53 protein-coding genes are annotated in these 57,671 nt (G+C 34.6%); 38 read left to right on the plus strand and 15 right to left on the minus strand.

Going from position 1 to position 57,671, the window contains the following annotated elements:
* Positions 1-186 precede the first annotated feature (186 nt).
* The 5 genes from SPD48_RS11710 (at position 187) to SPD48_RS11730 (ending at position 7,525) form a co-directional block, all read left to right on the plus strand.
* The gene (locus tag SPD48_RS11710) at positions 187-1,587 is read left to right on the plus strand and encodes a cytochrome ubiquinol oxidase subunit I (RefSeq protein WP_336258291.1); all 1,401 of its coding nucleotides are present in this window, start codon (positions 187-189) and stop codon (positions 1,585-1,587) included.
* Positions 1,577-2,590: a cytochrome d ubiquinol oxidase subunit II gene (gene cydB / locus SPD48_RS11715; protein WP_336258292.1), complete on the plus strand. Its 1,014-nt coding sequence runs from the start codon at positions 1,577-1,579 to the stop codon at positions 2,588-2,590. Before SPD48_RS11710 ends, cydB begins: the two co-directional genes overlap by 11 nt.
* Positions 2,590-4,314, plus strand: coding sequence for a thiol reductant ABC exporter subunit CydD (gene cydD / locus SPD48_RS11720; RefSeq protein ID WP_336258293.1), 1,725 nt, complete (start codon positions 2,590-2,592; stop codon positions 4,312-4,314). The genes cydB and cydD overlap by 1 nt, the downstream gene beginning before the upstream one ends.
* On the plus strand, positions 4,307-6,028 hold the full coding sequence (gene cydC, locus SPD48_RS11725) for a thiol reductant ABC exporter subunit CydC (RefSeq protein ID WP_336258294.1): 1,722 nt from the start codon (positions 4,307-4,309) through the stop codon (positions 6,026-6,028). Before cydD ends, cydC begins: the two co-directional genes overlap by 8 nt.
* 402 nt (positions 6,029-6,430) lie before the next feature.
* Positions 6,431-7,525, plus strand: coding sequence for a citrate/2-methylcitrate synthase (locus SPD48_RS11730; protein ID WP_336258295.1), 1,095 nt, complete (start codon positions 6,431-6,433; stop codon positions 7,523-7,525).
* A gap of 126 nt (positions 7,526-7,651) precedes the next feature.
* Here SPD48_RS11730 and SPD48_RS11735 read toward each other — a convergent pair whose 3' ends face one another.
* From SPD48_RS11735 to SPD48_RS11745, 3 genes are all read right to left on the minus strand, one after another.
* Positions 7,652-7,816 carry a hypothetical protein gene (locus SPD48_RS11735; RefSeq protein WP_336258296.1) on the minus strand — a complete coding sequence of 55 codons (165 nt, stop codon included), beginning with the start codon at positions 7,814-7,816 and terminating at the stop codon, positions 7,652-7,654.
* Complete coding sequence (locus SPD48_RS11740) at positions 7,813-9,090, minus strand: helix-turn-helix transcriptional regulator (RefSeq protein ID WP_336258297.1); 1,278 nt, start codon at positions 9,088-9,090, stop codon at positions 7,813-7,815. The genes SPD48_RS11735 and SPD48_RS11740 overlap by 4 nt, the downstream gene beginning before the upstream one ends.
* Positions 9,091-9,299: 209 nt before the next feature.
* Positions 9,300-9,677 (minus strand): VOC family protein, encoded by a 378-nt coding sequence (locus SPD48_RS11745; protein ID WP_336258298.1) that lies wholly within the window; start codon positions 9,675-9,677, stop codon positions 9,300-9,302.
* Positions 9,678-9,913: 236 nt separating this feature from the next.
* On the opposite strand from SPD48_RS11745, the gene SPD48_RS11750 reads away from it, so the two are divergent.
* From SPD48_RS11750 to SPD48_RS11770, 5 genes are all read left to right on the plus strand, one after another.
* A complete protein-coding gene (locus tag SPD48_RS11750; RefSeq protein WP_336258299.1) occupies positions 9,914-11,572 on the plus strand; it encodes a thiamine pyrophosphate-dependent enzyme in 1,659 nt (552 codons plus the stop codon).
* Between the two features lie 28 nt (positions 11,573-11,600).
* The gene (locus SPD48_RS11755; protein WP_336258300.1) at positions 11,601-13,097 is read left to right on the plus strand and encodes an aldehyde dehydrogenase family protein; all 1,497 of its coding nucleotides are present in this window, start codon (positions 11,601-11,603) and stop codon (positions 13,095-13,097) included.
* Positions 13,098-13,173: 76 nt separating this feature from the next.
* A complete protein-coding gene (locus SPD48_RS11760) occupies positions 13,174-14,349 on the plus strand; it encodes a saccharopine dehydrogenase family protein (protein WP_336258301.1) in 1,176 nt (391 codons plus the stop codon).
* A 290-nt stretch (positions 14,350-14,639) separates the two neighbouring features.
* Positions 14,640-15,395, plus strand: a complete 756-nt coding sequence (locus SPD48_RS11765; protein WP_336258302.1) for an IclR family transcriptional regulator — start codon at positions 14,640-14,642, stop codon at positions 15,393-15,395.
* A gap of 13 nt (positions 15,396-15,408) precedes the next feature.
* Positions 15,409-15,711, plus strand: a complete 303-nt coding sequence (locus SPD48_RS11770) for a DUF3870 domain-containing protein (protein WP_336258303.1) — start codon at positions 15,409-15,411, stop codon at positions 15,709-15,711.
* Positions 15,712-16,119: 408 nt separating this feature from the next.
* Here SPD48_RS11770 and SPD48_RS11775 read toward each other — a convergent pair whose 3' ends face one another.
* Together SPD48_RS11775 and SPD48_RS11780 are read right to left on the minus strand one after the other, a co-directional pair.
* On the minus strand, positions 16,120-17,313 hold the full coding sequence (locus SPD48_RS11775; protein ID WP_336258304.1) for an acyl-CoA dehydrogenase family protein: 1,194 nt from the start codon (positions 17,311-17,313) through the stop codon (positions 16,120-16,122).
* A 17-nt stretch (positions 17,314-17,330) separates the two neighbouring features.
* Positions 17,331-18,485 carry a CaiB/BaiF CoA transferase family protein gene (locus SPD48_RS11780; protein WP_336258305.1) on the minus strand — a complete coding sequence of 385 codons (1,155 nt, stop codon included), beginning with the start codon at positions 18,483-18,485 and terminating at the stop codon, positions 17,331-17,333.
* Positions 18,486-18,961: 476 nt separating this feature from the next.
* Here SPD48_RS11780 and SPD48_RS11785 point away from each other — a divergent pair, with 476 nt between their 5' ends.
* The 7 genes from SPD48_RS11785 (at position 18,962) to SPD48_RS11815 (ending at position 23,845) form a co-directional block, all read left to right on the plus strand.
* Positions 18,962-19,735, plus strand: a complete 774-nt coding sequence (locus SPD48_RS11785) for a CAP domain-containing protein (protein ID WP_336258306.1) — start codon at positions 18,962-18,964, stop codon at positions 19,733-19,735.
* A gap of 256 nt (positions 19,736-19,991) precedes the next feature.
* Positions 19,992-20,978, plus strand: a complete 987-nt coding sequence (sppA, locus tag SPD48_RS11790) for a signal peptide peptidase SppA (protein ID WP_336258307.1) — start codon at positions 19,992-19,994, stop codon at positions 20,976-20,978.
* 13 nt (positions 20,979-20,991) lie between these two features.
* Complete coding sequence (locus SPD48_RS11795; protein WP_336258308.1) at positions 20,992-21,486, plus strand: RDD family protein; 495 nt, start codon at positions 20,992-20,994, stop codon at positions 21,484-21,486.
* A 21-nt stretch (positions 21,487-21,507) separates the two neighbouring features.
* On the plus strand, positions 21,508-22,176 hold the full coding sequence (locus tag SPD48_RS11800) for an SOS response-associated peptidase (RefSeq protein ID WP_336258309.1): 669 nt from the start codon (positions 21,508-21,510) through the stop codon (positions 22,174-22,176).
* Between the two features lie 30 nt (positions 22,177-22,206).
* Entirely contained in the window at positions 22,207-22,677 is a 471-nt protein-coding gene (locus tag SPD48_RS11805; RefSeq protein ID WP_336258310.1) for a low molecular weight protein-tyrosine-phosphatase, read from the plus strand.
* Between the two features lie 17 nt (positions 22,678-22,694).
* The gene (locus SPD48_RS11810; protein ID WP_336258311.1) at positions 22,695-22,970 is read left to right on the plus strand and encodes a YtxH domain-containing protein; all 276 of its coding nucleotides are present in this window, start codon (positions 22,695-22,697) and stop codon (positions 22,968-22,970) included.
* 47 nt (positions 22,971-23,017) lie between these two features.
* Positions 23,018-23,845, plus strand: coding sequence for a YihY/virulence factor BrkB family protein (locus SPD48_RS11815; protein ID WP_336258312.1), 828 nt, complete (start codon positions 23,018-23,020; stop codon positions 23,843-23,845).
* Positions 23,846-24,089: 244 nt separating this feature from the next.
* Here the strand turns inward: SPD48_RS11815 and SPD48_RS11820 are convergent, their stop codons facing one another.
* The 3 genes from SPD48_RS11820 to SPD48_RS11830 all read right to left on the minus strand — a co-directional run bounded on the left by SPD48_RS11820 (position 24,090) and on the right by SPD48_RS11830 (position 27,836).
* Positions 24,090-24,791 carry a hypothetical protein gene (locus SPD48_RS11820; protein ID WP_336258313.1) on the minus strand — a complete coding sequence of 234 codons (702 nt, stop codon included), beginning with the start codon at positions 24,789-24,791 and terminating at the stop codon, positions 24,090-24,092.
* Between the two features lie 34 nt (positions 24,792-24,825).
* Positions 24,826-25,683: an ABC transporter ATP-binding protein gene (locus tag SPD48_RS11825; RefSeq protein WP_336258314.1), complete on the minus strand. Its 858-nt coding sequence runs from the start codon at positions 25,681-25,683 to the stop codon at positions 24,826-24,828.
* Positions 25,684-25,901: 218 nt separating this feature from the next.
* The gene (locus SPD48_RS11830; RefSeq protein ID WP_336258315.1) at positions 25,902-27,836 is read right to left on the minus strand and encodes a heavy metal translocating P-type ATPase; all 1,935 of its coding nucleotides are present in this window, start codon (positions 27,834-27,836) and stop codon (positions 25,902-25,904) included.
* 286 nt (positions 27,837-28,122) lie between these two features.
* Between SPD48_RS11830 and SPD48_RS11835 the strand changes: the two genes are divergently transcribed.
* From SPD48_RS11835 to SPD48_RS11900, 14 genes are all read left to right on the plus strand, one after another.
* On the plus strand, positions 28,123-29,367 hold the full coding sequence (locus tag SPD48_RS11835; RefSeq protein ID WP_336258316.1) for a cysteine desulfurase-like protein: 1,245 nt from the start codon (positions 28,123-28,125) through the stop codon (positions 29,365-29,367).
* Positions 29,368-29,525: 158 nt separating this feature from the next.
* Positions 29,526-30,335 (plus strand): YfkD family protein, encoded by an 810-nt coding sequence (locus SPD48_RS11840; RefSeq protein WP_336258317.1) that lies wholly within the window; start codon positions 29,526-29,528, stop codon positions 30,333-30,335.
* Between the two features lie 452 nt (positions 30,336-30,787).
* Positions 30,788-31,732: an alpha/beta hydrolase gene (locus SPD48_RS11845; protein WP_336258318.1), complete on the plus strand. Its 945-nt coding sequence runs from the start codon at positions 30,788-30,790 to the stop codon at positions 31,730-31,732.
* A gap of 576 nt (positions 31,733-32,308) precedes the next feature.
* Positions 32,309-33,163 (plus strand): gluconate 2-dehydrogenase subunit 3 family protein, encoded by an 855-nt coding sequence (locus tag SPD48_RS11850; protein WP_336258319.1) that lies wholly within the window; start codon positions 32,309-32,311, stop codon positions 33,161-33,163.
* A 20-nt stretch (positions 33,164-33,183) separates the two neighbouring features.
* Complete coding sequence (locus tag SPD48_RS11855) at positions 33,184-34,944, plus strand: GMC family oxidoreductase (protein WP_336258320.1); 1,761 nt, start codon at positions 33,184-33,186, stop codon at positions 34,942-34,944.
* Between the two features lie 23 nt (positions 34,945-34,967).
* The gene (locus SPD48_RS11860; RefSeq protein WP_336258321.1) at positions 34,968-35,159 is read left to right on the plus strand and encodes a twin-arginine translocase TatA/TatE family subunit; all 192 of its coding nucleotides are present in this window, start codon (positions 34,968-34,970) and stop codon (positions 35,157-35,159) included.
* Positions 35,160-35,551: 392 nt separating this feature from the next.
* Positions 35,552-36,748: a quaternary amine ABC transporter ATP-binding protein gene (locus SPD48_RS11865; protein ID WP_336258322.1), complete on the plus strand. Its 1,197-nt coding sequence runs from the start codon at positions 35,552-35,554 to the stop codon at positions 36,746-36,748.
* Positions 36,741-37,595 carry an ABC transporter permease gene (locus SPD48_RS11870; RefSeq protein ID WP_336258323.1) on the plus strand — a complete coding sequence of 285 codons (855 nt, stop codon included), beginning with the start codon at positions 36,741-36,743 and terminating at the stop codon, positions 37,593-37,595. Before SPD48_RS11865 ends, SPD48_RS11870 begins: the two co-directional genes overlap by 8 nt.
* A gap of 65 nt (positions 37,596-37,660) precedes the next feature.
* Complete coding sequence (locus SPD48_RS11875; RefSeq protein WP_336258324.1) at positions 37,661-38,584, plus strand: glycine betaine ABC transporter substrate-binding protein; 924 nt, start codon at positions 37,661-37,663, stop codon at positions 38,582-38,584.
* A 108-nt stretch (positions 38,585-38,692) separates the two neighbouring features.
* Complete coding sequence (locus SPD48_RS11880) at positions 38,693-39,610, plus strand: glycine betaine ABC transporter substrate-binding protein (RefSeq protein WP_336258325.1); 918 nt, start codon at positions 38,693-38,695, stop codon at positions 39,608-39,610.
* Positions 39,611-40,055: 445 nt separating this feature from the next.
* Entirely contained in the window at positions 40,056-40,529 is a 474-nt protein-coding gene (locus tag SPD48_RS11885; RefSeq protein ID WP_336258326.1) for a hypothetical protein, read from the plus strand.
* A gap of 149 nt (positions 40,530-40,678) precedes the next feature.
* Positions 40,679-41,563 (plus strand): TIGR01777 family oxidoreductase, encoded by an 885-nt coding sequence (locus SPD48_RS11890; protein WP_336258327.1) that lies wholly within the window; start codon positions 40,679-40,681, stop codon positions 41,561-41,563.
* Between the two features lie 103 nt (positions 41,564-41,666).
* Entirely contained in the window at positions 41,667-42,749 is a 1,083-nt protein-coding gene (locus SPD48_RS11895) for an NAD(P)H-dependent flavin oxidoreductase (RefSeq protein ID WP_336258328.1), read from the plus strand.
* 124 nt (positions 42,750-42,873) lie between these two features.
* The gene (locus tag SPD48_RS11900; protein WP_336258329.1) at positions 42,874-43,137 is read left to right on the plus strand and encodes a hypothetical protein; all 264 of its coding nucleotides are present in this window, start codon (positions 42,874-42,876) and stop codon (positions 43,135-43,137) included.
* Here SPD48_RS11900 and SPD48_RS11905 read toward each other — a convergent pair.
* Positions 43,134-44,351, minus strand: a complete 1,218-nt coding sequence (locus SPD48_RS11905) for a dicarboxylate/amino acid:cation symporter (protein WP_336258330.1) — start codon at positions 44,349-44,351, stop codon at positions 43,134-43,136. The two genes, SPD48_RS11900 and SPD48_RS11905, sit on opposite strands and share 4 nt — an antisense overlap.
* Positions 44,352-44,494: 143 nt before the next feature.
* Between SPD48_RS11905 and pdaA the strand changes: the two genes are divergently transcribed.
* The 7 genes from pdaA (at position 44,495) to SPD48_RS11940 (ending at position 52,575) form a co-directional block, all read left to right on the plus strand.
* On the plus strand, positions 44,495-45,277 hold the full coding sequence (pdaA, locus tag SPD48_RS11910) for a delta-lactam-biosynthetic de-N-acetylase (protein ID WP_336258331.1): 783 nt from the start codon (positions 44,495-44,497) through the stop codon (positions 45,275-45,277).
* Positions 45,278-45,363: 86 nt separating this feature from the next.
* Positions 45,364-46,944 (plus strand): acyl-CoA synthetase MbcS, encoded by a 1,581-nt coding sequence (mbcS, locus tag SPD48_RS11915; protein WP_336258332.1) that lies wholly within the window; start codon positions 45,364-45,366, stop codon positions 46,942-46,944.
* 227 nt (positions 46,945-47,171) lie between these two features.
* Positions 47,172-49,304, plus strand: a complete 2,133-nt coding sequence (locus SPD48_RS11920) for an ATP-dependent Clp protease ATP-binding subunit (RefSeq protein WP_336258333.1) — start codon at positions 47,172-47,174, stop codon at positions 49,302-49,304.
* 306 nt (positions 49,305-49,610) lie between these two features.
* Positions 49,611-50,462, plus strand: coding sequence for an SPFH domain-containing protein (locus SPD48_RS11925; protein ID WP_336258376.1), 852 nt, complete (start codon positions 49,611-49,613; stop codon positions 50,460-50,462).
* A 170-nt stretch (positions 50,463-50,632) separates the two neighbouring features.
* Positions 50,633-50,995: a GntR family transcriptional regulator gene (locus SPD48_RS11930; RefSeq protein WP_336258334.1), complete on the plus strand. Its 363-nt coding sequence runs from the start codon at positions 50,633-50,635 to the stop codon at positions 50,993-50,995.
* Between the two features lie 3 nt (positions 50,996-50,998).
* Positions 50,999-51,856 (plus strand): ABC transporter ATP-binding protein, encoded by an 858-nt coding sequence (locus SPD48_RS11935; protein ID WP_336258335.1) that lies wholly within the window; start codon positions 50,999-51,001, stop codon positions 51,854-51,856.
* Between the two features lie 2 nt (positions 51,857-51,858).
* On the plus strand, positions 51,859-52,575 hold the full coding sequence (locus SPD48_RS11940; RefSeq protein WP_336258336.1) for a hypothetical protein: 717 nt from the start codon (positions 51,859-51,861) through the stop codon (positions 52,573-52,575).
* 284 nt (positions 52,576-52,859) lie between these two features.
* Here SPD48_RS11940 and SPD48_RS11945 read toward each other — a convergent pair whose 3' ends face one another.
* The 6 genes from SPD48_RS11945 to SPD48_RS11970 all read right to left on the minus strand — a co-directional run bounded on the left by SPD48_RS11945 (position 52,860) and on the right by SPD48_RS11970 (position 57,605).
* Positions 52,860-53,636 carry an ABC transporter permease gene (locus tag SPD48_RS11945; RefSeq protein WP_336258337.1) on the minus strand — a complete coding sequence of 259 codons (777 nt, stop codon included), beginning with the start codon at positions 53,634-53,636 and terminating at the stop codon, positions 52,860-52,862.
* 1 nt (position 53,637) lies between these two features.
* Positions 53,638-54,540, minus strand: a complete 903-nt coding sequence (locus SPD48_RS11950) for an ABC transporter ATP-binding protein (RefSeq protein ID WP_336258338.1) — start codon at positions 54,538-54,540, stop codon at positions 53,638-53,640.
* 4 nt (positions 54,541-54,544) lie between these two features.
* Positions 54,545-54,742 carry a PLD nuclease N-terminal domain-containing protein gene (locus tag SPD48_RS11955; RefSeq protein WP_336258339.1) on the minus strand — a complete coding sequence of 66 codons (198 nt, stop codon included), beginning with the start codon at positions 54,740-54,742 and terminating at the stop codon, positions 54,545-54,547.
* Positions 54,743-54,757: 15 nt separating this feature from the next.
* The gene (locus SPD48_RS11960) at positions 54,758-55,852 is read right to left on the minus strand and encodes a DUF1648 domain-containing protein (protein WP_336258340.1); all 1,095 of its coding nucleotides are present in this window, start codon (positions 55,850-55,852) and stop codon (positions 54,758-54,760) included.
* 1 nt (position 55,853) lies between these two features.
* Positions 55,854-56,237: a GntR family transcriptional regulator gene (locus tag SPD48_RS11965; protein ID WP_336258341.1), complete on the minus strand. Its 384-nt coding sequence runs from the start codon at positions 56,235-56,237 to the stop codon at positions 55,854-55,856.
* 810 nt (positions 56,238-57,047) lie between these two features.
* The gene (locus SPD48_RS11970; RefSeq protein WP_336258342.1) at positions 57,048-57,605 is read right to left on the minus strand and encodes a GNAT family N-acetyltransferase; all 558 of its coding nucleotides are present in this window, start codon (positions 57,603-57,605) and stop codon (positions 57,048-57,050) included.
* Positions 57,606-57,671 lie beyond the last annotated feature (66 nt).

The raw sequence follows: 57,671 nt of genomic DNA on the forward strand, positions 1-57,671 counted from the left end.
TCTATTTTATAGAGGTTTTTTCTTTTCATTGAAGGGAAGATAGTAAAGTAAATGTCAATAAATGTACATAGAACCGTGCGAGTATTGTAACTAATACACGGAAATGTTTATTCAATATCCCGTATACTGAAGATACAATATTAGTTAAATATTTTTGTTTATATAAAGGCAAAGGAGATGGAATGAATGGATCCGTTAATCATTGCCCGCCTACAGTTTGCTTCTACGACTATTTTCCATTATTTTTTTGTTCCAGTATCAATTGGATTAGCATTCACTATAGCGGTAATGCAGACGTTGTATGTCATCAAAGGGAAAGAAGTATATAAAAAGATGACGAAGTTTTGGGCGGTATTGTTTTTAATTAATTTTGCCGTTGGTGTAGTAACAGGTATATTGCAAGAGTTCCAGTTTGGTATGAACTGGTCAACGTACTCACGGTTTGTCGGCGATGTTTTTGGTCCATCACTTGCGATTGAAGGTTTATTAGCATTCTTTATGGAATCTACCTTTATTGGGTTATGGGTTTTTGGGTGGAATCGACTATCAAAAAAATTACATCTTGCGTCTATTTGGCTCGTATCTATCGGGACTATATTATCGGCATTTTGGATTTTGTCAGCAAATTCATTTATGCAAAATCCAGTTGGATTCGAATTTGCAGATGGTCGAGCGCAAATGAATAATTTTGGAGCGATTTTAACTAATCCGCATTTATGGGCTCAATTCCCTCATGTGTTGTTAACATCGTTAGCAACAGGCGCATTTGTTATTGCAGGGATAAGTGCTTGGAAAATAGCTCGAAAACACGATCTCGATATGTTTAAACGATCTTTCAGAATTTCTATAACTATTGGCGCTGTTGCGGCATTCGCAATATTATTTACAGGACATTGGCAAGCACAATACCTTGTGGAATCTCAACCAATGAAAATGGCAGCGGCTGAAGCGCTCTGGGAAACGAGTGAAGATCCAGCTCCATTTACCGTGTATGCAACAGTTAATCCGGATGATAAAGTAAATGATTTTGAAATACAGATCCCATATTTGCTCAGCTTTTTGTCTTTTAATCAGTTTAGTGGATCCCTGGAAGGGATGAATCAATTACAGGAAATGTATGAGGAGAAATATGGACCTGGTGATTATATCCCCCCTGTAACGACATTGTTTTGGGTTTTCAGGTTCATGACAGGTGCTGGTGGGGTTATGTTGTTATTAGGGTTTTATGGCATGTATTCGACTAGAAGAGGTATGCTGCCAGAAAACAAATTTTATTTAAAAATGATGCCATTTGCTATTGCTTTACCATTTATAGCAAACACTTGTGGATGGATTTTGACGGAAATGGGAAGACAGCCATGGGTTGTTTTTGGATTAATGAAAACAGAGGATGCTGTATCGCCATCTGTTACTGCAAATGAAATGCTTTTTTCTCTAATTGCTTTTACAACGATGTATAGTATTCTTGCGATTGTTACTATTTATTTGTTCGTTCGTCATATTAAAAAAGAAAACCATGACGAATTTGAACCTAGTGTAGCACAAGATCCTTTCGATGAAGAAAGAGGTGCAGAACATGTCTCTTAATGAATTTTGGTTTATCTTAATAACCATTTTGTTCGTTGGGTTCTTTGTATTAGAGGGATTTGATTTTGGTGTCGGTATCGTTTCTCGTTTTTTAGGGAAAAATGATCAGGAGAAACGTGTGTATATAAATACGATTGGTCCATTTTGGGACGCGAATGAAGTATGGTTAATTACTGCTGGAGGAGCAATGTTTGCTGCATATCCACATTGGTATGCAACCATGTTCAGTGGATTTTATATTCCGCTTGTCTTTATGCTGCTCGCCTTAATCCTCCGAGGTGTATCTTTTGAATTTCGCGGAAAAGTAGAAAACGATAAGTGGAAAAACACCTGGGATTGGGCTATGTTTATTGGGAGTTTTTTACCTCCGATTTTATGGGGAGTTGTTCTAGCTAACTTTATGATCGGAATGCCAATCAATCAAGATAAAGAGATGGTTGGATCATTTCTTCAATTTTTGAATCCTTTTGCTTTACTTGGCGGAATGATGTTTCTAATGTTGACGATCACACATGGGCTACAATTTATTACGATCCGAACAACAGGTGAATTACAAGAAAGAGCCCGGCAACTTGGACGGAAAGTAGCTCCTATAACTATTATTCTTTTCTTAGCATTTATAGTCGTAGGGTATATAATTTCAGATGTATTTACATTTCACGGGCAAACATTTATGGTCCTACCAATCCTTGCTTGGATATCTTTGCTGTTTGCAAATCTGTACAATACACAGAAATTAGACCTAAACGCTTTTGGTTTAACTAGCATAACGATCATCTTATTAACAGGAAGTATTTTTATTGGAATGTTTCCACGGGTGATGATCAGTTCAATTTCGGATGCCTATAGTTTAACTGTATATAATGCGGCTTCCGGCGCTTATACGTTAAAAGTAATGACTTATTTTTCCTTAACCCTATTACCATTTGTTCTAGGCTATACAATATGGAGTTATTATGTATTTAGAAAACGTATTAAGAAAAATGATGAGTTGGAATATTAATGAAACGAAATAAAGGATTTCCTACCTACCCAGGTTCTTTACTTGTTCATGGGTTATTAACGATATTTATTTTAGGTGAGGCTGCAGCTATTATTGCCCAAGCGTATTTTTTAGCTTGGGCGATCACCTTTTTATTTATGAGAACGCCAATTACAGAAGTGATGAGTGATATTGGCTTCTTTTTTGTTGCATTTGTTTTGCGATATATTATTGTTCATATTGAGATGGTGTTGGCCGATCGGTATGCATCAAAATCAGCTCGTATGTTACGTGATCGTTTAATGGATGTATACTTTAACCAAAGTATTTCTTTTGTTCAGCGAATTGGGACTGGGCATCTCGTTACACTAGCGATGGAAGGGGTCGACCATGTTAGAAAATATGTTGAAATAATTGGTATCCGGATGCTAAAAACAGCAATAATTCCTGTAGCGATTGTCATTTATGTCTACTTCTACGACCCGATCTCCTCTGTGATTTTAGTAGTTACCGTGCCAATCGTCGTTATTTTTATGATTTTACTTGGAATGGCAGCAGAGAAAATGGCAGATAAGCAATATAAAACATATACGCGATTGTCCAACCATTTTATTGATTCATTAAAGGGATTGGAAACATTAACTTACTTAGGAAAAGGTCGTACTCATGCCAAAAAAATTCATCGAGTAAGTTCAGAATATCGGCAAGCAACGATGAAGACACTTCGCGTAGCATTTTTATCCTCCTTTGCGCTAGATTTTTTTACGAGTTTGTCGATCGCATTTGTAGCTGTCGGATTAGGTCTACGATTAATTGATGGAGAAATAATGTTATTACCAGCATTAACTATTTTACTGTTAGCACCAGAATATTTTTCACCTATAAAACAAGTCGGAAAAGATTATCATGCAACATTGGACGGACAAATTGCAATGAATAAGATTGATCAATTGATCGAAGGTCATCCGTTAACTAAAAATGAGCCGCAATCTGATTCCCTACGTTTGGAAAGTGTGATTAAGATCGAATTTAACGATGTAACGGTAGAGATGGACGATAAAAAGCTACTTGATGGGATTAATTTTCAAGCCAATAAAGGTTGGATTGGAATAATCGGAGCAAGTGGGGCAGGGAAATCTACGTTAATAAATGTTTTAGCCGGTCGTTTAACCCCAGTTAAAGGATTTATTAAATTAAATGATCATTCTTATTCCAACTTACATTTTGAAGAATGGTTGAACAATATTGCTTATATTCCACAACATCCATATATCTTTCCGATTTCGTTAGCAGATAATATTCGATTTTATCAACCGGATGTATCGGATGAAGCGGTAATTGATATTGCAAAAAGAATAGGCCTAAAATCTTTCATTGATACATTGACAAACGGAATTAATGAAAGACTTGGAGAAGGTGGCAGATCCTTAAGTGGGGGGCAGGAACAGAGAATAGCGATTGCTCGAGCATTAGTTAGTAATAAACCAATTATTTTCTTAGATGAGCCAACTGCACACTTAGATATTGAAACAGAATACGAGATAAAACAATTAATGCTTGACGTATTTCAAGATAAATTAGTGTTTTTAGCAACACATAGATTGCACTGGATGAAACAAATGGATACTATTCTTTTCTTGGAAAATGGAAAACTGATTGGTCAAGGTACACACAAGGAATTAATAAATAATCATGATGAATATAAGCAGTTTATTAAGCGGAAAAGGAGAGAGAGCAATGACTGACTGGGTATTACCTTATATCAAACAGAACAAAGGTCGGATCGCTCTTTCTGTTTTTTTCGGATTTTTAGGGATTGCTTCTGCTGCAATGTTGCTATTTGTTTCAGGTTATTTAATTTCAAAATCTTCGCTTCGACCTGAAAATATTATGATTGTTTACGTTCCAATCGTCTCTGTGCGCGCTTTTAGTATCGGGCAAGCTCTATTTCCTTATTTGGAAAAATTAATGGGTCATGATATTGTCCTACGTATATTAGCTAGTTATCGAAAAAAATTATACGAGATATTAGAACCTCAAGCCCTTGATATTCAAAGACGTTATCAAACGGGAGATATATTAAGTGTTTTATCAGACGATATTGAAAAATTACAGGACTTTTATATTCGAACATTATTTCCTAGTGTAATTGGAATCCTTGTATATGGTGTAATAGCCATCGTATTTGGTTTTTTTGATTGGATATTCATGTTATTAATGGTTGGATTACTTGGAGTAATTGTATTTTTAATACCAATTATGTCCTATGTACTTATGCGAAAAAAACATATTGCCATTAAAGATAAAAAAGGAAAACTATATCAGCATATAACCGATGCTATATTTGGACAATTAGATTGGGTCGTGAGTGGACGGGTGAATGAAGTAGTTCATCGTATTACACATGAGAATTTTTTATTGATGAAAAAAGAAAACAATCTTAAAAGATGGAATCATATAAGGGATGCTCTTTTACGATTAATTGCTGGAATTTCTATCATTGCTGTAATGATTTGGGCAAACAACCAAGTTGATTCAGCAGTAATTTCACCAACTGTTATTGCAGCATTTGTCCTGATGATGTTTTCTATAACGGATGCTTTATTACCAATAAGTGAGGCTGTCGAAGAAATTCCTGCTTATGTAGATTCATTGCAAAGGATAGAAAAGATTCAAAATCAACAAGATATCAATAACGCACCAGTTGGAATAAGTCATTTACAAATTCAAAAACCTGTAGTAAAACTTCAAAATATAAGCTATCGCTACGATGATGAAAATAAAAACATTATTAATAATTTAACTCTAACAATTGATGCAGGAAAAAAAGTTGCAGTATTAGGAAAAAGCGGAACAGGTAAATCTACATTATTAAAATTACTTTCTGGCCTTTTGCAACCTACAAATGGAACGATAATGATTAATGATATAAAAATGACTCGCTCACTGTTAGCGAATGTTGTTTCAATTCTAAATCAAAAACCACACTTATTTAATACAACAATTGCAAACAATATCCGAATTGGTAAATCTAATGCGACAGAAGCAGAAATTATTGAGGTATTGAAACAAGCACAAATCTATGAATTAATTAAGCAACTTCCTAAAGGGATTCATACACAAATGGATGAAATGGGAAAGCGATTTTCTGGCGGAGAAAGACAACGAATTGCGTTTGCACGTGTCTTAATTCAAAATACACCAATTATTTTAATGGATGAACCAACAACAGGTCTTGACCCTGAAACGGAAAGTGAATTATTAAAAACGATCTTATATGCTGCGAAAGATAAAACAATCATCTGGGTAACGCATCATTTAGCTGGAGCAGAATGGATGGATGAGATTATCTTCTTAGAAAGTGGAGAAATAAAAATTCGTGACTCTCATGTAACATTAATTAAAAAGAATGAATATTATCGTAAGCTGTATGAAATGGATGAAGGGTTAAACGAATAGTATGGAATTATTTTTGCTCGTCTTTGTTTTTATATCACTATAATAGTAAATCCGAACTGATGTACAGTTATTGTGGAATGACTTTAAATCATAGTTCGGATTTTTTGGATTAAAAACAATTCGATTCCGGCTTACTTGTACAAAAATCACGAGTAAAATCATTAATTATTCGTCAATTATTGGGCAACTTTTATTCTCTTCAAAAAGTGTTTACATAATCAGATAGTATTGATAGGATATAATTTAAATATAGCATAAACATACATGTAACCGATAATTTTATCAAATAATTCTTTCGTAAGTAGATTGAATATTCAAAATATAGGAATTTAAATGTAGGCGACTGAAAGAGTCATGACGATCAGACACCATTTCATTTATTTAAAAAGGAGGATTATATAAATGAATCAAGTAAGCAATCGGTTCAGTAGCACTCGGTCCGGGAATAATCACATTAGTTTGGTCGATGGCAAAAACGGTCGTTTAATTTATCGTGGTATAAATACAATGGAGTTAGCTGTTCATTATACGTTTGAAGAAGTATGTTATTTAATATGGAATAGTACACTCCCTTCAAAAGAGGAATTAATTACATTTAAAGAAAAGATGTATGCAAAAAGAAGATTGCCTAAGCACATTTTGAATATATTGGAAAATCTTCCATCCGAAATGGAATTTATGAGTATTTTGCGAACATGTATATCTGCTTTAGGCTCCAAAAATTATACATGGAAACCAACATTGGAACAAGCAATAGAAATAACTTCTGTCACCCCAACTATTATTGCGTACATATACCGGAAAAAAAGAGGCATGGATTTTATCCCTCCATCATTAGATAAAGGACATGTAGAAAACTATATTTATATGTTAACAGGTGAAATACCTAGAGAAGCTCAAGTAAAAGCATTGAATGCTTATTTAATTTTAACAATGGAACAGGGAGTAAATGCATCGACCTTTGCAGCTAGAGTAATCACATCCACCGAATCAGAAATGGTTTCTGCTGTAACAGGAGCAATTGGAGCAATGAAAGGATCTTTACATGGTGGTGCTCCGTCAAAAGTAATTGAAATGCTAAATAAAATTGGTGATAAAGAAAATGCAGAATTATGGTTAAGATGCCGATTGGAATGTGGTCAAAAAATCATGGGATTCGGTCACTATATATATAAAGCCCCAGACCCACGCGCTCTAGCTTTAAGAGAAGTTACTAGATCTCTATTAGGGCAAAATAAATTACTTGATTTAGCATATTTTGTAGAACAAACTGTAATTCGTTTACTGAAGGAATATAAGCCAGGTAGAAAAATTTACACAAACGTAGAATTTTATGCTGCAGCAGTATTAAGAGCAGTAGACATTCCAGAAATATTGTTTACACCAACTTATACCGCGAGCAGAATAGTTGGTTGGACAGCAAATATACTTGATCAATCAAAAAGTAGGAAATTATTTAATCCACAAGTTTTATATGAAGAAATATTTCCTAAATAATTCGGATGGATGAGTAAACAGTTCTCATCCATTATTTTTTTTATCTTTTTAATTAAAAATAAAACAGCACTCTCATATATGAGGAAGTGCTGTTTTTGTATATCATAGGGGGTAATTATTTTGCGTTTACTTGATGTCTGCGTTATCGCCGTTATTAATACCAATAATACCATTGTTAGGGTTTACAGATTTAATATCTGCATTGTCTCCATTATGTATGTCGATTAAGCCAGATTGTAGTGCAGAAAATGCAAACCCTAGAAGTAACGCCAAAGTCATTAATTTTTTCAATGTTCTTCACCACCTTTCTTATTTGGAAAATTATTTAGCTCCATCCTATAATAGGTTGCAGCATTTTTATATTTATTAGTTTTGAAATAAAAATCTCCTAATTCTTTTGCTATTCCTTTTGCATTTTTAAACAAATTATTATCTATAAAATAATTTAGAGCTTCTGTTTTTTTCTTAATAAATTCAGCTTCACTATCTTCATATAAATCAATACTTCCTTTTAATGAAGATAATCGGTGATAATCTCTTTCTGTTTTGAGATATTGCGATGAAGTTCTTGCTAATTTTTTTGCTTCGCTATATTGATTAAGTATTATATGACATTCAATAATTTCAATTAGTGTAACTAGAATACTTTCAGATTTGATCTTTACTTTTAGTTCATAAGACTTCATAAAGTGTTTTAAAGCTTCCGAAAGATTATTCATTCCTTTATAAACGAGTCCCTGATTATGAAAGACTCGTGCTTTGTGACTGTTGAATTTTAATATTTTGGAGTAGTTCATCGCTTTTTCTAATTCTTGTAATGCTTCTTTAAACATAAAAGTATCACAGTATATTGTTCCTAATAAATTATGTACGATAGCTAAATTTTCCAGATCACCGTTATTTATATAAAGTTTGATAGATTCATCGGCATGTTTTTTAGCTTTAAAATAATCGGCTAATTGATAACTTGTTAAAGCTAAGTTAAAATTCATATCTGCACATATACTAGTTGAATGACGAACTGTCTCTAGTAACATATTAAAAAAGTAGTAACTCGATTCTAAATTATTTTTTCTATAAGCAGATATACCTTTATAGTAATAGTAACCCTGCTTAAGTAACTGAGGGTATTCATTCAAATTATCATTATCAGAGATAAAATAAGTTAATATGCTGTCTTCTAAGTCTTTTGCTTTATCTAACTCATTTACTTTATAGTAGTAACTGCATTTTAAATAGAAATAAGTCCATTCTTGATGGATACAATTTATTGGCTCCTGAATAGTAGTCAATATTTTTGAAGTGTTTATAACATCTGATAGGATTGTATCGAATAATACCGAAAGTTGTTTTTCTAAGTTTTGATCAGGATTATTACAATCCAATAAATAACTATCATTTACTTTAAGTTTTTTAGCTAGAAATCGGATCGTATCCTCTGACGCTGAATACCTGCCAGATTCTAAATTACTCAGATGACTAACTGATACAATACCTTTTGCTAATTTTTCTTGAGAGAGATTGTTTTTCATTCTTATGTAACGAATTCTTTTTCCTATATGCATTTCTATCTCCACCTAAATAGTATAATTATTATGTACAATGTTCAAGCTCATTAAGGAATTTTTGATGTTTTGGTCGGAGTTTTGGTTATATCCAAAATTGACTGTGTTTTCGTCGATTTATTTGGTTAAAAATCGATAACTTTTGTAAAATGATAGTTTTTCAAGAGATTTTATTAGATAAATAGTTTTCAATCCCAAAAATTTAGATACTATTTTGAAGTGATACGTAAAAAGTAACCATCCGGGTCTGCGATTTTAAAGCCTCTCATGCCCCAAGGATAGGTTTCTGTATCAACTTCTATTAGATACGAAGCATCTAAACAACGCTGATATACATCTTCTAATTTATTTACAACAATTATTAATTCGAACCCATTTCCTTTTATGTTGCTGTTAGCCTTCTTATTAAAATAGTGATCATCTTCTAAAGAAGACTTAGCTGTAAGCAATAAAGAAAAGCAATCATAATTGAAACGGCCACACCGATCATTTCGGCCAGAAAGTTCTAATCCGATAATATTTTCATAAAATTGAATTGATTGTTCTATTTCATCTACATATAGTTCTACTCTGAAAAGTACACTCATCTATTTACTCCTTTTCAATGTTATTTAATACAGGATAATTTACAATAGCCAATTTATCAATTATATTTGGCTATTTGTGTTAATTTTGACAAAATTAGATTGAATTCATTAGATAAATACGATATACTTAAATCGTTATGAAACAACATTTCATTAAATGAAATGTTAAATGGAAGCGATTTCAACTTTTGTCGAAAGAGGGCGGTATCTCATTAAGGTGAAAAGGAGACACGTTCATGACAGTCAATAAAAAAATGATGACTGCGGCACAGGCAATAGTAACTGTTTTAAAGGATGCAGAGATAAAGCATGTGTTTTGCGTTCCTGGTGAAAGTTATTTACCGATTTTAGATGCTTTATATGATGAATCTAGTATTCAGGTAATCTCTGCACGACATGAAGGCGGCGCTGCTTTTATGGCTGAGGGATATGCTAAGTCTACGTTAAAGCCAGGTGTAGTCTTAGCGACGAGAGGTGTAGGTGCAGCGAACTTATCAATTGGAGTGCATACAGCATTACAAGATTCTACACCGATGATTGTATTACTTGGCCAAGTGCATAGTAAATTTAGAGGAAGGGAAGGTTTTCAAGAAGTTGATTTAGACCAATTTTTTGGACCAATTTCCAAATGGGCTGTGGAGGTTAGAGATGCGGAACGAATGCCAGAAATTATGGAAAGAGCAATTCGGGTTTCCCAATCTGGCAGGCCTGGTCCCGTTGTTATTTCCTTACCGGAAGATGTATTACCAGTGCAAGCAGAGATGAGATTCAGAGGAGTCTTTAAAAAGCCAAGACCGGCACCTTCGCATTCAGAGGTCACAGACGTTAAACACCGATTAAAGCAAGCTAAGCGTCCTTTGTTAATAGTAGGTGGTGGAGTAAAAAGTTCCGAGGCAGAATCTGTTCTTCTTTCCTTTGCTGAAAAATTTCATCTACCTGTAATTGTAGCTTTTCGGAGACATGATGCATTCCCTCACGATCATTATTTATTTGTAGGACATTTAGGGTTAAGTACAAGTGAATACGTAAACCAAATGATCGAGGAAGCAGACACAATTATCGCTCTAGGAACACGTTTATCTGAGGTAACGACAATAGATTATACATTACTTAAAGATCACCATTCATTAATACATATCGACATTAATAATGAAACATTAGGTAAGGTATATAATCCGGAGATAGGGATTGTGGCAGATGTAAAGGAAGCTTTATCTGCTTTTAGTCACTTCGAAATAACACCTATTTGGAAAGAGTGGGCAATGGAAAAGAGAGCGGCTTATGCAGAAACAAGTAAATTAAACATAATTGAATCAGATGTCATTAATAAACAAGTTATTGCTACTATACAACGTAAGTTACCAGAAGATTCACTACTTACAAATGATGCAGGAAATTTTGCCAGCTGGATGCACAACTTCTATTTATTTAAAAAACCGCATACATATGTAGGTCCAACTTCTGGCGCAATGGGGTATGGAATGCCAGCAGCGATTGGGGCAAAGCTTGCTTTTCCTGAAAAGAAGGTAGTCGCCCTGGCAGGTGATGGCGGTTTTATGATGACTGCTAATGAACTGGAAACCGCAGTTAGATATCATATTCCGATCATTTGTCTCGTATTTAATAATAATATGTATGGAACGATACGGATGCACCAGGAGATGCATTATCCAGAAAAAGTTATCGGCACTGATTTAGGATATGTTTCTTTTAAGAAATTAGCTGAAAGTATTGGTGCCGTTGGTTATACAGTGAACAAAATCGAGGATTTTGACTCTGCGTTGCTTGAAGCATTAACAAGTGATCAAGTATCCGTTATTGAAATTATTACAGAAAAAGAACAAATCTCAGTTGCTACGACAATTCAGCAAATTAGAGAGCGAGCTAAAAATTAGTTCGATATATTTTAGAGGAGGCATTCATATGACAAAAGCATTATTGAATGTAGAAAAACTTTCAAATTTTATTAATGGGGAATGGGAAGCTGGAAATGAATATACGGCTGTAATTAACCCAGCCACAGGCGAAGAGGTTGTTCAAGTACCTCTATCAGATGAACATTCTGTTGATAAAGCAGTTAAAGTAGCAAAAATTGCCCAAAAAGAATGGGCTCTTACGCCTGCTCCTCAACGTGCGGAAGTATTATATGAAGTTGGTAAAATCATGAAAGAAAGAAAAGAACATTTGGCAAAGTTATTAACTCTTGAAAATGGGAAAGTCCTTGAAGAGGCAAGAGGAGAAGTACAAGAAGGAATCGATATGGCATTTTATATGGCGGGAGAAGGAAGAAGACTTTTTGGCCAGACAACGAATGCAGAATTAAAGGATAAATTTGCGATGAGTGTTCGAGCACCTATAGGTATAGTAGGTATTATTACTCCGTGGAACTTTCCGATTGCTATTGCTACATGGAAGTCCTTTCCTGCAATAATTTCAGGTAACGCTGTTATTTGGAAACCGGCAACTGAAACCCCAATAATGGCGTATGAACTTGCAAAAATATACGAAGAAGCAGGATTACCAAAAGGAATTCTCAATGTAGTTTACGGAAAAGGGAGTACGGTAGGAGATGCAATGGTTCATCATGACGATATACGAGTTATCTCCTTTACAGGATCAAACGAAACTGGAAGCCATATTGCCGGAGAATGTGGAAAACAATTGAAAAAGGTGTCTTTAGAATTAGGTGGTAAAAATGCAGTTATCGTGATGGATGATGCGGATATAAATTTAGCTGTAGAAGGCATCGTTTGGAGTGCGTTTGGAACGAGTGGACAGAGATGTACAGCATGTAGTCGTGTGATCGTTCATGAAGATGTTAAAGAAGAGCTTGAACAACGACTTCAAACAGAAATGGAGAAATTAACGATTGGAAATGGTTTAGATGAGAGTGTTAAAATAGGCCCTATTATCAATAAAGCTGGGATGGAAAAAATAAAAAATTATATTGGTATCGGAAAAGATGAAGGTGCAAAACTGTTAGCAGGAGGCTATGCTTTAACTGAAGGCGAATTGGGTAAAGGAAATTATTTTGCCCCAACTTTATTTACAGATGTTACTAGTGATATGCGTATTGCACAAGAAGAAATTTTCGGTCCGGTCGTTTCATTGATACCAGTAAAATCTTTTGAAGAAGCGATTGAAGTTAATAATAGTGTCACATATGGATTATCAAGTTCTATTTTCACACAAGATGTGAATCGTGTTTTTAAAGCACAACGAGATTTAGATACAGGAATCGTATATGTCAATGCTGGAACTACAGGAGCTGAAATTCATTTGCCATTTGGTGGTACTAAGGGAACAGGTAATGGACATCGTGATTCAGGTGTTCAAGCATTAGATGTATTTACAGAATGGAAAGCTGTTTATGTCGACTATAGTGGTAAGTTACAGCGTGCCCAAATTGACGTTGAATAAAACTTCTCAGAGAAACTAACATATTTATGACGTCCTTTATATATTAGAAGTAATGTAATCAAAAGGAGCTGATCAGATGAAAGTAGGTGTATTAGGTTCAGGATTAATGGGTAAAGAAGCAGCAAGAGACTTAGTTGCGAGTGAGAAAGTTTCATATGTAGGGTTAGCTGATATAGATCTCAGCCGAGCACAGCAAGTTTGCGATATGCTTGGCTCAACTAAACTATCTGCATATGAAGTTAATGCTGCTGATGCAATAAATTTAGCAAATTTCATGCAACAATTTGATGTAATTATTAATGCATTGTTTTATTCTTTTAATGAAATTGTAGCTCAGACTGCAATTAAGGTCGGAGTGAGTTCCGTAGATTTAGGTGGGCATATCGGACATATAACAGATAAAGTATTAGAGCTTGATCAAGAGGCAAAAGAGAATGGGGTAGCCGTTATTCCAGACCTAGGAGTTGCGCCCGGTATGATTAATATTTTATCTGGATATGGTGCAAGTAAGCTGGATGAATTAGAATCATTAAAATTATATGTGGGAGGAATTCCATTAAATCCGGAACGTCCCCTAGAATATAATCACGTATTTTCAATGGAAGGAGTATTTGATCACTATACAGATCCATCACTCATTATCCGGAATGGAATTAAGCAAGAAGTTCCTTCATTATCTGAAGTGGAGCGGATTTATTTTGAAAAGTTCGGTCCATTAGAAGCTTTTCACACTTCGGGTGGAACATCAACTTTATCACATTCTTATCCAAATTTAAAAACGTTAGAGTATAAAACAATCCGATATCCTGGTCACGCAGAGAAATTTCAATTACTGGTTGATTTAAATTTAACGCGCAGAGAATATGAAGTTGATGTAAATGGAGTAAAAGTGAGCCCCCGTGACGTGTTATTAAAGGTGTTAGACCCAATCGTTGAGTTGGGAGATAAAGATGATGCTGTGTTATTACGTGTACTTGTTTCTGGTAAAAAAGCCAATGAGGAAAAAACGTATGCATATGAAATGACAACATATAAAGATCGCATTAACAATGTCACAGCAATGGCTAGAGCTACAGCTAATACAATTTCCATTGTCGCACAAATGATAGGGGACGGAACAATTCATAAAAAAGGGGTTTATCCACCCGAGCAAATCGTACCAGGAGATCTATATATTAATGAATTAAAGAATAGAAATGTTCAAATTTTTGAAAAGGAAACAACCCAATCATCAGAGATTGCAAATGCTTGATTTTCCCGAGGCTAGCACATAACGTAAGTCATTTTCTACAAAGACGAACTATATTAGGTAAGCGTAGGAAATATACGTAGACTCCTACGGGAACAGTACGAGTCCGAAGATCCCTGTAGCGACTTGAAAAAGGAGCTACAGAAGCTGAGACCGTACCCGTGGAAAGCGGAGTATATTTCCGAAGCTGTTATAAACCTAACATAGTTCGTCTTTTCTTTAATAAAAATACTTTTGCACCAGCATCAGTTTTTAATCATTTACCGTATATTTAATTGAAGGAAGGTATAATTATGAATCAAAGTGTGATGAAAGCAGTATCCATACTTGATTTATTTATTAATGAAAAAGAATTATCTCTACAAGAAATTGCACAGAAAGCTAATCTTCCAAAACCGACAGCATATCGCCTTCTTTCTACATTAGAAAATCATGGATTACTCTATAAGGTTAAAGAAAGTGCTCATGACAGCAGATACGGCTTAGGATTAAAACTTTTGGAACTTGGCAATTTAGTTTCGGAAAGACTTGAACTCAGAGAGGTTGCTTTACCTCATATGGAAAAGTTAGCAGAAGAAATTAATGAAGTAATCCATCTAGTAGTCATGTATCAAAAAGAAGCAACGTATATAGAAAAAGTAAATAGTAGAAGAGCATTAAGTTTGCATACAAAAATCGGAAGGAGTACTCCTTTATATGTCGGCTCAGGTCCTAAAATGTTACTTGCTCATTTACCAGAAGACGAACAGGAAGAATTATTAAAAGCTCCGACTTTATTTTCATTAACAAATCGTATCATTGATAAAAGGGCTTTAGTAAAAGAACTACAAGAAATTAGAAAACAGCAATTTTCTTATAGTGTAGATGAACAAGATGCAGATACAACCGGTATTTCATTTCCCATATTTAATTATGAAAACAAAGTTGTTGCAGCATTAGCAATAAGTGGACTATCAAGCCGTTTTCAAGATGAAAAATTAGAATTAATGAAGCGGCATGGAAGTGAAACAGCTCGGAGAATATCCAAACAACTAGGATATAAAGGATGATGGGGGAATGAAGATGAATACGATATTTATTGCTGGTCATGCAAGATTACCATCAGGGATGGCCGCTAAAAGTATATATGAAACGTTAACGATTACAGCTGAAATTGATAAAAAGTATGGTGTAATTGTTTCTACTAGCTGTACACTTGCCACTATCCATGCTCAAAAGTTTGTAGAGCAACTTTTACGTGGATACAGTTTACAAGATGGAATAGATGCCCCTGTAAAAAAAATCCGAGAACACTATCTTGGTAAAGCAGGAAGTGCATTGGAATCAGCTTTAAAAGATTTATATAAACAGTATGAAAAGATGTGATACTCTATTTAGGATCCTCATTTTTTGACCATTTAGATATACAGTCTTGATGCGGACAATAAGCGTGCAAAGCTCTATATGAAAAGTGAACTTACGCTCTGGAAAGTGTCGCTCGATCTATGCAAAGTGAAGTTCCGCTCTGCAAAGTGAAGTCCCGCTCTGCGAAGTGTCGCTTGCTCTGTGCAAAGTAAACTCCCACTATGCAAGGTGAGCGCGCTCTGCGCCAATGCAAAAATGGTGCCAGATTCAAGGAGAGACGATTCCCTCTTGATTAAGTGATCTGAAATGAACACTTAATGGAGAGTGTAGGGTAATCGCCTCTTGCAGATTGATTGCCTTAATTAATAGATTGAGAGACCAAACGTCTTTGTAGACTAAACTAGACGATTGGTTCCTTTATCTTCATAATTATGCCTCAGGCTCCCAAGCAGGTAGCATTTTATTTAAAGGTTTATCTTTTCTGTAGCCTAATACATACTCTGCTTGCATAATTGTATGAATTTCACGTGTACCTTCATATATGACTGGTGCTTTAGAGTTTCTCAGGTAACGTTCAACTGGATATTCGTCTGAAAATCCATATGCACCATGGATTTGGACAGCATCATCAGCTGCTTTATTGGCAAAATCACATGCTTGCCATTTGGCTAGAGAAGTTTCTCGAGTATTGCGTTTTCCTTCATTTTTTAATTCTCCGGCTCGGTATACGAGTAGACGACTCATCTGCAAACCCGCTTCCATATTTGCTAACATTTGCTGAACGAGTTGATGTTTACCAATTGGTTTACCAAATGTCTCTCTTTCATGGCAGTAATCGATTGATGCTTCCATACATGCCATAATTTGCCCAACAGCTCCAGCAGCAACGGTAAAACGACCATTATCAAGCGAGGCCATGGCAATTTTAAATCCCTCACCCTCTTTTCCGAGTAAATTATCTTTAGGCACTTTTAAGTTATCAAAAAATATCTCCCCTGTATTACCTGCACGAATACCTAATTTACCTTTAATTGCTTTTGAGGAAAAACCTTCCCACTCTCTTTCCACTATAAAAGCTGAAATTCCATGATGTTTTTTAGTTTTATCTGTATATGCAAAAACTAAAAAATGATCTGCTACATCACATAAAGAAATCCAAGTTTTTTGTCCATTTAAAATATAATAATCTCCTTCTTTCACTGCTGTCGACTGCATAGCGGCAACATCTGATCCAGCACCTGGTTCAGTTAAACCGAATGCACTGACTTTTTCTCCACGTGCCTGAGGAACGAGATATTTTTGCTTTTGTTCTTCCGTTCCCCATTGTAAAATGGACATGCTGTTTAATCCAGTGTGTACGGAAACTGCGGTTCTAAAAGCAGTGTCTCCACGTTCTAATTCTTCGCAAACGATCGCTAAAGCGTTATAGTCCATTCCACTGCCGCCATATTTTTCGGGTATACATACACCCATTAATCCTAAATCAGCTAATTTTTTGATTATGGCCGGATCAAAATATCCTTCTCGATCCCATTTTGCAATATAAGGCATAATTTCCTGATCTACAAAACTTCTAACCGTATTCCTTAACATATTCTGTTCTTCCGTAAATTGAAAATCCATCAAACTCATCTCCTTATTTATTTCTTTATTTTTTTATTTGTTTTTAAAATTTCTTCATTATGTTCTCCTAAATCAGGAGGATAGTGTCGGTAAGAAACAGGTGTTCTTGAAAAGTGAAGAGGGCTACCAATCAGTTTAATTGCACCGGCAGACGGATGCTCCATATCAATAAACATGTTTCTAAATTGAAGTTGAGGGTCGTTATACACTTGCTCTAAATCTTGAATAGGACCACAAGGGATATTAGATGTGTCACATCGCTTTTTCCAGTAAGCAGTTGACTGTTGTAAGAAAGCCCTCTGCAAAATAGGAATTAATTTTAATCGATTTTTGACCCTAGAAGGATTTGTTTGAAAGCGAGGGTCATCCGCGAGTTCATGTTGTCCGATAATCTTACATAAACTTTGAAACTGATGATCATTTCCAACAGCTATTACCATTTCTCCATCTTTCGTAATAAAAGTTTGATAAGGAACAATATTTGCATGTTCATTACCTAATCGCTTTGGAATTTTACCATTTATCAAATAGCCACTACCTATATTAATTAACGAGCTGACAGCTGAGTCATAAAGTGAAAGATCTAATTTTTGGCCTTTGCCGGACCTTTCTCGCTCTATTAAAGCGGCTTGAATTCCAGTGCTTGCATACAAACCAGTTAATACATCGACGATAGCGACCCCTAATTTTTGAGGACCCGATTCTTCTGTACCTGTAATACTCATTAATCCACTCATTGCTTGAATAATAAAATCATATCCTGGCATATTCTTGTAAGGTCCAGTTTCTCCAAACCCAGTAATGGAACAATAAATGATTTTTGGGTTGATTGCTGAAAGAACAGAATAACCTAAGCCGAATCGCTCCATCGTCCCAGCTTTAAAATTATTAATAATAATATCGGAATCTAGCACAAGCTCTTTTATTTGTTGTAGACCGTAGGGAGACTTTAAATCTAGTGTAATACTTTTTTTATTACGGTTTGCACATAGATAATAGGCGCTAACCTCATTTTTAAATGGTGGTCCCCATCTTCTTGTATCATCTCCCTTATCAGGAGATTCAATTTTGATAACATCAGCACCTAAGTCACCAAGGATCATTGTACAGTATGGACCAGCTAGAACACGAGATAAATCCAGGACTGTAATACCGTTCAGCGCTCCATTCATTCTATTTCACCTCCTTGTTAAAAATAAATACAAAAAGCCAGTTCAAACTAACTTAAAAAAGATTTAAGTTAAGTAAGAACTGGCTTATACTTGCTGGAACAATTTTGGCATTAAATTGTAAGCAAGCTAGGCAGTTTATATGATCTTCCTTCTATTTTAGCTTATTTTAATAATATTGTAAATATCAGGTAGGATTATTTAATAAATGTAACAAGTAGATTACTAGCAATAATATAAATGTAAAATACTAAGTCGTTTAAAATTATGTCAAGAGGTAATCCAATGTAATAAATGGTAAGTTTACAGAATATATCCTAATTTTTAGATATCACCTTTATGAAAAACTATTTATTTATTAATGTTTTTCAGTTTGAAAGAGGAGCAGAATTTTTACTGGAAATGACTGGATTCATTATTACAAAAAACTGGTGATATGATGAATTCACAAAATAAAAACACTCAAAGGAGAGCGAGAAATGTTTAAGAAGTACAGATTTATTATAGCAATATTAGTTGTTGGGTTGGTGAGTGCTGGATTTGGACAGTCTGTTGGAGCGACAGCAAAAACTGATGACACAGATGCACAGACAAATAAATTTGTTTATCAAGGTAAAATAGATAAAAACAATTTTAAAGAATTAGAAAGCTATCTTGCTAATTGTTTATCAAAATGGAATATTAAGTGGGATAAAAATTCAAAACCAAACGAAGATGAAATTAAACAACCAATTGATGAAGCTGAACAACCAGAAGAACAGCCAGCAGATGAAGCAGCACAACCAGAAGAACAGCCAGCTGAAGAAGTAACACAACCTAATCAGCCTAGTGAAGAAGTTACTGAAGATCAGCCCCAAGAAAATGAAAGTGGACAATTAAGCCAATTCGAACAACAAGTTGTTGAATTAACAAACCAAGAGAGAGCTAAAAACGGATTAAAACCTCTTCAAATTGATAATGAATTAAGTAAAGTAGCTAGAGAAAAATCACGTGATATGCAAGCAAACAATTATTTTGATCACAACAGTCCAACTTACGGTTCTCCATTCGACATGATGGAAAGATTTGGAATTAACTACCGTTCAGCAGGAGAAAACATTGCGATGGGTCAACGTACTCCTCAAGAAGTGGTAACTGCTTGGATGAACAGTGAAGGTCACCGTGCAAACATTTTAAATAGTAGCTATACACATATCGGTGTAGGATATGTTGAACAAGGAAATTACTGGACTCAACAATTTATCGGTAAATAAACTATCCATTCCCAAGTACTGAGAGTTATCTTTTCAGTACTTGGGAATTTTTTTATGTGCTGGGCCATGAAATGAAGGATTTTATAAACCGAATTTGTACAAGAAAAGATTAAGAAAATTAGTTTAATCTTCCTTGATTCGCTTGAAGTTTATTTAATTTGTCTAACAGATATAAATAAGTGGTATTTGAGTAATATTTATTGTAGGATTTTAGTAGAAGGAAGTTTTACATATAGGAAGGATTGATTGATACATAATGAATACAAAACGTTGGTTAGCACTTGTAGCAGCAATCGTATTGCTATTTGTGTCTATTGGATTTAGATTTACAATGAATATTGCTTCAGGACTGTTAGAAGGATTTGCATCGCTTGATGAATACTACTACAGCGAAGAAGTAGTAGTTGAAGGGGACTGGGATGAAAGGATTGCAGTTCTAAATTTAAATGGAGTTATTATGGATCAAGAACTTTCTTTGTTTATGGAAGGGTATGATCACAACAAATTTTTAAACATGATTGACCAAGCTAGTGAAGATGAATCTGTGAAAGCAATTATTTTACGCGTTGATTCACCAGGAGGAGAAGTAGGGGCAACTGCTCAAATTCACGAAAAACTTGTAGAATTAAAAGAGAATTATTCTAAACCAATCTATATATCTATGGGATCAACAGCAGCTTCGGGGGGCTATTATGTAGCAGCTCCGGCAGATAAGATTTTTGCAGAGACTTCAACTTTAACTGGTTCAATTGGTGTAATAATGGAAAACATCAATTACTCAGAACTTGCCGAAAACTACGGTGTGCATTTTAACACGATCAAAAGTGGGAAACATAAAGATATTATGTCTCCTAGCCGTGAGATGACAAAGGAAGAAAGAGAAATATTACAATCGATAATTGATGAAATGTATGATGATTTCGTTCAAGTGATTGTAGATGGTAGGGGAATGAGTGAGGCAAAAGTTAGGGAAGTTGGAGATGGACGAATATATACTGGTAGACAGGCAAAAGAGGTTGGTTTAGTAGATGAATTAGGGGATTTTGATGATGCATTAGCTGCAATTCAAAAAGACTATAACTTAGAAGATGCACAAGTAATTCAATATGGAGAAGACTTTGTTTTCCTAAGTGGTTTTGTAACGCAAATGAAAAATGTTTTTCAAGGCAATACATCCGAACTTGAGCTTGTTATGTCATTAGTTAGACAATCTGATAAGCCGCGGGCTATGTATATTTACTAAAGGAGGGATAACGATGGATTCAAAGTATGAGGATCATGAAGAAGAACAAGAGATGATTCTATCAGAAGAGCTAAATTCCCCCAAAAAAGAATACAGATATGCGGGTTTTTGGATGCGCTATTGGGCATACCTTATTGATGTAATAATTATTTTTAGTATTAATGGTATTTTACTAAGTCCATTGCTGTTTGTGAATAAAGGGTTACCTTTGGAGATCGGGTTTTGGACAGTAAATGGAATTTTAGCAGGAATTGTTTATTATGTTTATTTCCTGTTCATGACAAAGACTTTCCAACAAACGTTAGGGAAAATGGTCTTAGGGATAAAAGTTATTAAAGAAAATGAAGATGCTCTCTTATGGAGTGATATCCTATTTAGAGAAGTGGTTGGAAGATTTATTTATAACGTAATTTTTATTACAAAATTTCTTTATCTCGTTATCGCTTTTTCCAATGAAAAACAAGGCATACACGATATGATCGGAAATACGAGAGTTGTCCATATTTAATTCTTTTTAGGAGGAATTCCATTGTGCGGTCGATATACATTGTTAGCTGATGAATTAAAGATTAGACAACGATTTCATATACCTCACGAAATTGAAGGATATTATACCAGTTACAATATAGCTCCTAGCCAAAAAGTATTAGCTGTAATTCATGATGGAGCTAAGCGAAGGGCTGGATTCTTGCAATGGGGGTTGGTTCCTTCTTGGGCAAAAGATGAAAAAATAGGTAATAAAATGATCAATGCGCGTAGTGAGACCGCACATATCAAGCCAAGTTTTAAAAACTTAATGGCTAGAAAGCGGTGCCTTATTATTGCAGACAGTTTTTATGAATGGCAAAAGGCAAATGAGGGAAAAATACCGAAAAGAATTCAACTGGAAAAAGGCAAACTTTTTGCTTTTGCAGGACTGTGGGATAAATGGCAGCAAGATGATAAAACATTATTTACGTGTACGATTCTGACAAAAGATGCGAATGAATCTATGCAAGAGATTCATCATCGCATGCCGATTATTCTTCCTCGAGATAAAGAAGATGCATGGATAAGCCAAAGCTTCACGCAAGCAAAAACTGCCTATCATTTTTTGCAAAATCTTGAGGAAGAACGTTTATCAGCTTATTCAGTTAGTGATTTTGTGAATAATGCAACAAATAATGATGCAACTTGTATTGAACCAATAACAAAATAAAAGTCATTAATTAAGGGGGAAGGTTTTACAATGATCCGAGTATTATTCGTTTGCTTGGGCAATATTTGCCGTTCTCCAATGGCAGAAGCAATATATCGAAACATGGTACAGAATAAAGGATTAGCAGATAAAATAGAGGTGGATTCAGCAGGTACTGCTCTTTGGCACAGCGGAAAACCACCACACAAAGGAACGAGAGCTAAATTAGATGAATACAAAATTTCGTATGAAGGCATGACTGCTCGACAGATTTCGCAGGAAGATTTTAATACATTTGATTATATTATCACTATGGATGACGATAACATGAAAAATATCGAATCCGAGTTTGAGATGTCTGACTCTGTCACTGTAAAAAAGCTGCTTGAATTTGTAGATAACCCACGTGAACTTAATGTACCGGATCCGTATTATACTGGGGATTTTGATTATACGTATGAACTAGTTCATGAAGCCTGTGAACATTTACTGGAGTATATTGTCCATAAACATCAAATATAAGATTAGGAGATAGGAAAATGGGGAAAAGAACTTTACTAACAGGAATAATTGTTGGAGCATCAATAGGTGGATTAGTCAGTTTATTAAATGGAGATGCAAGAAAATATGCTAAAGATACATTAGATCAATCATGTAATACGCTAACTTATTATGCTAATAACCCTGTGGAAGCTGTAAACTCAATACGACATACCGTCCTTTCCTTAAACAGTGTGATTGAAACGAATACACATAGTGCAGTAAGCGCATTGGAGCAAGTAGAAAGCTCATTAAACAAAGTAATTAGCAAATAAAGTATGTCCATGGAAAGGAAATGGTGTCTTAAAGGAAGGATTGCAATATGCAACGAATAATTCTTTTTGGAAAAAATTTCTTTAAACGATTTCAGCAAGCAGATGTTACTGATCTTTCTGCACAATTAGCTTATTTTTTCCTTTTATCATTATTTCCTTTTCTACTTTTCTTAGTAACATTAATTGGTTATTTACCCATAGATAATCATGCCGTTATTGATATGTTGGCATCCTATTTGCCGGAACAAGTCGTTGAAATGATTGATTCAAATTTAGAACATATTATTAATACGAAGAGTGGTGGTCTCTTATCCATCGGGATTATTGGAACGATATGGTCTGCTTCCAATGGAATTAATGCAATTACTAAATCGTTTAATCGAGCCTATGCGATCGAAAAGGAACGGCCATTTCTTGTCGCTCGTTCCATAGCAATTCTATTAACATTTGGAATGATTATCGTCATAGCAGTAGCATTGTTATTACCGGTTTTCGGAAAAATAATTGGAGAACAATTTTTCGCATGGTTTCATCTATCTGAAGATTTTCTAAAATCTTGGAATATGCTACGCTGGGTAGTTTCTTCCATCATATTTTTCATAGTATTTTTTGCGCTTTATTTGTTAGCCCCACATACGAAAGTAAAAGCACGTCATGCAGTTTGGGGTACACTATTTGCTACGATCGCATGGCAAATTACTTCACTGGGCTTCTCATTTTATGTGAATAAGCTAGGAAATTATTCAGCCACTTATGGAAGTTTAGGAACGGTAATTATTCTGATGATTTGGTTTTATTTATCCGGAATAATAATTAATAGTGGTGGAGTATTAAATGCTTTTATGAAAGATCGAGAAATAGGGCGTAAACATTAGAAAGATCTATGTGAGGGTACTATTAAAAAATAACAGTGGTAATACTCCCACTGTAGAGAAGAAAGTTAATTCATAATGATAAAGCGACTCGGTATTTGCCAAAGACAATCTACATGGATTCATGACATTAACGCAAGGCTATTTTCAATATCTTGGATTTGTATAAAAGTTCAAATGGACTCATCTTTAACGTTCGGTCAAGCTAAGTGACTTCCGAACGTTTTTTCATTGCTTTTTATATACTTCATCGAAATTTTTTAACTAGTTTTAAGAACAAAAATAAAAGAAGAATTGAATAAATAATTATCCAAATAAATGGAAAAAGAGAAAGATCCGACAGATTACCATCCCAATTAAAGAGCGGTTTTTGCGTGCTGACTGCCGGTGGAATCATCCATACTATATTTTTAAAGGGCGACGGTAAGGAGTCGTAAATAGCTAGAGATGCCAATGAAATAGTAATGATAAGGGCTACCCCTCCAATCGAATTAATAGCACTTTTCATTATTACTCTACTAAACAAACTAGCAACAGCTATCCCTAAAAGGGCTAAAGAAACATGATTTAGGAGAGATACAAAGCCAATTGTAAACGTCACAGTTTCGTTAAACATACTAAAAATAATAGGATAGACAAATGCACAAATAGCCAGAATAAAAGAAATTAATATTAAGCAAAATAATTTTGCCATATAATAACGGTTTAAACTTCCAATATGAAGGATCATTACTTGACTTTGAACAGGTGGATCAACAGATAAAAAACTTAAACATAACCAGGAAGATACAATGTATAAAAATAAAGCTGTTACTGCATAACTGTCAATCACCGGATTAGGAGTATACGTATAAAAAACGATGATTAAAATAAAGAAAATTAAAACAGGCGGGAAGTATTTATGGGAACGTAAATAATCAAATAAGCTGTATTTAATTAGTTCTCTCACATTAATCTCTCCTTCTCTACATATTAAACGGGAGTTATGGTCCAAATTTTAAATGAAACTCTTCTACTGTTTCGACCCTACTAATACTTCCTTGTAATTCTAAAATTCGGTAGAGTACTTTATCACTGTTTTTTAATTGAACATAAAGTAATAATCTGTTTTTCTTTTTTTCCATGTGGAGAACTTCATTCCATTTTAACACATGAGATTCATCTAACCGTTTTACCTCTAGTAATTTGATTGGCTCTTTTTTTCCATTTATGATTGGAGAAATAAGTCCATTCCTTATACCATAAGCAGTTTCTACCATCTCAAATATATTAGCTTCGTGATTCGTTATTAAAATTGTAGTCCCCTTGTCTTTTAGTTCTTTTATAATCGTAAGTAATTCTTTCTGGGCATGGGAATCAAGACCAGAAAAAGGTTCATCCAAAATTAATAATTCTGGTTTGGGCAATATTGCTTGTATAATACCAACCTTTTGAATGTTACCTTTTGATAAATTCATTATCCATTCATTTTTTAGTTCTTCTAATTGAAAGCGATAAAGTAAATCGGGAACTGCTTTTTTCAGGAAAGCCTGTGAGAGACCACTAATTCTTCCAATAGAATTCAAATATTCAACAGGTGTGAAACGAATTAATTTGGGAAACCTTTCAGGGACATATCCAATTTTAATTTCTTTGTCGTAATAATTGACTTTACCCGAACTAGGTAGTTCAATGCCTGCAATTATTTTTAATAATGTGCTTTTTCCGGATCCGTTTCCACCTAAAAATGTAATGATTTCATTTTGATCAATCGTAAGGGAAATATTATGTAAGACTTTTTTATTTCCAAATTCTTTACTTATATTTTTAAGTTCAAAAAGCGTGGCCATATATTTCACCATCCTAGATCTAATCCTAAGAAACAGTTCTCTTTTTTGTTGTTTTCAAGGTTTGTTTCAAAGTATCTTCTATAATTTTAGATTACTATTTAAAAGCTTCATAAAAGCCTGTTATAACCTATAAAAAAGATAATAATCTAATAATCAATTTTTATCAAACTTTTTCCTTAATTATCCAAAAAATAAAAAGCACCGGAAACCGGCGCTTTAAACGTTAAAAATTATTTTAATAAACGCAAGCCATTTAAGATGACTAAGATCGTACTACCCTCATGTCCAATTACACCGAGGGGTAGATCAATTGCTTGGAAAAAGTTTGATCCAATAAGTGTTGCAATAATTGCTAAAGAGAAAAATATGTTTTGCTTTACAATTCGATTCATTTTTCTAGAAGTTTCAATCGAGTCTTTAATCTTAGTTAACTCATTTTTCATTAATACAACATCCGCTGTTTCAAGTGCTACATCGGTACCTTCCCCCATCGCAATGCCTAAATCTGCTGTTGCAAGGGCTGGTGCATCATTGATCCCATCGCCAACCATCGCTACCTTGTTATACTCTTCACTGATTTTTTTTATATGAGTAACTTTTTCATCTGGAAGGCATTCGGCAACATAATCATCAATACCGACTTCAGTTGCAACTGCACGTGCAGTTAATTCATTATCACCAGTTAATAAAATAGTATAAATTCCACGTTCTTTAATTGCTGTAATAGCTTCTTTTGCTTCTTTACGAACCGTATCTTTCAATGCATAAATTGCAACAATTTGTTTTTTATGGGTGACATAAACGATTGTTTTTCCTTCACCTGCTAATTTATTTGCTAAGTTTCCATAGAATGGATCGTTGCTATTTGTAGTTTGCAAGAAGTTTTCTTTTCCAATATGCCAAGTTTCTCCATCGATTATTCCAATGACACCCCGACCACTCTCTGTTTCTACTTTTTCAATTTTTACATTAAATTGGTCTTTATTTAAATAATCCAAACTGTATGAACGAATTGCTTTTGCAAGAGGGTGGGTTGATTCACTCTCAATAGCACCCACAATTTCATGAATTGTTGCTTCCTCGTATTTGGGATTGATATGCACATCAGTTACTTGTGGAGTACCATTTGTTAAAGTACCCGTTTTGTCAAAAGCAATTGCATCCATTTGACTTAAACTTTCAAGATGCACCCCGCCTTTAAATAATACACCATTACGAGCACTTTTTGAGATAGCTGATAATGTCGCTGGCATAATCGAGGCCACTAAAGCGCAGGGGGAGGCAACAACGAGTAATATCATTGCCCGGTAAATACTCTCAGTTAACGTCCAACCTAGTAATAAGTATGGCAAAAACATCATAATGACCACCGTAATTAATACGGTTTTAACATACGTTCCTTCAAATTTTTCGATAAAAAGTTGACTAGGTGTTTTTTCATCTTTTGCAGATTGAATCATTTCAATTATTTTTTGAAAAATCGTATCTTCTGCTTTTTTTGTTATCTCAACTGATATGGAACCATTTAAAGCAACAGTTCCAGCAAATACTTCAGCTTCTATCTCTTTTGAAACTGGAATAGATTCTCCCGTTATTGCACTTTCGTCAACAGAGGTAGAACCACTAATTATTTTCCCATCTGCAGGGATTCGTTCACTAGCTCTTACATAAATAATGTCACCGATCAAAAGTTTTGAAACTGGAATCATTTTTTCAGCATTCTCTTGAATGATTCTTGCTTCTTCGGGTTGGAGTTTCATTAATGATGATATTTCTTCATTACTTTTATTTAATGTGTAAGTTTCAAGGGCACCGGCAAGAGAGAAGATGAAAATTAAGATGGCACCTTCCGTCCAATAGCCAATAGATGCAGAGCCTATCGCAGCTATGATCATTAATAGTTCAACATTTAATTCTTTTTCTGAAATTGAGTCTAAAATCCCTTCTTTTGCTTGAGCATACCCTCCAATAAGAAAAGCAATTATGTGCAAACAGATCCATAAAGAATGTGGAATTGTATTTGTTAACGACCATGTTGCTAAAATGATGGCCCCACTTGTTAATGATGCAATAAGTTCTCCGTGTTTGTTTAATATAACTGATAGTGTGCTTCCAAAAGTAGATGAATAATGTTCGTTTTTTCTAATTTCCGTTTGAGTTATCATTTTCATTCCTCCATCATTAATTGAGAATAATTATCATTAATAAGACAGTTATTACTATGTAAAATAAAGTTCGTTTATTGTTTATAATAATTTTAAGTTTATAATAATTATAAATAGATTTGATTCTGGAGTCAAGAAATAATTCTCGTGTTGACGATTTTACTGAAAAGAAAGAAATGTTCGTTCATTGAGGGATAGCCAAAATAGCTTAGTTCAGGTAATATAGGGTGAGGATAAAACATTAGAATTTTCGTATAATTTATTAACCTCATGAAAGGAGTTTGACATGATAACAGATAATTATCCATTAGAGTTTATACGTGATCAATTTCCAGCATTACAAAAGATAGAGAAAGATTATTTTGTAGGCTATTTTGATGGTCCTGGAGGATCTCAAGTAGCAAAGTCTGTAATCGAAGCAATGGTTACTTATATGAAAAATGGTGTTTCTAATCTAGGGGGAAGCTATCCAACAGCATTAGAAACAGTATTTCTTGTGGATGAAGCTCGGGATCATGTTGCAACACTATTAGGTACAGATAAAAAAAATATATCCTTTGGTGCAAATATGACTTCTTTAGCGTTTAAAATTTCCAGAGCATTAAGTGAATCATGGGATTCTAGTTCGGGAAATATAGTAATAACTGAAATGGATCATCATGCAAATATTGATCCTTGGGTTACAGCTGCCCAAAGGAAAGGGTTAGATATACATACGCTTCAAGTGAATCCCGAAACAAAAACATTAGATCTCAGTAGAATGAATGAATTAATCAATGAAAAGACAAAACTCGTAGCGATTGGTTTAGCATCCAACGCTATTGGTACAATTAACAATTATTCGGCAATAATAGAAAGGGCCAAAGAAGTAGGAGCGTTAATTGCAGTAGATGCAGTACATGCTGTACCACACTTCACTGTAAATTTTAATGAACTAGGTGCTGACTTTATGTTTTGTTCAGCCTATAAATTTTTTGGTCCTCATGTAGGAATCGTAGCAGTTTCTGAAAGAGCATATAATAATTTGAATGTATTTAAATTACGACCAGCTCCAGATAATCCACCTAATATGTTAGAAACCGGAACATTAAACTTTGAAGGATTGGTCGGAGTCTCCGAAGCGATTCGATTTATTGCTAGTATTGGGGAAGGAAATCTTTTAAGTGAACAGCTCACTTCCGCATACAGTAAGATGAACGAGTATGAAAATTATTTAGCAGATCACTTACGATCCCATTTAGCCGATTTTGATCATATAACATTATACCAAGCTGATAATACCGTATCTAAGACACCAACTGTCGCCTTTCAGGTGAAGGGGATGGAACCTAAATTAGTTTGTCACCATTTAGCACAAGATTATGGGTTACATTTAGAATATGGAAACTTTTATGCACAGACACTCATCGAAAAATTGAACGTCAAGCATCAGGCTCTTGTACGAGCTGGAATTGCGCCATATAATACGGTTGAAGAAATTAATCGTTTAATACAGGCGGTTAAGGACTTAAAACAGAAATTGAAGTTTTGATATGGAAGAGAAATGAACATATTTAGCTAAGTTTTCAGATACTATGTTGTATAGCTGTGTTAAAGAAGTTGCTTTAAAAACACTGTGTAAGAGCTTTACTTACAGATGTATAAAAATCATCTATCCAGAAAAACTATCCCAAAAAGGAGTTGAGATAGATGATGAAAAAATGTCTGCATTTAATACTTAGTATTGGTTTTATATTTTGTACTATGTTGTTTTTAACAGAAGAATACTCTGCAGAAAAAAAGAGCGAAAAGCAAACAGAGAATTTCACATTGCCTAAGAATGTAATTTCTTTGTCCAAATCCAATACATTTCCTAATACGACTGAGGATATGGAAGTAATTGAACCGAGTAATGCAACAAAAGAATTGTTAGATGCAATAGATATACAAATTGAAAATCCAGAATTAATTAAGTTGTTGAATGAATCATCCATTAAGCCTTCTCCAATTGCTATTGGATACAGAGCAAAAATATATCTAGGTCGTTGGCCTTTGAATTATCAGTCTGAAAATACTTCTGTTATTTGGGATTACCAGCTAGTAAATGAAAATAATCTTTCTAATGTAGCTGGTCATGAAGTCCAAGAAATGCGTTATATTCAACAAGAGCAAAGTGAAGTTAAGGGAGCTCTAACAAACAAAATTGAAAATCCATCAGTAATTAAAAAAATGATGTTAATGAATGCTAATGAAAAAACAAATTTGCCTTTATCCTTTTCAACAGTTTTAGGTAAAAATTCAAAATTAGACAATTACTATAATGTTCCTATTGATAAGAACGGTTCTCTCAAAGCATATAGTCCGGCTATTAATGAGAAAGGTAAAGTTACTTTTGGAGAGGTATATATAGAACTAAAAGGTCATACGAAAGAAATTGAAATTAAAAATGTAACTAAACAAGGCATCGGTGCTTGGATACCTATCCAAGATCATATTTCTCTTTCTTTTCAATTAAAATAGGTTAGTTATAGAGAAGTTGCGACATAGGTAAACCCAGAAACTGAAAGGACGAACGAATTTTGTTAGTCGTAGGAAATAAGCACAGACTCCTCGTCGGCTAAAAACGTCACGTCCTAGGGCTGTAGCAACACTTTCATCTCATTAAAAATTGTGACCAACTTTGACACTTTGATGTCCTATCGTCCGAGGGAACAGTAAATGTTCCCGATGGGACGAACCGATCATACATTCCGACGAACTCGAAGCTTCCTAAAGATACTAGGTAAAGAGGAGATACAAACCTTTAGGCAGAGCCCATGGAATGTGAAGTATATTTTGGACGTTGTTATAAGTCGAGCATGTTCGTCTTTTCTTTGATAAAAATAATTTTGTCTCAGCGTATTAGTGTTTTCTTCACTTTGTTTTGATGGTATGATTACATTAATAAACCCCCTTTTAAAGGAGCCGATAAAGTGAAGAAAAGACTAAAAATAATTTTAGCGAGTGTTGTCGCGTTTTTAGTATCCATATTAATTTTTATTGGTAACTTTTTTTATGGAGAGAGTGTAAAACGTGGTTCAGAAGTGGAACTACACCGTGAGGTTGAAGCTGTTAATGCGGTTGCTGAAACAGACAGTTCCGATTTATTATCTACAGCAAAAGCGTGGTATGAGGATCAGACACCAATTCGTTTAACACAAAATGCATATGATGATTTACTACTGCAAGCCGATTATATTAACAATGAAAATGATAGTTCCAAAACTGTAATTCTTGTTCATGGATTTCGAAAAGAAAAAGCAGACATGGGTAATTATACTAAATTTTATTATGATCAAGGATATAATATATTAATGCCAGATTCACGTGGTCATGGAGAAAGTGAAGGAGATTACTATGGATATGGGTGGCATGATCGGCACGATTTAATTGGATGGATTGATCTTCTTATTTCCGAATATGGTACAAAAGAGATTGTATTGCACGGAAACTCAGCAGGTGCTGCAGCTGTTTTAATGACAAGTGGTGAAGTATTACCGGATCAAGTAAAGGCAATCATTGCAGATAGCGGTTTTACTTCGGTAAAAGATGAATTGAAACACCAATTAAAACATATATACGGGTTACCGTCCTTCCCATTATTAGATATTACTAGTGTAATAACTAAAGTTCGAGCTGGATATTTCTTTGAAGAGGCTTCTTCGATAGAGCAGGTTAAGAAAAACAAATTACCGCTTTTAATTATTCATGGAGAAGCGGATGATCTTGTTCCAACATGGATGGGGAAAGAGATTTACCAAGCGGCAGGCGGTGAAAAGGAACTGTGGCTTGTTCCAGATGTTGGGCATATTAAAGCGTATGAAATAGAAACTGCTATGTTTGAAGAAAGAGTAAAAGAATTCTTATCAAAAATATAAAAATGTTATAAGGATAGGGCTATCTAATAAGCCCCTCAAATGAATCAGACAGAGGAAAACAGTTTGTTTACCTCTGTCTGATTTTGTATTTTTCAAGTCTCTCCCTGACCATCTTCAGTAAGTTGGACCAAAATCTGGAATTCCACATTAGCCTTTTGTTTTTTTCTCATTAAGACCGCTATTGCGCTACATTCCCCTTGAGTTGCGCGACTTCCCCCTCGATTTGCGCAACTTCTGACTCGATTGCGCGACTTCCCCCTCGATTTGCGCAACTTCTGACTCGATTGCGCGACTTCCCCCTCGATTTGCGCGACTTCTGACTCGATTGCGCGACATTCCCCTTGATTTGCGCAACTTCTGACTCGATTGCGCGACTTCCCCCTCGATTTGCGCAACTTCTAACTTGATTGCGCGGCTTACACCCTGATTGCGCAACTTTTCCACAAATTGCACAACTTATACCGCATCTCGCCTATTATTTAAAAATTTAATTTTATATACACTAATATTTTTGGAAAAATAGTACAAAATACAATTAAATAATGAAAAGATTTTTATGGTAAGGAGATTAAAGGTATGTCTGATAAGGATAAAACGAATGATAATAACAATCGAAATGGGAAGAATGGCAATGGTGAGCACTATGATCCCGGGCGGAGACGTTTTATTAAAAATACTGGAATTCTCGCTGGAGGAGTTGTTGGTGGTTCAATTTTAGGTGGTTTGTTAACAAATCAATTTCAAAAAGAACCTGAGCAAGTACAAACGGAGACAGATCTACAAGATGCAAGAATGTTTTTCGATCGAAGAGAAGATTTTAACGTTCTGAGTGCAGCAACCGAGAGATTATTTCCAAAAGATGATATTGGTCCTGGTGCAATCGAGCTTGGTGTCCCTTATTTTATTGACAAACAATTAAATAGTTCATGGGGATGGAATGCAAAAAATTATATGAAAGGACCTTTCGTACAAAATAACTATGTAAGAGATTATGAAAAAAAAGATCGTGATCAATCAAAGCAAGGTCCTCATACTGATGTTTTACCTGAAGTGCCAACCCCAAGATATCAAACAAGATTAAATAGAGGGGAAATCATGCTTCTAGGTATTCGAACAATGGATCAGGTGAGCCAAGATCGGTATCAATCTTCATTCGACAAGCTTGAAGGAGAGCAACAAGATGAAATCTTAACAGCATTTGAAAATGGAGAAATTGAGATGGCAGGTGTAGGTTCAGAAACATTTTTTAATTTATTGTTGCAACTGACAATTGAAGGAGCTTTTGCTGATCCATTATATGGTGGAAATAAAAATATGATGGGATGGAAAATGAAGGAATACCCAGGTCCAAGGGCTGCTTATATAGGTGATATAGAGTCAGAGGATTTCATTGTAATGGAACAGAAGAGTTTAAAGGATTATCAGTCTTAATATAAACAGGAGGCTTAATGATGGTAAGAAAACTAGATAAAGTTGATGTAGTAGTTGTTGGAACTGGGTGGGCTGGTGGAATCATCAGTGCTGAACTTGGAAAAGCGGGTTATAAAGTTGTCGCATTGGAACGTGGGGAAGAAAAGTCCACAAAGGATTATATCGGAGTGAAAGATGAATTACGGTTTACGAATCGATTTGAAATGATGCAAGATTTATCATTAGAAACAATTACTTCTCGAAATACACTTGATGAGACCGCATTACCAGTCCGAACGAAACACGAATTAGGGGTAGGTAATGATTTAGGGGGTGGAAGTGTCCATTGGGCTGGAGCGACTTATCGATTTTTGCCATATGATTTTGAAATCTATAGTAAGACAGTAGAACGATACGGAAAAAAGAAGATTCCTGACGGTATGATGTTGCAGGATTGGGGAATAACATATGATGAGCTGGAGCCGTATTATGACCGGTTCGAAAAGACGGCCGGTATTTCTGGAGAGCAAGATCCTAATCCAAACGCGCCAAAACATTCAAGTGATTATCCAAATCCTCCTACAAAAGAAACTCCAAACTTAAAATTGTTTAAAGAAGCGGCAAGAAAACTTGGATATCATCCAATGCAAGTTCCTTCTGGTAATGTAACTCAGAATTATGAAAATCCAGATGGACAAACCATTAATCAGTGTGTTTATTGTGCATTTTGTACACAATATGGTTGCGACTTCGGAGCGAAATCAGATCCGATTGTAACTGTGATCCCAGCTGCTCGAAAAACAGGTAACGTAGAATTTCGTACGCAATCTTATGTCAGAAGGGTATTACATAAAAATGGGAAAGCAACTGGAGTTATGTATGTAGATATGGTTACTGGACAAGAGTATGAGCAACCGGCCGATGTCGTCGTTCTTGCTGCGTTTACATTTACAAATAATCGTTTATTAATGCTATCTGATATTGGTAAGCAGTACGATCCTAATACACGTACAGGGGTTATCGGAAGAAATTACAATGGTCAGTTCAATATCACATTTTTGGGGGCACGAGGTTTTTTTAATGATAAGAAATTTAATTTATACATGGGAGCAGGAGCATTAGGCGCGACCTTCACTGATTTAACGGGTGATAATTTCGATCATACAGATTTGGACTTCCTACATGGTGGAGGAGTAGAACTAAGGCAATATGGGGATGGGGCGATTGCGAGTAATAAAGTACCTAAAGGAACTCCAAGATGGGGACCGGAGTTCAAAGAAAAGTCGATTTATTATGCCAACAGAAATCTTGTTGTCTGGTATACTCCAGCTGTTATGCCATGGTGGCATAATTATACGGACTTAGATCCAACCTATACCGATGTATTTAATGATCCTCTTCTTCGTGCAACATTTAAATATACAGACCAAGATCGAAATATTGCAAAGTTCGGTATTGAGAAATGTAGAGAGGTTGTAGAGGAAATGGGTGCGGATATCGTAGATGATGATGAAATACCGGAAGAATTTGATCATGTGTATCAAGGCGGACATTATGCAGGTGGTGTAATAATGGGTAGTGATCCATCAACTTCGGCTGTTAACAATTATTTGCAAATGTGGGACATGGATAACTTATTCGTAGTTGGAGCATCTGCTTTCCCTCATTTCAGTAATCATCACCCGACGGCAACTGTTGGAGCGCTTGGTTACAGAGCAGCAGAAGGAATTGAGAAGTATTTGAAAAATGGTGGAGGTTCATTAGCCAAAAGTCACGAACAAAAGGATAAAAAGATTATATAAATATTTATGAAGGAGGATCGGTTATGGGAATAGCCAATATAGGAATCCCCGGTTTAATATTAATTGTAACTTTAGCATTAATTATATTTGGTCCGAAAAAACTTCCCGAAATTGGAAAAGCAGCTGGTCAAACATTACGTGAATTTAAAAACTCAGCTAGTGAATTAATGAGCGATGAAGCCTCAACAACTAATGAAAAAAAAGATGAATCATAATTATAAAAAGAACTTTAAATGGAAATGTGATACATCCATTTAAAGTTCTTTTCAAATAAATGGTTTATTTTTTAAAAAAAGGATAAATATAACTCATATATCTTGGATGTCACGTAAGAAAAGTGAATAAATCAGAGCATAGTAGAGTAATTATAAGAAAAAGAAGGTGTAAAGGATAGAGAACATAAAAATTAAGATGTAGTTCGCATATTTCAAGCATAATCGCGTTTGTATTCCAACTTAAAAAACGGTAAGTTATTAGAGTGACTATGAAAAAGAGAATAAATAAAATGTAAACATAAAAAAATAGATTTTATTTATAAGCGGTAAGAAGAGATTGAATGGCATTTTTATCGTTCTCTATAGTCAATTATAGTTAGAGGTGAAGATGTGTGCCAGTAATAGAAGTTAAACGTTTAACTAAAGTTTTTGGGCGGAATACGAAAGAAGCACTGAAGCTTTTAGAACAAGGTGTTTCAAAAGAAGAAATTTTAAACAAAACAGGAAGTACAGTTGCAGTAAATGAAGCTACATTCTCAGTTGAAAAAGGTGAATTTTTTGTGATTATGGGCCTGTCAGGAAGTGGAAAATCCACCCTTATCAGGCTTATTAATCGTCTAATTGAGCCTACAAAAGGAAATATTTTTATAGAAGGAAAAGATATTTCAAATTTGGATAAACAATCATTGCGTCAAGTACGACGCGAAAAATTAAGTATGGTGTTTCAACGTTTCGCTTTATTTCCTCATCGTACAATTTTAGAAAATGCAGAATTTGGATTAGAAATTCAAAAAATGGATAAGGAAAAGCGTAGAGAAAAAGCGAAAGAAGCATTACAACTTGTTGGTTTAGGAGAATATCTTGATCAATATCCAGATCAGCTATCAGGTGGGATGCAACAACGTGTAGGTTTAGCACGTGCTTTAACAAATGATCCAGAAGTGTTACTGATGGACGAAGCTTTTTCTGCATTAGATCCTTTGATTCGCAAGGATATGCAAGATGAATTAATTGATTTGCAAGCAAAAATGCAAAAAACAATTATTTTTATTACTCATGACCTGGATGAAGCACTTCGTTTAGGTGATCGGATTGCTCTAATGCGTGACGGTTCAATCGTTCAAATAGGAACACCAGAAGAAATCTTAGTTAATCCTGCAAACGATTATGTTGAAAAGTTTGTTGAGGATGTAGACCGTTCTAAAGTTTTAACGGCAAAGCATGTAATGAAGCGACCTGAAACTGTCAATATCGAAAGACATGGACCACGTGTTGCATTAGAGCGTATGAGGGCAGAAGGTATTTCTAGCATTCTAGTAGTTGATAATAATAGACAGTTACAAGGATATGTGACGGCAGATGATGTATTAGAAGCACGTAAAAAAGAAGTACGTGATTTAAAAGAAATATTAAAAACAGATATACAAACAGTTGATAAGGATACACAGATGAATGATATTTTTAATATGATCTATGATTCACCTATCCCGATCGCAGTCATTGAAGAAAATCGATTAGTTGGTGTTCTCGTCCGGGGTGCCGTTATTGCGGGACTAGCGAGTGAAGGGGGAGTGAATGGACATGAATAATTTTGTGCTTTCATCAATTATCCCTAAAATACCAATCGCTGAAGGTACCGAGTGGTTTACAAAAAAAATTACAAAAGCTTTTTCGTTTTTATTTGAACCGATAAAAACCCATTTCGGTAATTTTATGGAATGGACATCAGATATGTTAAATACGGTGCCACCTGTTGTAATGATTATACTCATTGCAGTGTTAGCATTTTTCTTATCTGGTAAACGAATTGGTTTAGCAATATTTTCTATTGTAGGATTATGGTTGATACTAAACCAAGGATATTGGACACATTTAATTGATACATTTTCATTAGTGCTCATATCTAGTTTGCTTTCAGTAATTATTGGTGTTCCTGTTGGAATCTTAATGGCAAAAAGTAAAGTTGCCGAGACGATTATTACACCAATACTTGATTTTATGCAAACAATGCCAGCATTCGTTTATTTAATCCCGGCTGTCGCATTTTTCGGGATCGGAATGGTACCTGGAGTATTTGCATCGCTTATTTTTGCAACACCGCCTACGGTAAGGTTTACTAATTTAGGTATTAGGCAAGTTTCTCAGGAATTAGTTGAAGCTTCTGAATCATTTGGAAGTACAGGAGCTCAGAAATTATTTAAAGTGGAACTGCCGATGGCAAAAGCAACTATTATGGCTGGAATTAACCAAACGGTAATGCTTGCGTTATCTATGGTTGTTATTGCTTCCATGATTGGTGCACCTGGATTAGGTAGAGAGGTATTGTCCGCATTACAACGTGCACAAGTTGGAACTGGTTTTGTTGCTGGAATAGGAATTGTTATTTTAGCAATTATTATTGATCGATTTACACAAAACATGAACAAAAAGAATTAATTAGTTGATATCTTTTCTGCAAAGAAAAGTTTCATAGAAAATGATTAAAGGAGAGTTTTTCTAATATGTTAACAAGCCTTAAACGATTAGGAATTATTGCAGGTTTTTCCGCAACACTCATTCTTGCTGCTTGCGGTGGTGGAGATGAGGGAGAGAATAAGGATGGTTCTGATGACTCATCTAGTGGTGATGTAAAATACGGTGAGGAAATGAAATATCAAATTACAGGTATCGAACCTGGTGCAGGTGTATTTAAAGCTGCTGAAAATGCAGTAGAAGAGTATGAATTAGAAGGATGGGAAGTTCAAGCTTCCTCAAGTGGCGCAATGGCTACAGCTTTAGGAGAAGCATATGACAATGAAGAACCGATCATTGTTACTGGCTGGTCTCCACATTGGAAATTTGCTAAGTATGATTTGAAATATTTAGAAGACCCTAAAGGTGTATTTGGTGAAGAAGAAACTATTAATACAATGGTACGCGAAGGCTTAGAAGATGATATGCCAGAAGCATATCAAGTATTAGATAATTTCTACTGGACTCCTGATGATCTTGAAGAAGTTATGTTAAAGATTTCCGATGGTGCAGATCCAAGAGACGCTGCTCAAGAATGGATCGACGAAAATCAAGATACTGTTGCAGAATGGACAGATGGTGTTGATGAAGTTGATGGAGATAAAATTGAGTTAGTTTATGTGGAGTGGGATACTGAAGTTGGTTCCACAAATATGATCGGATTAGTATTAGAGGAACTTGGTTATGACGTAACAGTCACACCATTAGATAATGCGGTAATGTGGGAAGCTGTTGCAACAGGCGAGGCTGATGCAATGGTTGCAGCATGGTTACCAGGAACACATGGTGACTTATTTGAAGAATATAAAGATGAATTAATTGATCTTGGACCTAATCTAGAAGGAGCAAAAATTGGTTTAGTTGTTCCAGCGTATATGGATATTGATTCAATTGAAGATTTAGATACAAAATAAGAATAATAAGGGACTCTTAATAGTCCCTTTTATTTTTTAAAAGATTCGTTTAATCAAGACGCTTAAAAATAAATTGAGAAACAAAAGAGAAGGGACAGAATAGTAAATATGAGAAAATCATGGTTACTACTTATTGGTCTAGTTGCTATGTTAGCATTAGCGGCTTGTGGAAGTAATAATGATGAAAGCGATTCAAATGGTGATAGCAATTCAGGAACAAATTATGGAGATGCAGTAAATTATACTATTACTGGAATTGAACCTGGTGCTGGAATTTCAGTGACGACAGAAAAAGCTATTGAAGAATATGAAAATTTAGCTGGATGGGAAGTAGAATTATCATCCACTGCTGCCATGATGTCAGAGCTAAATAAAGCTATCGATAATGAAGAACCGATTATTATTACTGGTTGGAATCCACATTGGATGTTTGCTAAATATCCAGATATGAAGTATCTAGATGATCCGAATGGCATTTACGGTGGAGAAGAAGGAATTAACTCATTAGCAAGACTTGGTCTAGAAGAAGATAAGCCAGAAGTATATAAAGTAATTGACCAATTTGAATGGGACATCGAAGATATGGAAGAAATTATGTATGAAGCACAAGACACCGGTGAAGAAGTGGAAGAAGTAGCAAAACGTTGGGTAGAGGAAAATGAAGATAAAGTTTCAGCTTGGTTTGAAGGTGTTGATGATGTAGACGGTGTTGAAGTTGAACTCGTTTCGACACCGTGGGATTCAGAACGTGCTTCCTCAGGTGTTTTAAAAGAAGCAATGGAACAAAAAGGTTTTAAAGTAACAGTGACACCAGTAGATGTAGCAATCGTATTTGAATCTGTTGCAAATGGAGATGCAGATGCTACAGTTGCAGCATGGTTACCAGCAACACATAAAGATTTTTATGAAAAACACCAAGATGATTTAATTGATTTAGGTCCTAACTTAATGGGAGCAGTAATTGGTCTTGTTGTACCTGAATATATGGATATAGACTCCATAGAAGATTTGGAACCGAAGAATTAATATAATGAATTATTTCATATTAAATAGACAACTGAAATAAAAATATGTACCTAAGCGGCTTTAACCCAAAATTACATTGGAAGAAGGCCGCTTAATTTTTTTAAAAAAATAATGAACCAGACTATAGCTTTAAACAGCTGAGTATTAAAATTATAAGTGATTAAATTTCCTCGTCTATAAAAAATGTATTACTCACTACTAATAATTTCTGAACTATTAATAAAAAGATGATACACTAGTTAACAAATATTGGATGTAATTCCATATATTTATTTTTTCCTGCAAATTCAAACTTTTTTATTAGGTTGTAGTTTCTCTAGAAAACCAAACGCAATGATTTCAAAATAGGATACAACTGGTAAAGAGCATATGATGTGTTTTTGTATTTTAAAAATTGATCGTATTTAATTAATTTGGAATTGCTGGAAGCATGGAGGTGTTGTTTTTGCGAAATAAATTAACAGAAAAAAGAAAGGAGAAAAAGAGAACAATAATATCTGCGTATTTTGGATTTATGCTTGTGTTATATTTGGGTTATGTCATTGTAGCTGAATACCGTTTAAATAAGTCGGAACAGTGGGTAAAACTTAATTACCTCACAGAAGAGGATATTCAAAATATTCAACAGATTGGATTCTTGAATTCTCTTCTCGAAATTTCATTTTCATGTTTGTTTATACTTGGAGCTATTTTATTGTTTCGTTCTCAAAAAAACAGGAAGAGTTTAATTCAATTTATAATAGTACATTTCGGTTCGTTTACTACTATATTTTTATTGGGATTTATTTTTTCGCTTTTTTTGGCTTCGCCTATTGGTAATTTAACACAGCTTTTAATTTTACCTGCTTCCTTACTTGCTATCATGGTGTTTTATGCAATTTATCTGATGATTAAAGGTCAGTTAACTAAACGGGCATAGATGGATTGAGAATTGCATCTTAAAATGGACGTTTTTATGGAATGAGAAATGCGCTATTAAAGCACCTATCTTAAAGGATAATATTTATGTTCTAATGAGAAGGTATAAAAGATCTGGGCAAAAACATTGGTCCTATACTGGAGGAAAATATGAAAAAAGTAGTTTTAGCTGGAGGAACAGGGTTTATTGGTGAATATTTTACGGGGAAATTTAATGAACTTGGATATAAGGTGAAGATCATATCAAGGCAACCACAGTACATATCTTGGGATGATAGAACTGCAATAATAGAAGCGTTAGAAGATGCCGAGATGTTGATCAATCTTGCCGGAAAGTCAGTAAATTGCCGTTACAATGAGGAAAATAAAAATGAAATAATGATTTCCAGGATTAAGACAACTAATATACTTGGAGAATCTATAGTAGTTTGTAAGAATCCACCTAAGGTCTGGATGAATTTTAGTACGGCTACTATATATCGTCACGCAGATGACCGTCCAATGACAGAAAAAGATGGTGAAATTGGCTCAGGTTTTTCAGTTGACGTGGCTACAAGCTGGGAGAAAGCCTTCTTTTCTTTTGACTTACCAAAAACAAGAAAAATCGCTCTTCGTGCGGCCATTGTACTTGGTAAAGGAGGAGGAGTTATGTTACCGTATCGAAATTTAGTTAGATTTGGACTTGGCGGAATACAAGGATCAGGTAAGCAAAAGTTTAGCTGGATACATATTGAAGATTTGTTACAAATCGTTCTCTTTCTCAAGGAAAGAGAAGATCTTAGCGGTGTGTTTAATTGCTCGGCTCCAAATCCTGTAAGTAACCAAGAACTAATGAATTTATTACGGAAAGAAATGAATGTGGCATTTGGTTTGCCTTCTCCCAAATGGATACTGGAAATCGGATCAATGATAATTAAAACTGAAACCGAATTAGTATTGAAAAGCCGTTGGGTTATTCCAGAAAGATTGGAACGAGAAGGTTATAGGTTTACCTTCAACACACTTCATAAGACTTTGCAAGACATTTTGCAATAAATAAAAAGCTTTCTAATGAACGATTGTGAGTAGTTACACTTTAAACTAAAATGAGCACTTTTCGACATTTTCTAAAACATAACCATGAGGGGGATGGATTATTATGTGGTATGAAAATAAAGTTACACAACTTCTGAATATCAAATATCCCATTATACAGGCAGGTATGGCAGGAGGAGTTACAACACCTGAATTGGTTGCGGCTGTTTCAAATAGTGGTGCTCTTGGAAATTTAGGTGCAGGATACATGAGCCCAGAACAAATGCAAGAAACTATTAAGAAAATCAAACAGGTTACGGATAAGCCCTTTGGAGTGAATCTGTTTATACCAGAGAACGCGGAAGTTTCTGAAGAAGAAGTTATCAAAGCGAACGAATGGCTTCAACCTTTTCGAGAGGAACTAAATCTTTCGGAACAATCTGAGGTAAAAAAGCCAAACGCTTTGTTTTTTGAAGAACAGATAAATATTCTGCTTGAAGAAAAGGTTAAAGTATGTAGTTTTACGTTTGGTCTCCCGTCAAAAGAAATAGTACAAAAGTTAAAAAAGGAAAATATAGTAGTGATTGGAACAGCAACAACTGTGGAAGAGGCGATAGCCAACGAAGAATTAGGTATAGATATGGTGGTTGTTCAAGGGAGTGAAGCTGGAGGGCATCGCGGAACCTTTAGCGGATCATTTAAGGACGCTATGATTGGAACGATGGCACTCGTTCCGCAAACTGTAGATAATGTCAATATTCCGGTGATTGCAGCAGGTGGAATAATGGATGGCAGGGGTGTGTTATCAGCTTTGATTCTAGGGGCGCAAGCTGTCCAAATGGGGACAGCTTTTGTTACGAGTGTAGAAAGTGGAGCGGATAAGCAGCACAAAGAAGCAATTTTGAATAGTACCGAAGATCAAACAGTTGTGACTTCAGCATTCAGCGGTAAACCAGCAAGAGGTATCCGAAATGATTTTATTACTAAAATGGCTAATCATGAAGAGGAATTACCAAAATATCCGATTCAAAACACATTAACAAAATCTATTCGAAGTGAAGCAGCTAAGCAAAATCACCCCGAATGGATGTCACTGTGGAGTGGACAAAATCCTCGTTTAAGTAAACAACAACCTGTTAGTGAGATGCTGGCAGAAATAATTTCTCAAGTTGATACTATAATAAAAAATAAAAACGAAGTATGGTAATTCATCCGTATTAAAGCATCTTCTATACTGGCCTCGTATGGAATAAAAAAAGAGAGCAGATTTCTGCTCTCCTGCAAAATCATTTAAGAATATATGTTACCCTTACTATAAGGAGGTAAAAACAATGTTAAGGATAAGTTTAACAGCAATCACATGTATTATTTTTATTATTTCTATATTTTTTTTACTTCGATCGCGAAGAAAATATGCGATAACCGGTTTTAAGACGTTATTAACTCCAATCTGTTTCTATATGATAGGGATCTTAGGTGCTATTGGATTATGGACTCATTCTTTCGGTCTCTTTTTATGGATTTTAATAGTTTCATTTCTATTGTTAGCTGCTTATTTTACAAAGTATTTACCTAAAATACACCATCAGAATTAATTTTCAAATGCTTTCCGATCAATTTCATTTTCTGTACCTGCAACAACTACTGCCGCAGAAGCATCACCTACAATATTGACAGTTGTTCTAAACATATCAAGGATTCTGTCGATACCAGCAATAAGTGCGATCCCTTCAAGTGGAAGTCCGATTGCTCCCAATACCATTGCTAACATAATCATGCCAGCTCCAGGAACTCCAGCAGTTCCAATTGATGCTAAAACAGTTGTAATGATAACAGTGAGTAATTGCATAAACGTTAAATCTAATCCGTAAAATTGTGCAATAAATATAACGGCAACCCCTTGGTAGATAGCAGTTCCATCCATATTAATTGTAGCCCCAAGAGGAAGAACGAAACTACTGATCTTATTTGATACCCCTAGGTTTTCTTGTGTATTCTTAATAGTGACTGGCAACGTTCCTGCACTACTTGCCGTACTAAATGCTACGATAGCGGCAGGTGCAATCCCTTTGAAGAAAGTAAATGGATTCATTTTTGCAAATGTTTTCACTGATAATGAATAAACAACGATGGCATGAATGAGACATGCAACCGCTACAGCAATAATTATCTTTAACAGTGGCAATAAGACAGACGGTCCATATTGACCAATAATCGGTGCAACTAAGCCTAAGATACCAATTGGTGCAAAACGCATAATCACACCAGTTATCCAAAACATCAACTCAGCAAACCCGTCAAAGAAATTGTAGACCGGTTCTGCTTTTTTTCCGATGATTGTTATCGCAAGCCCAATAAAGATAGCAAAGAAAATGATTTGTAAAATATTACCTTCTGCAAGTGAAGTGAATGGGTTTTCAGGAACAATATTTAGAAAGGTTTGAATGACACCTTCTGTTTCATTCACCTCTACCTCTGTACTTTCCACATTAATTGAAAGACCTTTTCCTGGATTAATAATAAATGCCATTCCGAGTCCAATGATAATTGCTACAGCAGTAGTAATTAAATAATAACTAATTGTTTTAGTTCCTACACGCCCTAATGATTTAGGGTCTCCAATACTAGCCACTCCAATTACAAGCGTTGATAACACTAGAGGAGCAATAATAAACTTAATCAAGCGTAAAAATAAATCTCCTAAAGGTTTTAACACTTCAATTGAGCTACCAAAAATTAGACCAAGAATGATAGCGATTACAAATGCAATTAAAATTTGGGTTAGTAAATTCCCTTTTAAAAGTCTCATATTCCCTCTCCTTTCAATATATGTATATGAGGATATATAAACTATATGTTAGTCCTAACTTGGTATACTGTCAACTGCATAAATAAGGTCATATACATATTTTCACTCATTTTGTTGAAGCTAAACCTAAAAGGAGTTTTAAAATGAAGTCTAAGATCTTTCTTGTTGTAGCAAGTTTTTTCATTTTCTTTACGATGACACATTCTGTATATGGATATGGTTGGGGATATAAAAAAAATGATGACAATCAACTACCTGAGGTTGGAAAGTTTGGTGAAATTATTGAAAAATATGATGCTATATACGCGGACCTTGACCCAGTTGATAAAGAGATTTATTTAACTTTTGATAATGGATATGAACAAGGGTATACAAAAGAAATATTAGGCGTCTTGAAAAAAGAGCAGGTTCCTGCAACTTTTTTTGTCACTGGACATTATGTGGAAACTACTCCAGAGCTCGTAAAGCAAATGGTTGATGAAGGGCATATCGTAGGGAATCACTCATATAGTCACCCTGATTTTACTACGCAGTCAAAAGAAAAAATGAAGAAAGAATTAGACATGTTGGAAGATGCCGTTGCAGAAATAACGGATCAAAAAGAATTAATGTATTTACGGCCACCTCGGGGCACGTTTGATGAAAATACATTAAAATGGGCAAGTGAATTTGGCTATGTGCATGTATTTTGGTCATTAGCTTTTAAAGATTGGGAAACAGATAATCAAAAAGGATGGGAATATGCATTTAATGAAATCACTGAACAAATTCACCCTGGAGCAATTCTTTTACTTCACACTGTCTCAGAAGATAATGCAAAAGCGTTAGAAAAAGTAATTAAACATCTGAAGAAAGAGGGGTATGTTTTCAAAAGTCTAGATGATTTAATGAAAAAACAAGCTTTACCAAAAGACATCTTATTATAAAGATGTCTTTTTTTTAAGGAATCATAATTTAAATCATCTGATCTGTTTGCTATACTATTAAGAAAGATGACTTAGGAGATGATGGTATGAATCATGAAGATTTAATAGCTCCGGACAAATATAATATTGTAATGGAAATTGAAAAACATGCCGTAAACAAAGGGAAAATAGCATTAAAGTATAAAGACGGTGCCAATAATAGAAAAGAAATTACATATGAACAATTGATTAAAAACGTCAATAAAATAGGAAATGTGTTTTTAAATGAAGGTCTGAAAAAAGGTGACAAATTACTCGTAATGGTTCCACGGATTATAGAAGCGTATGAAGTCTATTTAGCAGCATTAAAAACAGGGATAATAATTATTCCTAGTTCAGAGATGTTAACGACAGAGGATTTGCAGTATCGTGTTACCCATGGAGAAGTGAATGGAGTAGTCAGTTATCATTCATTTACATCCGTTTATGAAGGGATTAAGGAATATGATCAATTAAAGAAATTTGTAATTGGTGAAGAAAAGACTGATTGGTATTTCTTAGATGACCTAAGAGAAAATGCTTCCGATAAATTGGATTTATTAGCTACGAATAAAGATGATATTGCATTTTTACCTTATACTTCAGGAACAACTGGAAACCCTAAAGGGGTTGTACATACTCATGGTTGGGGATATGCTCATTTACGAACAGTGGCAGCAAATTGGTTAGGGATAAAAAATGATGATATTGTATGGGCTACAGCTGCACCGGGTTGGCAGAAATGGGTGTGGAGTCCGTTACTGTCAGTACTAGGTTCAGGTGCCACAGGCTTTATTTATAACGAAAGGTTTAGTGCAGAGAAGTATTTAACATTACTTCAGGAAGAAGAAATTAATGTCCTCTGTTGTACACCAACTGAATATAGAATGATGGCAAAGTTAGAAAATCTGGCTGACTTTGATTTAAGTCATTTGCATAGTGCAGTTTCTGCAGGTGAACCATTAAACAGGGAAGTAATCGAAGTGTTTGATAACAATTTTTCCATTATTGTCCGTGACGGATATGGGCAAACAGAAAATACATTATTATTAGGTATTATGAAAGGAATGGATGTTAAACCTGGTTCCATGGGAAAACCGACTCCAGGAAACGAAGTTGAGATTGTTAATGATTTAGGCGAGCCTGTCGAAGTTGGTACAGTAGGAGATATTGCAGTAAAACGAAATTGTCCTGCCTTGTTTAAAGAATATTATAAAGATAAAGATAGAACAGTGTTAACGGTTCGTGGTGAATATTATATAACTGGAGATCGTGCGAAGAAAGACGAAGACGGCTATTTCTGGTTTGAAGGTCGAGATGACGATATTATTGTCAGCTCTGGATACACAATTGGACCATTTGAAGTAGAGGATGTACTTGTAAAACATCCAGCTGTACAAGAATGCGCCGTAGTGGGTAGTCCAGATGATATTCGTGGACAAATTGTAAAGGCATTTATTGTTCCTAAAGAAAAAGTAGTAGATGAGAAAAGTTTAATGACTGAACTACAGCAATATTCCAAATTACATACAGCACCATATAAATATCCACGAGAAATAGAATTTATAGAGGAATTACCGAAAACATCCTCTGGAAAGATTCGTCGTGTAGAGTTACGAGAGCTCGAAAAGAGTGCAAAAAATAAATAAATGATTGAAAGTCTTGTACGATAATTTGTACAAGGCTTTTTTATGTTAATCGCTATATGTACGTGTTTTTTCTCAGTTTTGGGAAAAAATTTTAAAAAATAGATTAAGTACTTGAAAGTCAAAGATAGTCAGTGTATAATAAAATCAAAGGTCAAATATAGTCAAAGTCAAATGAATAATTAACTTGAAAATAAAATAAAAAACTTGTCTAAAGGAGGACAAACTATATGAAATGTCAACAATGTGGAGTAAACAGAGCTACTGTAAACATGGCGATGCAATTGAATAATGAAAGACATCAGTTGCATTTATGTAGTGAATGTTTCCAAAAAATCCAAAATCAAATAACAGATTCAAATAACTTTTTCCAAGGCGGAGATTTCTTTTCAAATGAGTTCTTTCAAGGATCTGCCCAAGGTCAAAGTAAAAGAAGTGCATCAACAAAGCAACAACATAGCGGCCGTGGTGGAGGTTTACTTGATGAATTGGGAACAAACGTTACAGAAAATGCCCGTAATGGGAAAATTGACCCCGTAATCGGTCGAGACAATGAAATTAAACGAGTCATCGAGACATTAAATCGTCGTAATAAAAACAACCCAGTTTTAATTGGTGAACCAGGGGTAGGTAAAACTGCAATAGCAGAAGGATTAGCGCTTAAAATGATCGAAGGGGATGTACCGGCGAAATTAATGAACAAGGAAGTTTATGTACTTGATGTTGCTTCATTAGTTGCAAATACAGGTATTCGTGGTCAATTTGAAGAACGAATGAAACAACTGATCGAAGAATTAAAAAATCGACCAGATATTATTCTCTTCATTGATGAGATTCATTTATTAGTCGGTGCAGGAACAGCTGAAAGTTCACAGATGGATGCTGGTAACATTATGAAACCGGCACTTTCAAGAGGAGACTTACAAGTTATCGGTGCTACAACGTTAAAAGAATATCGTCAAATTGAAAAAGACGCAGCGCTTGAACGTCGTTTCCAACCGATTATCGTAAAAGAACCTACAACAGATGAAACAATTCAAATATTACAAGGATTAAAAAGCCGTTATGAAGACTTTCATGGCGTTATCTATTCAGATGAAGTAGTCGAAGCATTCGTCAATTTGTCTGCTCGCTATATTCAAGATAGATTTTTACCAGATAAAGCGATAGACCTAATGGATGAAGTTGGATCTCGCTTAAATCTCGCAAACGCAGAACAAGATACGGAAACAATTAAAAAACAATTAGAAAAAGTAGTAACAGAAAAAGAATCAGCTGCCGAGCAAGAAGATTATGAACGAGCTGCGAACTTACGTTATCAAGAAATCCAATTACAAAAACAACTTGAAAAAGCTAATGATAATAAACAAGAAGTGAGTCCACATGTAACGGTTCACGATGTAGAAGAAATGATTGAAGAAAAAACAGGGATTCCGGTAACCAAACTTCAAGCAGATGAACAAGAAAAAATGAGAAACTTTAGTGAACATTTACGTGCGAAAGTAATCGGCCAGGATGAAGCAGTTGATACAATAGCGAAAGCAATCCGCAGAAGCCGTGCAGGACTAAAATCAAAATATCGCCCAATTGGATCCTTCCTATTCGTTGGACCGACTGGGGTAGGTAAGACAGAACTTTCCAAAGTATTAGCTGAAGAATTATTTGGCACTCGAGAATCCTTAATTCGATTAGATATGAGTGAATATATGGAAAGACATACGGTTTCTAAAATTATCGGTTCACCTCCAGGCTATGTAGGTCACGAGGAAGCAGGTCAGTTGACAGAAAAAGTACGTCGCAACCCATATTCCATTATCTTACTTGATGAAATTGAAAAAGCACATCCAGATGTACAAAATATGTTCTTACAAATCATGGAAGATGGTCATTTAACAGACTCACACGGCAGAAGAGTGAGCTTTAAAGATACAGTTATCATCATGACAAGTAATGCTGGAACAGGTTTTAAACCGATATCTGTCGGATTTGAAAAAGAAAGTGAAGCAGCTTCTGTATTTGAAAGCTTAAATGATTATTTCAAACCAGAGTTCTTAAACCGATTTGATGGAATTGTTTCTTTCAATGAATTAACAGAAGAAAACTTATTAGAAATTGTTGATTTAATGCTTCATGATCTTGAAAAAACAATTGAAGATAATAATATCAAAATTGAAGTGACAGAAGAAGCGAAAAAAGAATTAGTTAAACTTGGTTACGATTCTCGTTTTGGAGCAAGACCTTTACGCCGAGTTATTCAAGATAAAGTTGAAAATCAATTAACAGATTTAATATTGGAAAATGAAAAAGTTGATCAAGTTGTTGTCGTAGTGAAAGATGAAAATATCGTCGTTAAAACTGCATAAAAATTAATTTTAAACCGCTGATTTTATATTAGCGGTTTTTTTGTATTGTAGAAAAATAAATAGTTGGAGGGAAATACGAGGCAGCAAGCGATTGGAATTAAGGTCAGAAAATGAATAAAAAAATACTTAATTGATGATAAACTTTTAAAGCATTATACAAATAAACAAGTGAAAATTTTCTATATAATTATTTATCCATTACTGAAGTGAAAAGGGTCTTTATTCTAATTAGAAGCAATTAATTATGTATTTTCAGTTTTTTGGCAAAACTGTATGTATAACTGCTTTAGGAGTGAATATAGATTGATTACTGAACGAGATGCATGGTCAATGAATGGCTATTTAGGGGTACTTGTCATAGCTGTTTTAATAGGAGTAGGAATAATTAATATTATACATGAACATTTTTTTCTCGGAATATTCTTTTTTGTCATTGCAATTATATTAGCGACAGGACTAACTTTAGTTCAACCGAATCAATCTGTCGTCGTTTTGTTTTTTGGAAAGTATGTAGGAAGCGTCCGAAAAGAAGGATTAATAATAACAATTCCATTCTCGGTACGTAGAAAAATTTCACTTCGAGTACGAAACTTTCATAGTAGAAGATTAAAAGTGAATGATATAAATGGTAACCCAATTGAAATTGCGGCAGTAATTGTATTTCGAGTTGTTGATTCTGCCAAGGCAGTCTTTGATGTTGATCAGTATGAGGAATTTGTTGAAATTCAAAGCGAAACGGCATTACGTGCAGTAGCAACAAAATATCCATATGACAGTTTTGATGAAACGGAACTTACATTGAGAGGAAATGCGGAAGAAATTTCAGATGAATTAAAGACCGAAGTGCATGAGCGACTATATGTAGCAGGAGTTGACATTATGGAAGCCCGCTTAACTCATTTAGCATATTCAACTGAAATTGCACAAGCGATGTTACAAAGACAACAGGCAAGCGCTATTGTAGCAGCCCGTAAACAAATTGTTGAGGGAGCGGTAGGAATGGTGCAAGATGCTATTGAACAGTTAGAACAGACTGGGGTTGTAAAGTTAAATGAAGAGAAACGAATGATTATGATCAATAATCTACTAGTGTCAATTGTTGCAGATAATGGTACTCAACCAATCATTAATACAGGATCCATTCAGGAAAATGGATAACAACATTTAATATATATGTTGAAAAATAAAAAGCATCCTTTATAAGTTAGAATCTCTAATTTAACTTTGAGGATGTTTTTTACTGTTTAATTAGTCTATTGACAATCTTGTTAATTGGTTATATAGTTAGTTATAGATGTAACTAACCTAACGGGAAAGGGTGGTGGCAATTGAAAAATAAACTAGATGACAGCAGACCAATCTATATACAAATCAAAGAATATATAGAAGACTCCATTATAAATGAAACGATCAAGATTGGTGAAAGAGTCCCTTCTACAAATGAATTAGCTAAATTTTATAAAATAAACCCTGCTACTGCCAGACAAGGGATTAATGAGCTAGTAGGAGAAAATATTTTAAGAAAGCAAAGAGGTGTAGGCATGTTCGTTACCGAAGATGCAAAAGAAATTTTAACTGAAAAGCGTAGGAAACAATTTATTGACCATTATATAATTCCTTTAAAAAACGAAGCGAATAAATTACAGATTTCTTCCGATCAGTTGATAAAAATGATAAAAGAGGGTGAATAACAGATGCAAATTGAAGTGAAAAATGTAACAAAAAAATACCAGACAAAATATGCGTTAGAAAATGTATCCTTTTCGTTACATGAACCTAAAATTTATGGATTACTCGGTCGAAATGGAGCAGGAAAGACAACGTTTATGGAAATTTTGGCAGGGCATCAGCTTGCCACGGATGGAGAAGTATTAGTGAATGGAAAATCTCCTTTTGATAATCGAGAAGTGGTTAAAGAAATATGTTTAATTAAAGAAGCAGATAACTTTAATAAAGATATGAGAATTCACCAAATAATCAAAGCATGTTCCTTGCTATATCCAAAATGGGATCAACAATTAGCTGATGAATTATTGAAGGAATATAAACTGAATGGAAAAGCACGGGTTAAAACGTTATCTAAAGGAATGAGTTCTGCGCTTGGTGTCATTGTTGGCTTAGCTAGCAAGGCTGCAATTACTATATTTGATGAACCGTATATAGGAATGGATGCTGCTGCCAGAAGAAAATTTTATGATATTTTACTAGAGGAATATGAGGAAGAGAAACGTACGATCATTTTTTCGACTCATTTAATCGATGAAGTCAGTCTATTATTTGAGGAAGTATTGATTTTACAAGAAGGAAAACTTATTTTACAAGAAACAGCTGATACATTAAGAGATAAAACATGTGCTGTCACTGGAGAGATTGAAGAAGTAAAGAAATTTATTTGTAATAAAAAAGTAATGAAAACGAAGCAACTTGCCAATGTAATGACAGCTTATATTTATGGGGATAGAGAAGAAGCAAATCAATCTAATTTGCAGGTTGAAGGAATCCCTATCCAAGATCTGATGATCTATCTTACAGAAACAGAGAGAGGAGCATAAGAATGCAAAGAGAATTGAAAGGATCATTATATTATTTACAAGCAAACTTACGCTATTCTTTTATTATTTTTTGGTCAATTATGATTGGAACTCTAGCTCTAACCATACTAGCTGATTTACTTATAAAAAGTGAAGAGGGGATCATCGCATTTAATTTTTCGATACCAATCTATATATTTGGAGCAATTTTTGGTTTTCACATTGTTAAGAACGTGATACCATTTTTAATCAAAATGGGAGTTACGAGGAAGAGTTTGTTTATAAGCACTGGTATTCTTTTATGCGGAATTTCACTTATTAACTCTGTCATTGCGAATACGATTCATTCATCCCTTGAACGCGTATATGGAGATACCATGGGAGGGTTTATTTCATATAGTGATGGTAACATAACTCTGACGATCACTCATTTTGCAGACCTGTTCATGGACAGTACATGGATAAGTAGAGTTTTCATTGATATGTCCCTTACCTTCTTCTTTATATCGCTAACACTAATTTTGGGGTTGATCTTTTATCGCTATGGATTGATCGGTGGATTTGGTACTTTAGGTGTTGTTATGTTGATGTTCATTTTAGCTATATCTCGTGGATGGGTAACATCTTTCTTTGTAAAATTATTTGAAAACTTCCATTTCACATTCTTCTATCAACTATTTGCGGTAGGAATAATTATATACTTACTCTCATTCATATTAATGAGACGAATAACGATTTAGAGTAGTTGAATTGAAAAAGAGGGTGGGAAATTATATAAAACTAGCTACAGAAAAGGCGAACAATATGTTAGTTTAGCGTAGGAAATATACGTAGACTCCTACGGGAACAGCACGCGTCCGAAGATCTCTGTAGCGACTCAAGTCGAGGAGCTACAGAAGCTAAGGCCGTGCCCGTGGAAAGCGAAGTATATTTCCGAAGCTATTATTCATCAAGGATCGTTCGTCTTTTCTTTAATAAAAAATACTTTTGTCTCAGCCTCTTTTTATTTAATGTAACAATCCATCTAATTCATGACTTCTTTATTTTTAAACAAATAGATCGATAAAAAGAGCAGAATGCCACATAGAAATAATATGATCACAGAAGTGCCTACTAATTGATTTGAAATCGAATTAGTTTCTATCATTTGATAAATATACGTAGATAACTGGTTAGGAAATAAAGTAAGTTTATGCCCGAAAATCATGTTGATGACACTTAAAATTAATAATGTAATGACTGTACATGCGGCTACTAAGCCAGGAACTTTAAATAATGTATTGAAAAAAATAGAAATAGTTAATACGAGCGTAAACCATAAACCGTAAAACATGACGATTTTAACCATCGTTAGAAAACTTAGATCTCCAAATAATAGATTCGTATAGTACCAGTTTATAAGCATTCCTAAAAAGAGGCCAAACCATATAAGTAATAGAAAAGCAGTCCATTTAGCAGTGACATAATTATGGTGTTTAATCGGTTTTACCAAAATAATTTCAGTAGTTCCATTTTGTCGCTCTCCTGCAATAGTGCTCATTGAAGTTAAAACTATAATGAAGACACCAAACAAGCTTAATTGTTCGAGACTCATCATAACTACTTCAGTCGGTGCTAAGCTGGGAATCTCTATAATAGTCCCTTCAGGAACTCCTCCAGCTAAATTGATAATCTCAGGTAAGTAATAGTATGAAATTGGATCCATCATAGTAAGTAACATCATCACAATTGGAACCCATATCCATTTTTTATTTCTCCAACTTTCCAAAACTTCTTTTTTAAACATCGTTATCCATTGCATATTAACTCACCGCCTTCATGAACATATCTTCAAGGGAAGCACGTTTTATTGTGAAATTAACTAACGGCCAATTATTTTTAGTCGCTGCCTCTAAAATCTCTTTACGGGCACTATTAATTTCAGTGACAGATACATGGATTGTATGTTTATTACTAGTAACGGCTAATACAGTTTCTAATGCTTGAATGTCACTTATATAGTTTTTTGTGCCCTTTTCAAATTCTAACTCGATTGTGTCTGACTGATATTTATTTCTTAAACGTTGCATGGAACCAGCTTCAATAATTTTACCTTCGTGTAATAATAGTAATTCATCACTAATTTCATCTGCATCATTTAATATATGGGTTGAAAAAAGTATGGTCATTTCCTGTTTCAGCTCTTCCATTAAGGTCAGAACTTCTCTTCTACCTAATGGGTCCAAGGCAGAGACAGGTTCGTCTAAAATAACAAGTTTAGGTTGATGAATGATCGCTTGAGCAATGCCAAGTCGTTGTTTCATCCCACCAGAATAACTTCCAATTCGTTTATTTTTTGCTTCTGTTAATCCTACTTTGTCTAATAAGTTTAGTGCTCTAGATCTTGCTTCTTTCTTATCGATGTAAGCAAGCTTTGCACAGAAAATTAAGTATTCAAAGCCAGTCATCCAGTTGTAAAAGACAGGGTATTGCGGCAAGTAGCCCGTGCAAAATCTAAAATCTTTTTGTTCACTGCTTAAAAAACTAATAGAACCGGAAGATTGTTTGATTAATCCCGTCAGCATCCGTAATGTAGTCGTTTTTCCGGCTCCATTTGGACCGATTAAGGCGATACATTTATTAGACTCAAGATCAAAACTAATATCGTCCACAACGGTTTGAGAACCGTATTTTTTGGAAACATTTTTAACAGTTAAAATAGCCATTTTTTTAATCCCTTCTTCCAAAGATAAAATATAAGATAGGTCCGAAAGTAGTGATGAATAAAATAATGAATAGCCAAACTAGTTTCGGGCCATTTGTTTTTTCAACTCGCACCCAGTCGATTAAAGCAATTATCATTAAGATTGCTTGAATAATGATAAAGGGTACAATTATTCCCCAATTAATATCGGTTAAAGCTTCCATCCAAAAAACCCCCTTTTAACTTAATAGTAATACCGGAATAAGAATGACTAACAGAATTCCTATAACAACAATCCAAGATAATGGATGTGCCCAATTATTTGTCCATCCAACACCAAAACGTTTTTCCACGAAAATTGCTGGATCATTTTTATTTACATAAAACTGACCTAACTTCCAGTATTGGTCATCATCACGATCGATTACTTGATCAGAAGTGTGTTCATTTAATTTAATTCTACTTCCACCTTGCCCAGTAATAAAAGCTAAGAGTAAAGTACCTAGGAGGATCAGAAAAACAAAACTAAAAATAATTATTTCTGTATACTTAGTTAATTGTGGAAAGATGAATGTTAATTGAGTATACATAAGCAAAAGTTCTATCAAACCGCCAAGACAAATTAAATAGGCTGACCATCTTTTTCTAAAAATAATATTTTGTTTTTTTGATCGTTCAGGATTGGCGACACTCACTTGCTGTTTTGTATGTTTGATAATAAGGTTAAGAAAGATAAATAAGACAAGTAAAGCTAATTGCATTCCAGGAATAAACAATAACGTCGCAAAAGACTTTTCCTCATATGATATATTACCGAAAAAATCTATATGCATTGGAAGTTTCTCGGGAATTCTATTCAGGTAAATAAAAGTAAGCAATAATGTAACAATAATAATTAATGCTGAAGTGAGAAACCACCAGTTTGAATAAACTAATATTTCTTGGCGGAATTTCATATCGACAACAATGGTTTGTGACTTAGTAGATTTCCAGTTCTCTGACTCTTTAATTTGTTTCATTTTATAATGAAACGGAAGATAGAGAAGAAAACCGAAGATTAGATAGGTGACAATAATAATTGTAAATAAAATAGTAATTATATTTTCACTCAGTTGGAAAGAGAGTATTGCATAACTAATACAAAAGAGCAAACCGATTATAATCAATGTGACTGCATATTTTTTTCGCATTGTTTTAAAGTCTTCACGATTATAAAGTGATTCTGGAATGGAGACACCAAAGTTTTCTGTTTTTCTTGTTAAAAAAGGAGTAAAAGCAACTACAAATATCATTGGTACGAATATGACAATGGAAAGTAATAATGGTCCATTCATTTTATTCACCTTCTATTTCTTGAAAAATATCATTGCATAGTTTTAAATACGTTTCTTTTCTCATTCCCCGGCAAATTGTATCCGCAATTAATGGCCGAAGTGTTTCCCTTAATTTTTTTTCATAATCGTCATCCGCCTTCGGAGCTCCTTCTGGATTAACAACTACTCCTTTCTGACGATGAATAAGTAAAAAACCTTCTTGTTTTAATTGTTGATAAGCTTTATTCACCGTATGTAAGTTAATACCAATGTCACTAGCTAAAGCCCGGACAGATGGTAAGCGTTCCCCAGGAAGTAACTTTTGTTTAGCGATACCAATTATGATTTCATTTTTTAATTGTTCATAAATAGGAATATCGGATTCAAAATCTAATTGTATATACATATTTATCAACCTTATACATAATATTTGTTATATATGTAGTATAACACGCAAATAGTAAAAGTCTATAGGAAATTAGAAAAAATTTAAACATGAACGCTTTTTTCTTTCGAAGTGGGATTTTTTTAAGATAGAAGCGTATGAAAATAATATAGATTAATTTCAGCATTTGCAGTTTTGGGGAGTTGGAAGATGCACTTCCTTAGCTGAATTCAAGTAACTGTTTGTTTGAAAAATTTATATACAATTAAATGATTAATTAAACGGGGAAAGTTATTATATATTGTTTGTGTGAAATCCAGATTTACGAAGACTCCTACAGGAAAAGCAACAGCCGAAAATCCATTTCATAAGTTTTTAAAAACTTATAAAATTAGTTGAGGCGTTGCCCGTGGAAAGCGTAGTAAATCTGGATGAAACAAATACGTGTGATTTATATGGACCTTTTCAGTGGCCTCGCTCTCTTCCCGCAGGAGTCTACGTGTATTTCCTTCGCTAGGGTGGTACTCGCGGGTGTTTGGAGTGATGGACCATTGACTCCTGTGGTAACAGCAAATGGTTCTCGATGGGACGAACCTTTTGTAGTCCCAGATGTCGCACTTATGTCTGTGCTGAAAGCAATAGTCCGTAGCGGAAAACAAGCAGTACCACACAGTTTTTATCTTTTGTGTAAAATATCCTTATCTTGATCAAGATAAGGTTTGGAAACCTTACCTAGTTAATCTAAGTATTTGTTTGAACTAACTTTATAAGTGCAAAAAGTAATTAAAAAAGCTGCTCCCTGAAGTGAGGGAACAGCTTTTAAACATATTTTTAAGAAACAACTTCGGCTGTTTCTTGGACAGCAATTTGAGTAAATTGTACGTATGTCACATAATGTTCTTTTGTAATAGCGAAAAGGTCATAAACTTCTTCATTTTTGTTAATGGCTTGATATACTTCCGGATATAACTCATTTGCATGTGCTACGTAATCTAATTTTGAAACGGCTTTTAAGGAGCGCAAATTCGTTTTTCTCACTTTCATAAAGACAGTTTCAATATCAAGCGTGAAAAATAGCTCATCAAGGAATTCTTGCTTCGCAATCTTGTTATATCCTTTACCAAAATACGGTTTCCCGATCCATGTTGCTAAAAATCCACTTCTATTATGAATATCAAATAAATTTATTGTGCCAATAGGTTGTTCATATTCATCTAAAATGGTCCTAGAAATAATTTCTCCATTATTTTCTGCTTCCATTGTATGTTTTGTTAAGAAATAGAATTCATCACATGTTGCTGCTTTGTGACGTATATACGGATACACATCCGGATGATAAGATAATTCAAATAATGTAGGTACTTCATGTAAATCCCGTTTTTTGAGCATGAAAATGCACCCTCCTTCTTGTAATTAAGTTGGGTGCCCTAACAAGGGAGAAGTCCGGAATGGTGG

The organism is Pseudogracilibacillus sp. SE30717A, from assembly GCF_037071985.1.
Classification (GTDB): domain Bacteria; phylum Bacillota; class Bacilli; order Bacillales; family Amphibacillaceae; genus Pseudogracilibacillus.

What these genes read in the sequence shown, in the direction of transcription:
- SPD48_RS11860 (WP_336258321.1), top strand. Translation starts at nt 34,968, where the DNA reads ATGGGAATAGCCAATATAGGAATCCCCGGTTTAATATTAATTGTAACT.
- SPD48_RS11835 (WP_336258316.1), top strand. Translation starts at nt 28,123, where the DNA reads ATGATAACAGATAATTATCCATTAGAGTTTATACGTGATCAATTTCCA.
- SPD48_RS11750 (WP_336258299.1), top strand. Translation starts at nt 9,914, where the DNA reads ATGACAGTCAATAAAAAAATGATGACTGCGGCACAGGCAATAGTAACT.
- mbcS (WP_336258332.1), top strand. Translation starts at nt 45,364, where the DNA reads ATGAATCATGAAGATTTAATAGCTCCGGACAAATATAATATTGTAATG.
- SPD48_RS11775 (WP_336258304.1), bottom strand. Translation starts at nt 17,313, where the DNA reads ATGGATTTTCAATTTACGGAAGAACAGAATATGTTAAGGAATACGGTT.
- SPD48_RS11770 (WP_336258303.1), top strand. Translation starts at nt 15,409, where the DNA reads ATGAATACGATATTTATTGCTGGTCATGCAAGATTACCATCAGGGATG.
- SPD48_RS11970 (WP_336258342.1), bottom strand. Translation starts at nt 57,605, where the DNA reads ATGCTCAAAAAACGGGATTTACATGAAGTACCTACATTATTTGAATTA.
- SPD48_RS11825 (WP_336258314.1), bottom strand. Translation starts at nt 25,683, where the DNA reads ATGGTGAAATATATGGCCACGCTTTTTGAACTTAAAAATATAAGTAAA.
- pdaA (WP_336258331.1), top strand. Translation starts at nt 44,495, where the DNA reads ATGAAGTCTAAGATCTTTCTTGTTGTAGCAAGTTTTTTCATTTTCTTT.
- SPD48_RS11745 (WP_336258298.1), bottom strand. Translation starts at nt 9,677, where the DNA reads ATGAGTGTACTTTTCAGAGTAGAACTATATGTAGATGAAATAGAACAA.
- SPD48_RS11850 (WP_336258319.1), top strand. Translation starts at nt 32,309, where the DNA reads ATGTCTGATAAGGATAAAACGAATGATAATAACAATCGAAATGGGAAG.
- SPD48_RS11890 (WP_336258327.1), top strand. Translation starts at nt 40,679, where the DNA reads ATGAAAAAAGTAGTTTTAGCTGGAGGAACAGGGTTTATTGGTGAATAT.
- SPD48_RS11795 (WP_336258308.1), top strand. Translation starts at nt 20,992, where the DNA reads ATGGATTCAAAGTATGAGGATCATGAAGAAGAACAAGAGATGATTCTA.
- SPD48_RS11895 (WP_336258328.1), top strand. Translation starts at nt 41,667, where the DNA reads ATGTGGTATGAAAATAAAGTTACACAACTTCTGAATATCAAATATCCC.
- SPD48_RS11810 (WP_336258311.1), top strand. Translation starts at nt 22,695, where the DNA reads ATGGGGAAAAGAACTTTACTAACAGGAATAATTGTTGGAGCATCAATA.
- SPD48_RS11945 (WP_336258337.1), bottom strand. Translation starts at nt 53,636, where the DNA reads ATGCAATGGATAACGATGTTTAAAAAAGAAGTTTTGGAAAGTTGGAGA.
- SPD48_RS11805 (WP_336258310.1), top strand. Translation starts at nt 22,207, where the DNA reads ATGATCCGAGTATTATTCGTTTGCTTGGGCAATATTTGCCGTTCTCCA.
- SPD48_RS11755 (WP_336258300.1), top strand. Translation starts at nt 11,601, where the DNA reads ATGACAAAAGCATTATTGAATGTAGAAAAACTTTCAAATTTTATTAAT.
- SPD48_RS11935 (WP_336258335.1), top strand. Translation starts at nt 50,999, where the DNA reads ATGCAAATTGAAGTGAAAAATGTAACAAAAAAATACCAGACAAAATAT.
- SPD48_RS11920 (WP_336258333.1), top strand. Translation starts at nt 47,172, where the DNA reads ATGAAATGTCAACAATGTGGAGTAAACAGAGCTACTGTAAACATGGCG.
- SPD48_RS11780 (WP_336258305.1), bottom strand. Translation starts at nt 18,485, where the DNA reads ATGAATGGAGCGCTGAACGGTATTACAGTCCTGGATTTATCTCGTGTT.
- SPD48_RS11785 (WP_336258306.1), top strand. Translation starts at nt 18,962, where the DNA reads ATGTTTAAGAAGTACAGATTTATTATAGCAATATTAGTTGTTGGGTTG.
- SPD48_RS11740 (WP_336258297.1), bottom strand. Translation starts at nt 9,090, where the DNA reads ATGCATATAGGAAAAAGAATTCGTTACATAAGAATGAAAAACAATCTC.
- SPD48_RS11730 (WP_336258295.1), top strand. Translation starts at nt 6,431, where the DNA reads ATGAATCAAGTAAGCAATCGGTTCAGTAGCACTCGGTCCGGGAATAAT.
- cydC (WP_336258294.1), top strand. Translation starts at nt 4,307, where the DNA reads ATGACTGACTGGGTATTACCTTATATCAAACAGAACAAAGGTCGGATC.
- SPD48_RS11760 (WP_336258301.1), top strand. Translation starts at nt 13,174, where the DNA reads ATGAAAGTAGGTGTATTAGGTTCAGGATTAATGGGTAAAGAAGCAGCA.
- SPD48_RS11900 (WP_336258329.1), top strand. Translation starts at nt 42,874, where the DNA reads ATGTTAAGGATAAGTTTAACAGCAATCACATGTATTATTTTTATTATT.
- SPD48_RS11960 (WP_336258340.1), bottom strand. Translation starts at nt 55,852, where the DNA reads ATGAATGGACCATTATTACTTTCCATTGTCATATTCGTACCAATGATA.
- sppA (WP_336258307.1), top strand. Translation starts at nt 19,992, where the DNA reads ATGAATACAAAACGTTGGTTAGCACTTGTAGCAGCAATCGTATTGCTA.
- SPD48_RS11965 (WP_336258341.1), bottom strand. Translation starts at nt 56,237, where the DNA reads ATGTATATACAATTAGATTTTGAATCCGATATTCCTATTTATGAACAA.
- SPD48_RS11840 (WP_336258317.1), top strand. Translation starts at nt 29,526, where the DNA reads ATGATGAAAAAATGTCTGCATTTAATACTTAGTATTGGTTTTATATTT.
- SPD48_RS11940 (WP_336258336.1), top strand. Translation starts at nt 51,859, where the DNA reads ATGCAAAGAGAATTGAAAGGATCATTATATTATTTACAAGCAAACTTA.
- SPD48_RS11955 (WP_336258339.1), bottom strand. Translation starts at nt 54,742, where the DNA reads ATGGAAGCTTTAACCGATATTAATTGGGGAATAATTGTACCCTTTATC.
- SPD48_RS11905 (WP_336258330.1), bottom strand. Translation starts at nt 44,351, where the DNA reads ATGAGACTTTTAAAAGGGAATTTACTAACCCAAATTTTAATTGCATTT.
- SPD48_RS11830 (WP_336258315.1), bottom strand. Translation starts at nt 27,836, where the DNA reads ATGATAACTCAAACGGAAATTAGAAAAAACGAACATTATTCATCTACT.
- SPD48_RS11880 (WP_336258325.1), top strand. Translation starts at nt 38,693, where the DNA reads ATGAGAAAATCATGGTTACTACTTATTGGTCTAGTTGCTATGTTAGCA.
- SPD48_RS11870 (WP_336258323.1), top strand. Translation starts at nt 36,741, where the DNA reads ATGAATAATTTTGTGCTTTCATCAATTATCCCTAAAATACCAATCGCT.
- SPD48_RS11950 (WP_336258338.1), bottom strand. Translation starts at nt 54,540, where the DNA reads ATGGCTATTTTAACTGTTAAAAATGTTTCCAAAAAATACGGTTCTCAA.
- SPD48_RS11710 (WP_336258291.1), top strand. Translation starts at nt 187, where the DNA reads ATGGATCCGTTAATCATTGCCCGCCTACAGTTTGCTTCTACGACTATT.
- SPD48_RS11855 (WP_336258320.1), top strand. Translation starts at nt 33,184, where the DNA reads ATGGTAAGAAAACTAGATAAAGTTGATGTAGTAGTTGTTGGAACTGGG.
- SPD48_RS11765 (WP_336258302.1), top strand. Translation starts at nt 14,640, where the DNA reads ATGAATCAAAGTGTGATGAAAGCAGTATCCATACTTGATTTATTTATT.
- cydD (WP_336258293.1), top strand. Translation starts at nt 2,590, where the DNA reads ATGAAACGAAATAAAGGATTTCCTACCTACCCAGGTTCTTTACTTGTT.
- cydB (WP_336258292.1), top strand. Translation starts at nt 1,577, where the DNA reads ATGTCTCTTAATGAATTTTGGTTTATCTTAATAACCATTTTGTTCGTT.
- SPD48_RS11815 (WP_336258312.1), top strand. Translation starts at nt 23,018, where the DNA reads ATGCAACGAATAATTCTTTTTGGAAAAAATTTCTTTAAACGATTTCAG.
- SPD48_RS11875 (WP_336258324.1), top strand. Translation starts at nt 37,661, where the DNA reads ATGTTAACAAGCCTTAAACGATTAGGAATTATTGCAGGTTTTTCCGCA.